Annotated in this window: 48 protein-coding genes, 3 pseudogenes and 1 riboswitch (2 of these 52 cut by a window edge); of the genes and pseudogenes, 45 read left to right on the forward strand and 6 right to left on the reverse strand. The window is 35.0% G+C overall.

Annotated features, from left to right (window positions below; genetic code table 11):
• The 16 genes from BW732_RS10760 to BW732_RS10835 all read left to right on the forward strand — a co-directional run.
• Positions 1 to 973, forward strand: the 3' portion of a protein-coding gene (locus tag BW732_RS10760) for a S8 family serine peptidase (protein WP_077276734.1). 4,403 nt of this gene lie to the left of the window's left edge; only the last 973 of its 5,376 coding nucleotides appear in the window; its start codon lies beyond the left edge, outside the window; the stop codon is at positions 971 to 973.
• Positions 974 to 1,113: 140 nt separating this feature from the next.
• Positions 1,114 to 1,584 carry a glutathione peroxidase gene (locus BW732_RS10765; protein WP_077276735.1) on the forward strand — a complete coding sequence of 157 codons (471 nt, stop codon included), beginning with the start codon at positions 1,114 to 1,116 and terminating at the stop codon, positions 1,582 to 1,584.
• Between the two features lie 117 nt (positions 1,585 to 1,701).
• Positions 1,702 to 2,166: a YehS family protein gene (locus BW732_RS10770; protein ID WP_077276736.1), complete on the forward strand. Its 465-nt coding sequence runs from the start codon at positions 1,702 to 1,704 to the stop codon at positions 2,164 to 2,166.
• A 13-nt stretch (positions 2,167 to 2,179) separates the two neighbouring features.
• On the forward strand, positions 2,180 to 2,626 hold the full coding sequence (locus BW732_RS10775; protein ID WP_077276737.1) for a YaiI/YqxD family protein: 447 nt from the start codon (positions 2,180 to 2,182) through the stop codon (positions 2,624 to 2,626).
• 150 nt (positions 2,627 to 2,776) lie between these two features.
• Entirely contained in the window at positions 2,777 to 3,103 is a 327-nt protein-coding gene (locus tag BW732_RS10780) for an ArsR/SmtB family transcription factor (RefSeq protein WP_077276738.1), read from the forward strand.
• 62 nt (positions 3,104 to 3,165) lie between these two features.
• Positions 3,166 to 3,738, forward strand: coding sequence for an NAD(P)H-dependent oxidoreductase (locus BW732_RS10785; protein WP_077276739.1), 573 nt, complete (start codon positions 3,166 to 3,168; stop codon positions 3,736 to 3,738).
• Positions 3,739 to 3,917: 179 nt separating this feature from the next.
• On the forward strand, positions 3,918 to 3,998 hold the full coding sequence (kdpF, locus tag BW732_RS11830) for a K(+)-transporting ATPase subunit F (protein ID WP_418369038.1): 81 nt from the start codon (positions 3,918 to 3,920) through the stop codon (positions 3,996 to 3,998).
• A gap of 12 nt (positions 3,999 to 4,010) precedes the next feature.
• Complete coding sequence (gene kdpA / locus BW732_RS10795) at positions 4,011 to 5,723, forward strand: potassium-transporting ATPase subunit KdpA (RefSeq protein ID WP_077276741.1); 1,713 nt, start codon at positions 4,011 to 4,013, stop codon at positions 5,721 to 5,723.
• Between the two features lie 15 nt (positions 5,724 to 5,738).
• On the forward strand, positions 5,739 to 7,790 hold the full coding sequence (kdpB, locus tag BW732_RS10800) for a potassium-transporting ATPase subunit KdpB (protein WP_077276742.1): 2,052 nt from the start codon (positions 5,739 to 5,741) through the stop codon (positions 7,788 to 7,790).
• 25 nt (positions 7,791 to 7,815) lie between these two features.
• The gene (kdpC, locus tag BW732_RS10805; protein WP_077276743.1) at positions 7,816 to 8,448 is read left to right on the forward strand and encodes a K(+)-transporting ATPase subunit C; all 633 of its coding nucleotides are present in this window, start codon (positions 7,816 to 7,818) and stop codon (positions 8,446 to 8,448) included.
• Between the two features lie 66 nt (positions 8,449 to 8,514).
• Positions 8,515 to 11,190: a sensor histidine kinase gene (locus BW732_RS10810; RefSeq protein WP_077276744.1), complete on the forward strand. Its 2,676-nt coding sequence runs from the start codon at positions 8,515 to 8,517 to the stop codon at positions 11,188 to 11,190.
• Positions 11,183 to 11,878: a response regulator transcription factor gene (locus tag BW732_RS10815; RefSeq protein ID WP_077276745.1), complete on the forward strand. Its 696-nt coding sequence runs from the start codon at positions 11,183 to 11,185 to the stop codon at positions 11,876 to 11,878. Before BW732_RS10810 ends, BW732_RS10815 begins: the two co-directional genes overlap by 8 nt.
• A 162-nt stretch (positions 11,879 to 12,040) precedes the next feature.
• Positions 12,041 to 13,237: a betaine/proline/choline family ABC transporter ATP-binding protein gene (locus BW732_RS10820; RefSeq protein WP_194295476.1), complete on the forward strand. Its 1,197-nt coding sequence runs from the start codon at positions 12,041 to 12,043 to the stop codon at positions 13,235 to 13,237.
• 3 nt (positions 13,238 to 13,240) lie between these two features.
• Positions 13,241 to 13,876 carry an ABC transporter permease gene (locus BW732_RS10825; RefSeq protein ID WP_077276747.1) on the forward strand — a complete coding sequence of 212 codons (636 nt, stop codon included), beginning with the start codon at positions 13,241 to 13,243 and terminating at the stop codon, positions 13,874 to 13,876.
• Between the two features lie 8 nt (positions 13,877 to 13,884).
• Positions 13,885 to 14,808 carry an osmoprotectant ABC transporter substrate-binding protein gene (locus BW732_RS10830; protein WP_077276919.1) on the forward strand — a complete coding sequence of 308 codons (924 nt, stop codon included), beginning with the start codon at positions 13,885 to 13,887 and terminating at the stop codon, positions 14,806 to 14,808.
• Positions 14,808 to 15,476 (forward strand): ABC transporter permease, encoded by a 669-nt coding sequence (locus BW732_RS10835; protein ID WP_077276748.1) that lies wholly within the window; start codon positions 14,808 to 14,810, stop codon positions 15,474 to 15,476. Before BW732_RS10830 ends, BW732_RS10835 begins: the two co-directional genes overlap by 1 nt.
• A 53-nt stretch (positions 15,477 to 15,529) precedes the next feature.
• On the opposite strand, the gene BW732_RS10840 is transcribed toward BW732_RS10835, so the two are convergent.
• Entirely contained in the window at positions 15,530 to 17,245 is a 1,716-nt protein-coding gene (locus tag BW732_RS10840; RefSeq protein WP_077276749.1) for an ABC transporter ATP-binding protein, read from the reverse strand.
• 202 nt (positions 17,246 to 17,447) lie between these two features.
• Between BW732_RS10840 and recQ the strand changes: the two genes are divergently transcribed.
• From recQ to BW732_RS10895, 11 genes are all read left to right on the forward strand, one after another.
• Entirely contained in the window at positions 17,448 to 19,205 is a 1,758-nt protein-coding gene (gene recQ / locus BW732_RS10845) for a DNA helicase RecQ (protein ID WP_077276750.1), read from the forward strand.
• Positions 19,206 to 19,388: 183 nt separating this feature from the next.
• On the forward strand, positions 19,389 to 20,423 hold the full coding sequence (locus BW732_RS10850) for a hypothetical protein (protein WP_077276751.1): 1,035 nt from the start codon (positions 19,389 to 19,391) through the stop codon (positions 20,421 to 20,423).
• A gap of 281 nt (positions 20,424 to 20,704) precedes the next feature.
• A complete protein-coding gene (fadE, locus tag BW732_RS10855; RefSeq protein WP_077276752.1) occupies positions 20,705 to 21,907 on the forward strand; it encodes an acyl-CoA dehydrogenase FadE in 1,203 nt (400 codons plus the stop codon).
• 111 nt (positions 21,908 to 22,018) lie between these two features.
• Positions 22,019 to 22,921 carry a LysR family transcriptional regulator gene (locus BW732_RS10860; RefSeq protein ID WP_077276753.1) on the forward strand — a complete coding sequence of 301 codons (903 nt, stop codon included), beginning with the start codon at positions 22,019 to 22,021 and terminating at the stop codon, positions 22,919 to 22,921.
• A gap of 250 nt (positions 22,922 to 23,171) precedes the next feature.
• Positions 23,172 to 24,353 carry an acetyl-CoA C-acetyltransferase gene (locus BW732_RS10865; protein ID WP_077276754.1) on the forward strand — a complete coding sequence of 394 codons (1,182 nt, stop codon included), beginning with the start codon at positions 23,172 to 23,174 and terminating at the stop codon, positions 24,351 to 24,353.
• 38 nt (positions 24,354 to 24,391) lie between these two features.
• Positions 24,392 to 25,528, forward strand: a complete 1,137-nt coding sequence (locus BW732_RS10870) for an acyl-CoA dehydrogenase family protein (RefSeq protein ID WP_077276755.1) — start codon at positions 24,392 to 24,394, stop codon at positions 25,526 to 25,528.
• 5 nt (positions 25,529 to 25,533) lie between these two features.
• Positions 25,534 to 26,397: a 3-hydroxybutyryl-CoA dehydrogenase gene (locus tag BW732_RS10875; RefSeq protein WP_077276756.1), complete on the forward strand. Its 864-nt coding sequence runs from the start codon at positions 25,534 to 25,536 to the stop codon at positions 26,395 to 26,397.
• Positions 26,398 to 26,402: 5 nt separating this feature from the next.
• On the forward strand, positions 26,403 to 27,182 hold the full coding sequence (locus BW732_RS10880) for an enoyl-CoA hydratase-related protein (protein ID WP_077276757.1): 780 nt from the start codon (positions 26,403 to 26,405) through the stop codon (positions 27,180 to 27,182).
• Between the two features lie 36 nt (positions 27,183 to 27,218).
• Complete coding sequence (locus BW732_RS10885) at positions 27,219 to 28,505, forward strand: acetyl-CoA hydrolase/transferase family protein (protein WP_228414943.1); 1,287 nt, start codon at positions 27,219 to 27,221, stop codon at positions 28,503 to 28,505.
• A gap of 30 nt (positions 28,506 to 28,535) precedes the next feature.
• Positions 28,536 to 29,402: a YtnP family quorum-quenching lactonase gene (locus tag BW732_RS10890; RefSeq protein WP_077276758.1), complete on the forward strand. Its 867-nt coding sequence runs from the start codon at positions 28,536 to 28,538 to the stop codon at positions 29,400 to 29,402.
• 21 nt (positions 29,403 to 29,423) lie between these two features.
• Positions 29,424 to 30,086, forward strand: a complete 663-nt coding sequence (locus BW732_RS10895; protein ID WP_077276759.1) for an MIP/aquaporin family protein — start codon at positions 29,424 to 29,426, stop codon at positions 30,084 to 30,086.
• 212 nt (positions 30,087 to 30,298) lie between these two features.
• Here BW732_RS10895 and BW732_RS10900 read toward each other — a convergent pair whose 3' ends face one another.
• Positions 30,299 to 31,354, reverse strand: coding sequence for a beta propeller repeat protein (locus tag BW732_RS10900; protein ID WP_126844152.1), 1,056 nt, complete (start codon positions 31,352 to 31,354; stop codon positions 30,299 to 30,301).
• Between the two features lie 628 nt (positions 31,355 to 31,982).
• Here BW732_RS10900 and BW732_RS10905 point away from each other — a divergent pair.
• The 8 genes and pseudogenes from BW732_RS10905 (at position 31,983) to BW732_RS10935 (ending at position 39,863) form a co-directional block, all read left to right on the forward strand.
• Entirely contained in the window at positions 31,983 to 32,813 is an 831-nt protein-coding gene (locus BW732_RS10905; RefSeq protein WP_077276761.1) for a phosphate acyltransferase, read from the forward strand.
• Positions 32,814 to 32,826: 13 nt separating this feature from the next.
• Complete coding sequence (gene buk, locus BW732_RS10910; RefSeq protein WP_077276762.1) at positions 32,827 to 33,897, forward strand: butyrate kinase; 1,071 nt, start codon at positions 32,827 to 32,829, stop codon at positions 33,895 to 33,897.
• Between the two features lie 30 nt (positions 33,898 to 33,927).
• Positions 33,928 to 35,340: a dihydrolipoyl dehydrogenase gene (gene lpdA, locus BW732_RS10915; RefSeq protein ID WP_077276763.1), complete on the forward strand. Its 1,413-nt coding sequence runs from the start codon at positions 33,928 to 33,930 to the stop codon at positions 35,338 to 35,340.
• A gap of 19 nt (positions 35,341 to 35,359) precedes the next feature.
• Positions 35,360 to 36,346, forward strand: coding sequence for a thiamine pyrophosphate-dependent dehydrogenase E1 component subunit alpha (locus BW732_RS10920; protein ID WP_077276764.1), 987 nt, complete (start codon positions 35,360 to 35,362; stop codon positions 36,344 to 36,346).
• 31 nt (positions 36,347 to 36,377) lie between these two features.
• Positions 36,378 to 37,364, forward strand: coding sequence for an alpha-ketoacid dehydrogenase subunit beta (locus tag BW732_RS10925; RefSeq protein ID WP_077276765.1), 987 nt, complete (start codon positions 36,378 to 36,380; stop codon positions 37,362 to 37,364).
• A 37-nt stretch (positions 37,365 to 37,401) separates the two neighbouring features.
• Positions 37,402 to 37,551, forward strand: a pseudogene (locus tag BW732_RS11835) (biotin/lipoyl-containing protein); the annotation flags it as partial.
• Positions 37,552 to 37,743: 192 nt separating this feature from the next.
• Positions 37,744 to 38,679, forward strand: a pseudogene (locus BW732_RS10930) (dihydrolipoamide acetyltransferase family protein); the annotation flags it as partial.
• Positions 38,680 to 38,819: 140 nt separating this feature from the next.
• The gene (locus BW732_RS10935) at positions 38,820 to 39,863 is read left to right on the forward strand and encodes a PTS sugar transporter subunit IIC (protein ID WP_077276767.1); all 1,044 of its coding nucleotides are present in this window, start codon (positions 38,820 to 38,822) and stop codon (positions 39,861 to 39,863) included.
• On the opposite strand, the gene BW732_RS10940 is transcribed toward BW732_RS10935, so the two are convergent.
• Positions 39,860 to 40,750 carry a LysR family transcriptional regulator gene (locus BW732_RS10940; protein WP_077276768.1) on the reverse strand — a complete coding sequence of 297 codons (891 nt, stop codon included), beginning with the start codon at positions 40,748 to 40,750 and terminating at the stop codon, positions 39,860 to 39,862. The genes BW732_RS10935 and BW732_RS10940 overlap by 4 nt on opposite strands.
• 227 nt (positions 40,751 to 40,977) lie before the next feature.
• Between BW732_RS10940 and BW732_RS10945 the strand changes: the two genes are divergently transcribed.
• Complete coding sequence (locus BW732_RS10945) at positions 40,978 to 41,916, forward strand: 2-dehydropantoate 2-reductase (RefSeq protein WP_077276769.1); 939 nt, start codon at positions 40,978 to 40,980, stop codon at positions 41,914 to 41,916.
• A 198-nt stretch (positions 41,917 to 42,114) separates the two neighbouring features.
• Positions 42,115 to 42,831, forward strand: a complete 717-nt coding sequence (locus BW732_RS10950; protein WP_077276770.1) for a YebC/PmpR family DNA-binding transcriptional regulator — start codon at positions 42,115 to 42,117, stop codon at positions 42,829 to 42,831.
• A gap of 160 nt (positions 42,832 to 42,991) precedes the next feature.
• Here BW732_RS10950 and BW732_RS11720 read toward each other — a convergent pair whose 3' ends face one another.
• The 3 genes from BW732_RS11720 to BW732_RS10960 form a co-directional block, all read right to left on the reverse strand.
• Positions 42,992 to 43,117 (reverse strand): hypothetical protein, encoded by a 126-nt coding sequence (locus tag BW732_RS11720; RefSeq protein WP_257787334.1) that lies wholly within the window; start codon positions 43,115 to 43,117, stop codon positions 42,992 to 42,994.
• Positions 43,118 to 43,254: 137 nt separating this feature from the next.
• Positions 43,255 to 43,959 carry a DsbA family oxidoreductase gene (locus tag BW732_RS10955; RefSeq protein WP_077276771.1) on the reverse strand — a complete coding sequence of 235 codons (705 nt, stop codon included), beginning with the start codon at positions 43,957 to 43,959 and terminating at the stop codon, positions 43,255 to 43,257.
• Positions 43,960 to 44,109: 150 nt separating this feature from the next.
• Positions 44,110 to 44,373, reverse strand: coding sequence for a hypothetical protein (locus BW732_RS10960; protein ID WP_077276772.1), 264 nt, complete (start codon positions 44,371 to 44,373; stop codon positions 44,110 to 44,112).
• A gap of 150 nt (positions 44,374 to 44,523) precedes the next feature.
• On the opposite strand from BW732_RS10960, the gene BW732_RS10965 reads away from it, so the two are divergent.
• The 8 genes and pseudogenes from BW732_RS10965 to BW732_RS11000 form a co-directional block, all read left to right on the forward strand.
• Positions 44,524 to 45,852 (forward strand): APC family permease, encoded by a 1,329-nt coding sequence (locus BW732_RS10965; RefSeq protein WP_077276773.1) that lies wholly within the window; start codon positions 44,524 to 44,526, stop codon positions 45,850 to 45,852.
• A gap of 198 nt (positions 45,853 to 46,050) precedes the next feature.
• The gene (locus tag BW732_RS10970) at positions 46,051 to 47,718 is read left to right on the forward strand and encodes a formate--tetrahydrofolate ligase (RefSeq protein ID WP_077276774.1); all 1,668 of its coding nucleotides are present in this window, start codon (positions 46,051 to 46,053) and stop codon (positions 47,716 to 47,718) included.
• 263 nt (positions 47,719 to 47,981) lie between these two features.
• A complete protein-coding gene (gene hisS / locus BW732_RS10975; RefSeq protein WP_077276775.1) occupies positions 47,982 to 49,268 on the forward strand; it encodes a histidine--tRNA ligase in 1,287 nt (428 codons plus the stop codon).
• 537 nt (positions 49,269 to 49,805) lie between these two features.
• The gene (gene mnmA / locus BW732_RS10980; RefSeq protein WP_077276776.1) at positions 49,806 to 50,933 is read left to right on the forward strand and encodes a tRNA 2-thiouridine(34) synthase MnmA; all 1,128 of its coding nucleotides are present in this window, start codon (positions 49,806 to 49,808) and stop codon (positions 50,931 to 50,933) included.
• Between the two features lie 59 nt (positions 50,934 to 50,992).
• A riboswitch (M-box (ykoK) riboswitch) is annotated at positions 50,993 to 51,165 on the forward strand.
• 292 nt (positions 51,166 to 51,457) lie between these two features.
• Positions 51,458 to 54,091: a magnesium-translocating P-type ATPase gene (gene mgtA, locus BW732_RS10985; protein WP_077276777.1), complete on the forward strand. Its 2,634-nt coding sequence runs from the start codon at positions 51,458 to 51,460 to the stop codon at positions 54,089 to 54,091.
• Positions 54,092 to 54,219: 128 nt separating this feature from the next.
• Positions 54,220 to 54,579 (forward strand): DUF1033 family protein, encoded by a 360-nt coding sequence (locus BW732_RS10990; protein WP_161485565.1) that lies wholly within the window; start codon positions 54,220 to 54,222, stop codon positions 54,577 to 54,579.
• Positions 54,527 to 56,607, forward strand: a pseudogene (locus BW732_RS10995) (DNA topoisomerase 3). The gene BW732_RS10990 and the pseudogene BW732_RS10995 overlap by 53 nt, the downstream one beginning before the upstream one ends.
• 67 nt (positions 56,608 to 56,674) lie before the next feature.
• A protein-coding gene (locus BW732_RS11000; protein ID WP_161485566.1) for an aldehyde dehydrogenase family protein crosses the window boundary here: on the forward strand, positions 56,675 to 57,671 show its 5' portion. 374 nt of this gene lie beyond the right edge of the window; only the first 997 of its 1,371 coding nucleotides appear in the window; the start codon lies at positions 56,675 to 56,677; its stop codon lies beyond the right edge, outside the window.

A 57,671-nucleotide genomic window follows, 5' to 3' on the forward strand; every position in this document is an offset into this window, starting at 1 on the left:
AAATAACGTATTACCAGCACCGACGATGAAGTCATCTGTTGACACATTAACCAAAGAAAATGTCGTTTTAACAGCAAGTAATGTAGCTGACGTTCAAAAGAATTCAGGTAATTTTGTTGCACCAGTCTTATATTATTCAAGTGATCAAGAAACTTGGACTGAATTACCTGAGTCATTGAATGTTGCTGAGAATGGCCAATTATTCTTTAAATACGCAGATAAGTACGGGAATCAATCGCCAGTTACAAGTGTAGAGACGAAGAATATTCGAACTAAAGTAGCTGCTAATCCAGTCGTTAAGCTAAGTTCATACGGTGAAAAAGAAGAACAAGTGACGGTGACACTAGAATTGGACAAAGAAGATAAAAGCACCAAGATTCGCTATAGTCTAGATAATGGTAAGACATGGAAAGAGTATAATAAACCATTTACTGTCAATAAAAATAGTGTTTTACAAGTTCAAAGTTTTGATACTGCTGGAAATGAAGGAACTATTTTATCGGAAAACATTATGGTTAAAGCAACAAAATCAATTGATACAACTGATAAGACTAAAGAGGATACATCGAGTCAAGGAGATTCTAAAGATAAACCAGCTGATAAGGATAAACCAACTGATAAAGACAAAACTTTAGGAGAAGTAGAGTCACCTTTTGAAGAAAATCCAACCAACGATGGTAAAGATAAACCAACGAAGGATAAATCTGATAAAAATGCGACTGATGCAAAAGACACGGAATCTAAAAAACCTGTTAATACTGATCCGATTGGAATTATTCCGGCATCAAGTAGCAAGTTAGCTAGTGAAAAAGTGCCGGCTTCTAACCAATCTCAGACCAAGGAACAAGGAAAATCAGGTAAGACCTTACCGAAAACGGGAGAAAAAGAATCCTTTACGGCAATGACGTTAGGTAGTTTACTAGTCGGAATGGCTGGTATAACTCTCTTTATTCGCAAGAAAAAAGTTAAATAATAAATGAAACTCATTTTATGCTATTTGTGCATAAGGTGAGTTTTTTTTTATTAATTAAGGTGCTACTATGCGTTTCATTAAGGAATAATAACCTAATTATGTTAGACTAAAGATAATTAAATGAAAGAAGGTGCGTGTTGATGACAATTTATGAATATAATGTCGATAAGATGAATGGAACAACGCAAGCGCTAAGGGATTACCAAGGAAAAGTTGTTTTAATTGTCAATACTGCTAGTAAATGTGGTTTTGCGAAACAATTTTCTGGATTAGAAGAGTTGTATAAAAAATATAAAGAGCAGAACTTTATTGTTTTAGGTTTTCCTTGTAATCAATTTTTAAATCAAGAACCTAACTCGAACGAAGAAATCGCTGAAATTTGTCAATTAAATTATGGGGTAACTTTTCCAATGTTTGCTAAGATTAACGTCCGGGGTCAAGAACAAAGTCCTTTATTTGGGTATTTAATTGATGAAACTGGTGGAAAAAAAATTAAGTGGAATTTCACTAAGTTTTTAATTAACCGTGATGGAACAGTAGCTAAACGGTATGGATCAACAGTAACACCGGCTGAAATAGAAGATGATATTAAATCTTTACTGAAGAAATAGTAGATATTTAAACCATGGAAGGAAGTCCTTCTATGGTTATTTTTATTAACGAAATTTTTTCTGAATATCGTGGCAAAATTTGCTATAATACACTAGAAAGTAAGGAGAGAGATAAATATGAATCACAATGATCGTCTGACACGATTACGTTATGCGTTAGATATTAAAGATTCTGATATGGTTGAGATATTCCGCCTAGGTGGTTTATCTGTTACTACTGAAGAATTTTTACTGATGTTAAAAAAAATTGACGAAGAAAATTATGCTTTGGAGCTGCTCAATAAAGATTTTGAACGCTTTTTAAATGGGCTCATCATTTCTCAAAGGGGAGCAAAAGACGGATTTGAACCTGTCTTTGAATTACACGAGGGCAACGCGAATAACTTATTATTAAAAAAAGTTAAAATCGCTCTATCTTTAACAACAGACGATATTTTAAGAATGACAGAATCAGCTAGAGTGACAATGACTAAAGGAGAACTCGGCGCTTTTTTACGTAAAGAAGGTCATCGGAATTATCAGCCTTGCGGCGACAATTACACGCGTCACTTCTTAAAAGGGCTGATTTCAGATTATCGCTAAGGAGGTTGGTATGATGCGATTTGTAATTGATGGTGATGGCTCTCCAGTTAAAAATGAAGTCATTGCTTTAGGAGAAAAGTATCAAATACCAGTCTTGATTGTGACCAGTGTCGACCATTTTACGACAAAAGAATATCCGGATAATATTACCTTTATTTACGTTGATAAAGGTGCGGATGGAGCTGATTACCGGATTGTTAAAGAAATTCAAACCAATGATGTAGTTATTACGCAAGATTATGGTTTAGCCTCTTTGTTACTTGGGAAAAAAGTTCGTGTTTTTCATCATAGTGGGACTGAATACTTAGCAACAACAATTGATGCGTTATTAACACAACGTTATATAGGAAGTCAATTACGTAAGGCAGGTAAACGGACAAAAGGACCTAAAGCATTTACGATAGCAGATCGTGAAAATTTTCAGCGTGTGCTGGTTACTAGTCTCGGACTAGAAAAATAGCTTTTTATTACATAACGATATCTTTAGTCAAAAGTATTGTTAACCTAGGCTATTTCAGTCATAACTGGGATAGTCTTTTTATTATAGTAATTTAAATAAGTTGACATATGCATACGTGTGCATGTATCATGATAATAGGTGGTGAAAGAAATGACAACGCAAGATCAGTATGATTGTCTCACTGAATTAACTGAGGCGATTGACTTTGATTTTTATAAAACATTATTTGATCCAGTTCGGATTGAGATTATTCAGTATTTAGCCGTACACGGCAAGAGTAATATCACCGAGATTGCGGAACATTTGCCTCAAGATCGATCTGTGATTTCTAGACATCTCGATTTAATGCATCGTTATCATTTAGTTGCTAGAGAAAAACAAGGACGTCAAGTGTTATATGATGTTAATAGTCAGGCGATTTTTAATCAATTTACAGAAACAACCAATCAACTTGGCAGTTTAATTAGTCCGTCATAAGGACTTCTTCATCCAAAAATGTGCATAAGTGCGCACTTAAACAAGATAAAAGGAGAATTTTAATGAAAACGATTATTTATGCTCATCCATGGGAAGGTAGCTACAACCATGCAATTTTAGAACGAGTGACAGACGTATTAACACGTAATAATCTAACTTATCAAGTTATTGATTTATATGCAGATAAGTTTGATCCGGTTTATCATGCATCTGAATTAAAAGAATTTTCTCAAGGAACAACACCTTATTCATTAATTAAAGATTACCAGAAGATGATTCAAGATAGTGATGGTCTGATTTTTATTTTTCCGATTTGGTGGTATAGTACTCCAGGTATTTTAAAAGGTTTTTTAGACAAAGTTTTTTTGAAAAATTTTGCCTACACCGAAACAAAGTCAGGAATTATGACCGGACAATTAACTAATATTAAGTCAGTTAAAGTTATCACAACAGGTCAGGCCCCAAAATGGTACATTCGTCTGTTGAAAGGTGATGGTATTAGGCAAACGTTTATCAAAGGGACCCTGAAGGCAGTTGGTATGAAACATATTAAGTGGATTCATGAAGGTATGGTTGTCACAAGTTCTAGAGACAAAAAACAGACATTTTTACAGCGATTAGATCGTCTATTTTAAATTTAAAGATAGGGACAGTGACTCGATTAAGCTATTAGCTAATTGAGTCGCTGTCTTTTTGTTGATTGACTGTTCGAACGATATTAACAGAATCTTAATACGGATTTAAAAAAACTAACACCACCTTAATTTTTTTGATGCTAAGCTACAAATAGTTAGTAAAGAAAGGAATGGAGAGCATGTTTATTTTGTTGGCACTTATCATTTTATTGATTTTTGGTTATTTATTATACGCATTAATTTTTCCAGAAAAAATTTAGGAGGGGGAGCATATGATACAAATAGTACTTTTTTTCATTGTTTTTATTGGTCTTATTTTTCCAATGGGGCGCTATTTAGCAAAAGTTAGTCTAAATGAAAAATCATTTGGAGAGACTTTTTTTAATAAAATTGAGCAGAAAATTTATCAATTGACACGAGTTAATAGAGCAGGCATGTCATGGAAAACTTATATTAAATCAATGATGTTGACTAACCTCATGATGATGGTTGTTAGCTATATCATATTACGAATACAATCTCTAATCTTAATGAATCCCAATAAAATTGAGAGTATGTCACCGGCATTAAGTTTTAATACCGTGATTAGTTTTATGACTAATACCAATTTGCAACACTATTCTGGTGAATCATCATTATCATATTTAAGTCAAATCTTAGTTATTACTATGATGATGTTTACATCTGCTGCAACGGGTTATGCTGTAGCTAGTGCATTTATTCGTGGATTTAGAGGGAAAGAGTCAACCTTAGGTAATTTTTATGTTGATTTCACACGAATTATTATCCGTATTTTATTACCCTTAGCGATTATTGTCAGTTTGCTATTAGTATCACAAGGTGTACCACAAACATTTGCACCTAATGTTGTCGCTAAGACAATCGAAGGCTTGTATCAAGATATTGCGATGGGCCCAGTTGCTTCATTAGAAAGTATTAAGCATTTAGGGACGAATGGTGGTGGCTTCTTTGGTGCCAATTCAAGTTCACCATTTGAGAATCCCACTGTCATTTCTAATATGATTGAAATGTGGTCGATGATGTTATTACCTGCTTCATTAGTTGTCGCATTTGGTTACATGATTCGTAGTAAAAAAGAGGCCAAAAATTGGTCTTTTAGCTGGTATTTAGGGTATCAGGCACGCCCACTACTTATTACAATGAGTGTTTTGTTTATCCTTGGGTTAAGTGTTATTTTGTGGTCAGAATCTGCGGGTAATCCACTATTAGCTCATTTAGGAGTTAATCAAGTATCGGGTAGTTTAGAAGGAAAAGAACTTAGATTTGGTATTGAGCAATCGGCTTTATTTACAGTTATCACCACGGCTTTTACAACCGGATCTGTCAATAACATGCATGATACTTTAACGCCTTTAGGTGGTGCCGTACCATTAGGTAATATGATGCTGAATATGATTTTTGGTGGTAAAGGTGTTGGGTTAATGAATATGCTCCTTTACGTCCTATTAACTGTCTTTATTTGTGGATTGATGATTGGTCGCACGCCAGAATATTTAGGTAAAAAAATTGAACCCAAAGAGATGCGTTTGACAGCACTAGCGATCATTGTACATCCGCTATTAATTTTGAGTGCATCTGCTTTAGCTGTGATGTTACCAGCCGGTATATCTGGTATTAGTCAACCAGGATTTCATGGCTTAACACAAGTAGTCTATGAGTTTGCTTCTTCAGCGGCTAATAATGGTTCAGGGTTTGAAGGATTAGCAGACAATACACTATTTTGGAATATATCGACAGGCCTGGTCATGTTGTTAGGACGCTATCTTCCAATTATGTTACAGTTGGCGATTGCCTATTCTTTCTTGAAAAAGAAATCAGTCACTGAATCAGTTGGAACATTACAGACAGATACGCCGACTTTTACGGTCGCTTTGCTAGTTATTATTCTTGTCATTTCTGCCTTAACGTTTTTCCCAGTTTTAATTTTAGGTCCAGTTGCAGAACATCTGACCTTATGGAATTAAAGGAGTGAAGTTAAAATGAAGCAACAAAAAAATCAGAGTCATTATCATGGCTTATTTAAGGAAGCTATGCTTGGGTCGTTTAGTAAAATGAATCCAGCTTATTTAATCTCTAACCCTGTAATGTTTGTGGTTGAAATTGGTTTAATCTTGACTACTTGTTTAAGTATTTTTCCTAATCTTTTTGGACCAGTACCTAATGATATTCGCTTATATAATATTGCTATTAGTGTCATTTTATTTTTTACTATTTTGTTTGCCAATTTTGCGGAATCGATTGCTGAAGGCCGTGGTAAAGCTCAAGCAGAATCTCTGAAGAATACTCAAAAAAATATGCGTGCAAGACGTCTTGACGATGATGAAGTAGAAACAATCATTGACGCGCAAGAATTGAAAAAAAATGACATCATTTTAGTGAAGATTGGTGAGATTATTCCGAGTGATGGTGAAGTGATTGCAGGAATTGCCTCAGTGGACGAATCAGCTATCACAGGAGAATCAGCACCTGTTTTAAAAGAAAGTGGTGGCGACTTCGCATCGGTGACTGGCGGAACAATGGTAGCTAGTGACTGGTTAAAAATTCGAATAACTGCGAATCCAGGGGAATCATTTATTGATAAAATGATTTCGCTAGTCGAAGGAGCTTCACGAAAAAAGACACCAAATGAAATAGCCTTAAATACATTGTTGGTTAGTCTAACGATTATTTTTTTAATTGTCGTTGTGACACTCTATCCACTGGCTGATTATGTTGGTATTCACTTAGATATCTCAACATTAATTGCGCTAACTGTTTGTTTGATTCCAACGACAATTGGAGGGTTACTATCTGCGATTGGTATTGCGGGAATGGATCGAGTAACTCGTTTTAATGTGATTGCTATGTCGGGTAAAGCAGTTGAATCTTGTGGTGATGTGGACACAATGATTTTAGATAAAACAGGGACAATTACATTTGGTAATCGTTTAGCAGCAGAATTTATACCTGTTGCAGGCGTACCAAAGGATAAACTCATTCAAGCAGCATTATTATCATCTATTCAGGATGATACGCCTGAAGGTAAGTCCATAGTGACTTTAGCTGCTGATGAGGGAGTTTTACTAAGTAATCAAAAAATGATGGGTGAGTTTATTCCATTTAGTGCACAAACGCGAATGAGTGGAATGAATTTGAGTAATGGCGCAAAAATTAGAAAAGGTGCCGCGGATGCCGTAAAAAAATGGGTGCAGATATCTGGTGGGACTATTCCTTCAGACCTAGATGGAATAGTCCAGAAAGTATCCTCACTTGGTGGGACACCATTAGTTGTTAGTCAAGACAATCAGATTTTCGGTGTTATTTATTTGAAAGATATAATTAAACCAGGATTGGTTGAGCGTTTTGCGAGATTACGAGAAATCGGTATTAAAACGGTAATGTGCACTGGTGATAATCCGTTAACAGCTGCGACTATTGCCGAAGAAGCTGGAGTAGATAGTTTTGTCGCTGAATGTCGTCCTGAAGACAAAATTGAGGTCATTAAAAAGGAGCAAGCAGCGGGTAAAGTTGTTGCAATGACAGGTGATGGGACAAATGACGCTCCGGCATTGGCGCAAGCGGATGTTGGTATTGCTATGAATAGTGGGACAACGGCAGCAAAAGAAGCGGCAAATATGGTTGATTTAGATTCGGATCCAACGAAGATTTTAGATGTAGTTGAAATTGGTAAACAATTACTAATTACTCGTGGGTCATTGACAACGTTTAGTATTTCTAATGACGTAGCTAAATATTTTGCGATTATTCCGGCTATGTTCATGGGGGCTATTCCTGGGATGAAAGCTCTGAATATCATGGAGCTAGCAACCTCATATAGCGCGATTATTTCTGCTTTAGTATTTAACGCGTTAATAATTCCTATTCTAATTCCCTTAGCAATGCGTGGGGTTAAATATACGCCTCAGAAATCAGAAAAAATCCTCCAACATAATATGCTTGTTTACGGATTGGGTGGTATGATTGCCCCGTTTATAGGTATTAAATTAATTGATAGTTGTATTGCACCTTTATTAGCAATAATAGGGTTGTAAAGAGTACTTAGAAAGGATGAAAAAAATGAGACAGATTATAAGTTCACTAAGAACACCATTTTTAATGACATTATTATTTATCTTAATCTGTGGTGTATGCTATCCCTTATTCGTTACTGGAATAAGTCAGATATTTTTTGCAAAACAAGCAAATGGGAGCTTGATTGTTGAGAATAATCAAGTGATTGGATCGAAACTAATTGGACAAGAATTTACGGCACCTTATTATTTACAAAGTCGTCCTTCTGCTGTTAATTACAATGTCTATAGCTTAGAAGACAAGAGTACAGGAAAGTATGGTGGTGTTTCATCTGGATCAACAAATTTTGGTCCAAGTCGCCAAGAATTGTTGACACGTGTCAAAGAGGACAAAAAGGTATTATTGAGAAAACACCCTACTATCAACGCTAATCGATTACCAAATGATTTATTGACAGCCTCGGCTTCTGGCTTAGATCCAGATATTAGTTATGAGAGTGCCTTAATTCAATTACCCGAAATAGCAGTGGCATCAGGCATCAGTGAACCTAATTTACGGCAATTTATTAACCAGGAAACAACAGATAAATGGCTTCATATATTTGGTGAGCGTCGAGTAAATGTCTTAGGTGTCAATTATTTAATTTATCAAGAGATGATAGAAAAAGATAATGGATAATTAAAAAAATAGCTAGGAAAACATCAATTAAACGAGTAAACTAATGGCAATAACTGTTGGAAGGATGTGAAGACAAGAGTGACTGATACGACGACTAAAAAAGTATCTACTTCTAAAAAGGGCATCTTACGAATTTACTTTGGGTATGCTGCAGGGGTCGGTAAAACTTATTCAATGTTAAAAGATGCTCAGGAACTAAAAAGTGATGGGATTGATGTAGTCGTTGGTTATGTTGAACCCCATAAACGTCCAGAAACCATGGCGCTACAAGTTGGATTAGAGCAACTACCACTGTTAACAGGGAGTTATCGTTCAAAAACCTTAACCGAGTTTGATTTAGATTATGCTTTATTAAGAAAACCAAAATTAATTTTAATTGATGAATTGGCACATAGCAATGCGCCTATTTCACGAAATAAAAAGCGATACCAAGATGTTGAAGAGTTACTTAATGCAGGAATTGATGTATTTACAACAGTGAATGTTCAACATCTTGAAAGTCTAAATGATATTATTGAAAAAATTTCAACGATTACCGTTAATGAGCGAATTCCTGATACAATTTTTGATCAGGCGGATCAAATTGAATTAGTGGATATTGACCCAACCGATTTATTGGACCGATTAGTACGAGGTAAGATTTATCAACCTCAAGCGATTGAACGGGCGTTAGAAAATTTTTTTACAGTTGGTAAATTAGTAGCATTGCGTGAAATTGCACTTAGAAAAACGGCAGATCAAGTCAATCGTATGGCTAACGAACAATGTGTCAATCAAACTAGTGCCTATACGCGTGAACATATTTTAGTTTGTGTGTCGCCATCACCAAGCAGTTTATATGTCATCCGTTCTGCGGCAAGGCTAGCTCAAGCATTTAATGCCGTTTTAACAGGGGTCTATGTCGAAGAAAATGAGTCAGAGCTATTAGAGGATAAGCGACTAACTTTACACGAAAATATTCGCTTGGTAGAACAACTTGGTGGTCAAATTACGACATTGCATGGCGACAATATTGGAGAACAAATTAGTGCTTACGCGAAAGCAAGTTATGTCTCAAAAATTGTAGTTGGTAAAAGTGTCCGAGCGAATTGGTGGAGTAAAAAATCAATTGTGGATGAATTAACCGAGATGAATCCGATGAGTGACATTTATGTGATTCCTGATAAATATCAAAAAGTTATAAGAAAAAAGACATTAAAGCCAATTGCTTTTCCTGCTTTTAGTATTAGTGATAGTTTAAAAACTATGGCTATTTTAATTAGTTGTACTCTAGTTGGTTTATTGTTTAACTATTGGGATTTTAATATTTCTAATATCATCACTGTCTATATTCTAGGAGTCCAATTAAATGCGATGGTAACAACTAGTCCGATGTATAGTGTATTGTCTTCTATTCTTAGTGTTTTGACATTTAATTTTATTTTTACGGAACCTCGTTTTACCTTTGAAGCATTTAGTTCAGGCTATCCAATGACTTTTTTTATCATGTTAGTTGCAGGTTTAATCACGAGTTCATTGACCCAACGGATGAAGGCTCATGCGATTAAATCAGCAGAAAAAGCTTATCGAACAGAACTTCTATTTGAAACGAATCAGTTACTGCAAGGTGCTTCAGGTATCAAGAATATTTTACGTGAAACCGGAAAACAATTGACACGTCTATTAAAAAGGCAGATTATTATTTATCCAGTGAGTGCTGATAAATTAGAAGAAGTGATGATTTTAGGATTAGATGAAGTTATTCCGGAAGTTGATACCACACAGATAGTTAATGAACGTGCCGTAGCAGACTGGGTTTTGAAAAATAATAAGCGCGCCGGAGCAACTACTAATACCTTGTCTGGGTCGCATTATTTATATTTAGCTATTCGTAATAAAGACCAAGTATTTGCGGTTATTGGAATCTCAATGCATCAACAAGACAGTTTAGAGTCATTTGAAAAAAGTATTTTGATGGCTATTTTAGGTGAAAGTGCGCTATCTTTAGAAAAAGAATGGTTACAGGAAAAACAATATGATATAGCGACTCAAATTGAGAAAGAGCAGTTAAGGTCTAATTTATTACGGGCAATTTCACATGATTTGAGGACGCCATTAACGGCGATTTCTGGAAATGCTAAATTGTTGTTAGATAAAAAAGCCCAATTCACAAATTCACAACAACAAGATGTTTTACTAACAATCTCAGATGATGCGATTTGGTTAATACATTTAGTTGAAAATTTATTATCAATCACTAAATTAGACAATCAGTTAGTCGAGTTAAATTTACAAGTTGATGTTATACCAGATATTCTAGATGAGGCAATTAGACACGCAGACCGACAATTATTGGAGCGTGAATTTATTGTGGATATTCAAGATGAGTTATTACTTGCTAAGGTGGATGCTCAATTGTTTATGCAAGTTATTGTTAATCTTTTGAATAATGCTGTGAAATATACATCATCTGAAGTGAAAATTTGGCTGAAAGTTAGAAAAAAAAATCATCGGTTAATTATCGAAGTAGGGGATAATGGCCCTGGGTTGTCAAAAAAAGAAAAGCAACATGCATTTGAACCCTTTTTTACAGGTGAACAAGCAGTCGTTGATTCAAGACGCGGTATGGGACTTGGTTTATCATTGTGCAAAAGTATTATCGATGCTCATGATGGATCCATCGTTATAACTGACCACAATCCTCATGGTACAATCATCACAATTGAATTAGAAGAAGCGGAGGTGCGACCATTAAATGACTAAATATAATATATTAGTAATTGAAGATGACCCATCAATTAGTAAACTCATTACAATGACGTTAGGCATGTATGATTATCAATATGATTCTAAAAAAACTGGCAAAGAAGCCTTATTTAAAATTGTCAGTCAGCAACCAGATATTATTTTATTAGATTTAGGTTTACCAGATATGGATGGTACAGAGATTATTAAGAAAGTGCGAGCTTTTTCTGACATACCAATTATTATTGTCAGCGCTAGAAACGAAGAACGTGCAAAAATAGAAGCTCTTGATTTAGGTGCGGACGACTATATCACAAAGCCATTTAGTATGGATGAGTTATTGGCTAGATTGCGAGTGAGTATTCGGAGAGTGAATCAAGCTAAATACGTTCAGCAAGAGGCGTCACGTTTGTTCACCAATGGCCGATTAACAATTGATTATTTAGCTAATACCGTAGCAATTAACCAACAATTTATTCATGTAACGCCAATTGAGTATCGCTTGTTATGCTTATTTGCTAAAAATGTTGACCGCGTTTTAACTTATCACTATATTTTACGTGAGGTTTGGGGAATTCAAGATAATGATGCCTCAGCATTACGAGTATTTATGAGAACTTTACGTAAAAAAATTGAGGAAGACCCTTCACATCCAACATTAATTCAAACTCATATTGGTGTGGGTTATCGAATGGTTAGTGAGTAAAAAGTGATTTTTGTTTATAAGTGTTTATTTATTTGTAAATAGTTTACGCCTTTCAAAAGATAACTAATTTGCTTAGTTATCTTTTTTTATTGTTAATTACTCTTTTTTGTAGCATACTTAATAAGTATAGGGATTTAAAAAGACAAATATGAGGTGAAAAGAATGATAGAATTTCAAAGTGTATCAAAAATCTATAAAGGGAATAAAATTGCCGTTGATAACGTCAATCTATCGTTTGAAAAAGGAGAATTTATTTGTTTTATAGGGACAAGTGGTAGTGGAAAGACAACATGTATGCGTATGATTAATCGGATGACGGATCCTTCTAAAGGAAAAATTTTAATTGATGGCGATGATATTTTATCATTTAATCCAATTGAATTAAGGCGGAAAATTGGTTATGTCATCCAAAATATTGGACTAATGCCACATATGACAATCCGAGAAAATATTGTACTCGTACCAAAGTTATTGAAAGTTGATCAAGAAGAACGAAACCGTATTGCTGATAAAATGATCGATTTAGTCGAGCTACCACGTGAGATGCTTGATCGCTATCCCAGTGAGTTATCGGGGGGACAACAACAGAGAATCGGTGTAGTCCGTGCATTGGCTGCAAACCAAGATATTATTTTAATGGATGAACCATTTGGTGCACTAGATCCAATTACTCGTGATTCGTTACAAGATTTGGTAAAGGATTTACAGGAACGTTTAGGTAAAACAATTGTCTTTGTAACACATGATATGGACGAAGCTTTAAAATTAGCTAGTCGGATTGCGATTATGAGTGAAGGGAAATTAATTCAATTTGACACGCCAGATAATATTCTACGTAATCCAGCGAATAATTTTGTTGAGGAGCTAATTGGTGAAAATCGCCTTATTCAAGGGAAGACTGATACGACAACTGTTGGCGAAGTCATGTTGAATGAAGCGGTCACAATCACACCAGAAAAATCATTATCACAAGCTATTCGATTAATGCGTGAAAAGCGTGTAGATACTTTACTTGTGGTCGATGGTGCGGGTATTTTAAAAGGATTTATTGATATTGAAACGCTAGATCGTAAGCGTCATACAGCAACTAGTGTGAGTGATTTATTAAATCCTAATGTCTTTTTTGTGAAGAAGACGTCGTTGCTACGTGATACGCTTCAACGTATTTTAAAACGTGGCTTAAAATATGTTCCCGTTGTTGATGAGCAGAAAAAAGTCGTTGGTATATTAACTCGTGCTTCACTAGTAGATATTGTCTATGATGTCATTTGGGGCGAGGAAGAAGATTTAGCTGCAGCGTCTAGCCAACAATCTGATGATGTTGTTACACCAGTCAGTAAGTCACAAACGGAGGTGTAAAGAATGCAACAGTTTTTAGCAGAACGTGGTGGAGAGTTAATGACTAAAATTTGGGAACATCTTTTTATTTCAGGTGTCGCACTATTACTTGGTATTTTATTTGCTGTCCCAATTGGTATTTTATTGACGCGTACAAAACGTCTAGCAACGATAGTAATCGGGATAACTAGTGCCTTACAAACAGTGCCTTCATTAGCATTGTTAGCATTGATGATTCCAATTTTTGGTGTTGGTAAAATTCCAGCGATTATTGCGCTATTTATTTACTCTTTATTACCTATTTTGAGAAACACGTATATTGGGATTCAAGATGTTGGCACCGATTACACAGATGCAGCAAAAGGAATGGGGATGACTAATACGGAATCGGTCTTTATGGTCGAATTACCATTAGCGATGCCCACGATTATGGCAGGTATCCGGTTGTCAGCAGTTTATGTGATTGCATGGGCAACGTTAGCGTCATATATTGGTGCTGGTGGATTAGGGGATTTTATCTTCAGTGGATTAAATAACTATCAACCCGCATTAATATTCGCTGGGACGATTCCAGTAACTTTGTTAGCCTTAGCTGCAGATTTATTATTAGGTCGGTTAGAGAAAAAACTAACACCAAAAGCACTAAGGGGGACAAAATAATGACTAAGATGTTGAAAAAAATACTTCTAGCGATTGGAGCACTTTTATTACTATCTGGCTGTTCACTCCCAGGCTTAGCGTCAAATTCAGATGATACAACAATTGCGATTACAGGTGGTATTACGTCAGAAGCACAAATTTTAGCTAGTTTAACAGCTGGTATGGTGGAGCACTATACTGGACAAAAAACAACGATTATTAATAATCTGGCCACGACAACGATTAACCATCAGGCAATGTTAAATGGCGATGCACAAATTTCCGCTGCACGTTATACAGGGACAGATTTAACTACGACACTTGGTATGAAGCCGGTGAAAGATCCAAAAGAAGCATTCAACACAGTTAAAACAACCTTCGACAAAAAGTATCATCAAAAATGGTTTCCATCATACGGTTTTGATAATACTTATGCGTTTATGGTGACGAAAGAAACAGCTGAAAAATATCAGTTGAAAACGGTCAGTGATTTGAAAAAAGTTGCTTCAGAATTAACAGCTGGGGTGGATACTTCATGGATTGATCGTAAAGGTGATGGGTACCATGGTTTTACTAAAGAGTATGGTTTTGATTTTGGTCGTGTATTCCCAATGCAAATTGGTCTAGTTTATGACGCAGTTGCAGCAAATAAAATGGACGTTGTATTGGGTTATTCGACAGATGGTCGTATTGGTAGTTATGATTTAGTTGTTCTAGAAGATGATTTGAAATTCTTTCCGCCTTATGATGCATGTATTGTCGCGACGGATGCTATTTTAGATGAGTATCCTAAATTAAATGAAGCATTAGGGCGTCTGTCTGGGAAAATTTCTACAGAAACGATGCAAAAACTAAACTATGAAGCGGATAATAATTTAATGGAACCACAAACAGTCGCAGAAAATTTTCTTCGTGAGCATAATTATTTTGAAACAGAAGGGAGTAACCGCTAATGCAAAATTTACAAGAGTTGAATTTACTCCAACAATTTTTATATTATTTTGAACAAAACGGTAGTTATGTCTTAAGTCAATTCATGCGCCACTTTTTAATTTCAATTTATGGAGTACTGTTTGCAGCAATTGTCGGTATCCCGATTGGCATTTTAATTAGTCGCCGTACAAAAATGGCAGGTTGGGTTATTAGTATTGCTAACCTAATACAAACAGTTCCCTCATTAGCGATGTTGTCAATTTTGATGTTGGGACTTGGTCTAGGTGTGAATACAGTAATCATTACAGTATTTTTATATTCTTTGTTACCGATTATTAAAAATACTTATACAGGAATGATCCAAGTAGATAAAAATATTTTAGATGTTGGTAAAGGAATGGGTATGACAATGTGGCAAAGACTGTATATGGTCGAATTACCACTATCAGTTTCTGTTATAATGGCTGGTATTCGTAATGCACTAGTTGTTGCTATTGGTATTACTGCTATCGGTTCTTTTGTTGGTGCTGGTGGGCTTGGTGACATCATTATTCGTGGGACTAACGCTACAGACGGCACAGCGATTATCTTAGTAGGTGCACTACCGACTGCATTTATGGCGATTATCACAGATTGGGTCTTAGGTACGATTGAACGACGTTTAGATCCAGCTAGTAAACATTCTTAAAATAAAAACCATCAAATGATTGTCAAAACAATCGTTTGGTGGTTTTTTATTTGTTAAGCTCTAAATTGTGCATCATACAACGCGCGATATGCACCGTTTAACGCCATTAATTCTTCATGAGTTCCTTGCTCGGCAATGCCTGTTTCGTTCACGACAACAATTCGTGTGGCATGTTTAATGGTTGCTAAACGATGGGCAATCATTAGAGTTGTCCGACCCTCTGATAAAGACATCAAAGATTCTTGAATAATGTTTTCTGTTTCAGTATCTAAAGCCGATGTTGCTTCGTCTAAAATTAAGATTGGTGGATTTTTCAAAAACATTCGAGCAATAGCGACTCGCTGTTTTTGCCCACCTGATAATTTAACCCCACGTTCGCCAATTATTGTGTCAAGACCATGTGGTAGATTATCAATCACTTGTTCTAAGTGTGCTAAGGCAACAGCATGTTGAATTTCTTGATCGGTAGCGTCTAATTTACCATAGGCAATATTTTCTTTTAGCGTGCCTGGGAAAAGAAAGACATCTTGTTGCACAATCCCAATTTGTTGACGTAAACTATTTAAGCTAATATCTTCAATCGCTAAGCCATCAATTGTAATTGTTCCTTGATCAATGTCATAAAAACGAGGTAATAGATTGCACAAGGTTGTTTTACCAGCTCCACTTGGCCCAACAAAAGCAATGATTTCACCAGCAGAAATGGTTAACGATAAATCGTCCAATACTTTTGTGCCATCACTGTAGCTGAAAGATACGTGATTATAAACAATATTTCCTGTTAAATTTGATACAGTAATAGCATCTGGCTTGTCTTTAATCGTAATGTCGCGATCTAGCTCTTCAGCAAATCTCTTAAAACCGGCAAATCCTTTGGGATAACTTTCAATCATTGTATTAATTTTTTCAATCGGACGAGCAAAAACTGAAGCTAGTAAAATAAATCCAACAAAATTTCCTTCAGTAATTTCTCCTTGAATGGTAAAGTAAGCACCAAATAATAAAGCAAATAAACTAATTAAACGAATTAATAAATAATTATAAGATGAACTAAGTGCCATTGTTTTATAAAAAGCTAGTTTTGATTGACGATACAATTGGTTTAATCCGCTAAATTTTTTACTTTCAAAGGATTCATTGGCAAAAGCTTTGGTGACACGAATACCACTGACACTTGCTTCAATACCTGAATTGAATTCACCAAGATTTTCATAAATTGTCGTATTGACCTTTGTCATTCGTTTGTTGAAAAATACCATGGCAATTGTAATAAATGGTACCATGATAGCGGTAATAATGGCTAACTGTGGATGAATAGAATACATTAAGGCAAAAGACCCAATTAAAGTCATAAATGTGATAAAAATATCTTCCGGACCATGATGAGCTAATTCGGAAATTTCAAATAAGTCGGTGGTTAACCGAGTCATCAATTTTCCTGTTTTTTGATTATCATAATAGTCAAATGGTTGTTTTTGCAAATGTTGAAACAATTCATCTCGCATATCTGTCTCAATATTAACACCTAATTTGTGGCCAAAATAAACAACAATATATTGCAAGCCAGTATTAACTAAATAAAAAACAAATAGGCCCAGTGATACTAAAATGATTAAGCTCAAGTCTTTACTTGGCATAATCTTATCAATCGTTTGATTGACAATTACTGGAAAGGTTAATTCTAAAATAGCAGCTAACGTCGCACAACCAAAATCAAGTAAAAATAAAGCTCTATAAGGTCGGTAATAACTAAAAAAACGTTTGAACATAAAAATCCTCCTAACAAATAATGACATGTCGCATTAACTATCTACTATAGCATAGAATTAAGAATTTATTAACTTTAGAGTGAGTAAGTAGTAGGGCAAATGAAGTTAACCGGTTATCGTATTTTTAATTAGTAGAAAAACAAGACTATCGAATTTTTTAGAATCCTGTATAATAGCTAATGATGGAAGTGAGGGGTAATTTATGAATGACGTATTACGTTTATTAGAGGAAAAATTTGGCTACCAAACATTGCGAACAGGACAGGCAGAAATTATCCAAGCAATATTACAAAAACAAGATGTCTTAGGTATTATGCCAACAGGTGGCGGAAAATCAATTTGTTATCAACTACCTGCCTTAATGCTTGAGGGCTTAACATTAGTCGTCTCACCATTAATTTCCTTGATGAAAGATCAAGTGGATAGCTTAAATGACATGGGAATTTCAGCCACCTATATTAATAGCTCGCTTGATTATCAAGCAATCCGTGAGCGTCTGGGTCAAGCCGCGCGTGGTGAAATTGATTTGTTGTATGTGGCGCCAGAGCGATTAGCAACAGCTGATTTTTTAGAGCTACTTCGCCACGTCACGATTGATTTAGTAGCAATTGACGAAGCACATTGTATTTCACAGTGGGGCCATGATTTTCGTCCCAGTTACTTAAATTTAGCTGAAACGCTGCGCTCCTTTTCACCACGACCGACAATTGTTGCTTTGACGGCAACTGCCACACCCGAAGTGGCAACAGATATTTGCGAGTTATTATCGATTCCTGTAACTAATCAAATCAAGACGGGTTTTGCACGCAAAAATTTAGCATTTCAGGTTGTTAAAGATCAACGTGATAATTATTTATTAGAGTTTTTAAAAATGAATGCCACTCAGTCTGGAATTATTTATGCTAGTACACGAAAAGAAGTCGAACGTATTTTTCGATTGATTCAGCACAAAGGCTTCAAAGTTGGTAAATACCATGGTGGTATGACAGAAGAGGAACGGACCATGAATCAAGAAGATTTTACTTTTGACCGCATTCAAGTTATGGTGGCCACAAATGCTTTTGGTATGGGGATTAATAAAAGTAATGTGCGTTTTGTCATTCATGCACAAATGCCTGGTAACTTAGAGTCATATTATCAAGAGGCTGGACGTGCTGGTCGTGACGGACTGCCTAGTGAAGCGATTTTATTGTACGGGGCACAAGATAGCCAAATTCATCAGTTTTTTATTGAACAATCGGATTCATCACTTGATTACAAGCAACATGAATATTTAAAGTTACGCGAGATGAGCCAGTATGCACATACTCAAATGTGTTTGCAATGCTATATTTTACGGTATTTTGGTGAGCAGGGTGAGGAGTGTGGTCAATGTAGTAACTGTCTTGATGAACGGGAATCAGTCGATATTACTTTGGTGGCCCAAAAAGTTTTATCGTGTGTTAAACGTATGGATGAAAAATTTGGAAAGACACTAGTTGGAAAAGTGTTGACTGGCTCAAGTGATCAGAAAGTGACACAGTGGAAGTTTCAACAATTGAGTACTTATGGTTTGATGGCAGATTGGACTTTGAAAGAAGTTGTTCAATTAATTGATTATCTAACTGCGGAAGGTTATCTGCTTCCCTCTCAAGGTCAATATCCGGCTTTATCGCTGTCCCATTCAGGCATTGAGGTATTATTGGGTAGACAAATTGTCTATCGTAAACAAGCGGTAATTAAAAAACTTGAATTAGATACGGAATTATTACGTAAAATGAAGGAACTGCGTACGGATTTAGCTTCGGAACAAAACTTACCGCCATATGTTGTTTTTTCAGATAAAACATTACAAGAACTAGCCGAAAAACAACCACAAACGGCACTAGAATTTCTTCAAATTAAAGGTGTTGGTCAAAATAAACTAGATAAATATGGCGATGTCTTTATGTCGCTGATCAAAGAGCATAGTGGGATATAATCAATTTAGTTGTAGCTACGATAACTTATCGTAGCTACAACTTTTTTAATAACGTATATTATTTTATTGTTACTCGATATCAACTAGATTTTTTACAATAAATACACTATAATTAAACAAATATCAGCCATTCAAGGTTGCTATTGCTTATTATTAAATAACGGGAAGGGGAAATTATAGGGGATGAAAAAATTAATTATTTATTCATGTATGGGGATGCTAGTGGCTTTAAGTGGTTGTTCGAATGAGAAAAAAGTTAATCAGACAAATCACTCTGAAGTCGAAAAAACGAGTCAATCAAGTGTTACAAAGAGTCAAGTAATCTCTGGAAAAAATCAGAGCGATGTGACGTTTGCCGAGCAGAGAGATGATTATGACGTGGTATCTGGTGCGACACAAACGACTTTTGGTTCAAATCCAAAAGCAAAATATAGCAAAGAAGAAAAGCTCGCTAAAATGTTTTGGAGCAATCAACCACCATTAGGGTATTTGGAGGGTTACTATTATCATAATGAAGGACAATTTGAAGGTGGTAATTACGGGATTGTTGAAGTCGTTACGAATCAAGAAACAAATGATATTTTAAATGTTGAATTTACAGAGTTTGCCAGTGACCCATATTATGAAGAGAAGTATTCGGGTGTCAATAAACGTTTATCGGATTATGCATTTTTTCAAGCGGCTAATCCTCGCACAGATGATACTTTGGTGACCGTTGTTAATGGGATTACATTTGTTGAGCAACAAATGCGAGAAGAAAATCGTGTAACTGGTGAGTTTGAAACAGTCAAAGGATCATCTAACTCTGCTAGAAAAGGATTTATGCCTTTAGCAGCACAAATGGACCAGTGGATTCGTGAGCCGTATAATGCGATGTATTATGGTTATGCCGAAGAATTAGACAATGGATTAATTGGACGATTACAGATAGTCACAACTGATGGAAAAATAACTGATGTCAGATACGATGAATATTTTGCCGATATACCCGAAAAAATGACCGACGAGGCTCTTAAACCATTTTATCGACAATCTAAATATTATTCTCTAGATTATAATCAGGAAACTAATCATGACTTTGTTAAATTTGCGGATGCACTTAAAAAAGATGTCATTAACAATCAAGAGCTATTTAGTTCGAATGAAAAATTGAAGGAGCATCCATCTTATCCTATTTATGAATCACTCGCAAAACAATTAAAAGGATTAGGCAAGTAAACTTAGTAATTTAATTAAGCAGTCAATAAGTGTACAATAGGTTGATTGCTTTTTATAGGAAATGTAATCGATTACAATAAATCTGATTTTAGCAACTTATTTTTAACCTTTTTTTATGGGAAGAAATTCGTAAAGTAACGTGTAACGCTTGTTTTGTAAGGGGTTTCTATTCCTATTAGTTTTACTAATAGAAAACATAACATTTGTTAAGTGGCGGTTTGGTCAAATTCGACGTAAGATTTAGGTGTTAAAACAATTACTCAAAGAGGAGAGAAAAAATAATGTCATACTTAGAAGAATTGAAAGATTTTTATCCGTTAGATTTGTATTCGTTTTCAAAAAAATTAACAGAAGGTGAATTTACAATTCTTAAAAAATTACGTCATGTATTAGAAACAGATGTAAAACCTGTTGTTAATGAGCACTGGGAAAAAGGAGAATTTCCTTTTAAAGAATTCCAAAAAGTTGCTGAAGTTGGAATTATGAACAGCCCACTATTATTTGAAGGCCGCGAATCTTCAAGAAAACCAAGTGAATTATATAATGCATTCTTATATTTAGAATTAGCTAAAATGGATGCATCAATTGCTACATTCTATACAGTTCACGGTGGTTTATGTTACAACACGATTCTTTTAGGTGGTAGTGAAGAACAAATCGCTCACTATGCTCCAAAAGTAGCATCATTTGAATGGCAAGGTTGTTTTGGTTTAACTGAGCCTGATCATGGTTCCGATATTGCTGGTGGATTAGCAACAACTGCTGAGAAAAAAGGCGATAAATGGATTTTAAATGGTGAAAAACGTTGGATTGGTGGCGCAAATACTGCCGATATCTTACCAATCTTTGCAAGAGATACTGCTGATAACAAAATCAAATGTTTTGTTGTCCCTGGAGGATCTAAAGGCTTGAAAGTTGATGTTATTCAACAAAAAGTTGCTTTACGCGAAGTTCAAAATGGTCATATCTACTTAGATAACGTTGAAGTAGATGATAGCACTCGCTTAGTTAACATCAATGGCTTTAAAGATGTTTCAAGAATTTTACGTTCAACACGTGCTGACATTGCTCATTTAGCAATGGGAATGACTTATGGTTCATTAGAATCAGCATTAAAATATGTTAAAGAACGTGATCAATTTGGTCGTAAAGTATCTTCATTCCAATTAGTTCAAGAAAAATTAGCACGTATGGAAGCAAACGTTGTTGCCACAATGGCTTACTCAGTACAATTAGCAACTTTACAAGAAGAAGGATACTTCTTAGAAGAAAACTCTGCTTTAGCTAAAATGCATAACGCATTAAGAATGCGTGAAACGGTTGCCTTAGGACGTGAAGTTTGTGGTGGAAATGGTATCACTTTAGATACTGACGTAGCACGATTCTTCGCTGATGGAGAAGCAATTTACTCATATGAAGGAACTCATGAAATCAATGCTTTATTAGTTGGTCGTCACTTAACTGGTACTAGCGCATTTGTATAAAACGAAAAAACAAACAGAACTTTATCGCTTTAGCTCTGTTTGTTTTTCTTTTTTTGTGGAATATAGTATATTGTTCTTAACTAACAATTACAAGCGAAAGAGGTAGGATGGATGGATATTCAGCAATTGTATTATTTTATGAATATTGTCGAGTGTGGGTGTAATTTATCTTTAGCTGCAAAGAAGATTCACATTACTCAGTCAGCGTTAAGCCAATTAATTATTAATTTTGAAACTAATGAAGAACTTGTATTATTTTATCGTAAAAATGGACGTTTAGACTCGTTAACGCCTAGTGGAGAAAAGCTGTATGTCTATGCTCAAGAGATAACAAAGCTGCATGAGCAGATGAATCAGATGGTTCGTAAAGAGGCTGCGAAACAAAAAGGAACGATTCGGATTGGTTTACCTTCACTAATTTTAAGGATATTTTTCTCATCATTTTTCCCAAAATTATCCGTTGATAATACGAATATTAAAATTGAAATTGTTGAAGGTGGTAGCAACTATCTACGGAAAATGTTATTTAAAAATGATTTAGATTATGCGATTTTAATTGAACCAACCAACTTAGATACCAAAAGTTTTGAAGAGCACGTCATTCAAATTGATGAAATGACTGCCTTTGTTTATCATGATCATCCATTAGCTTATCGTCCTTTATTGCACTGGGAAGACTTGAAACCGTATCCGATTGCAACGTTTAATGAAACATATACAACCAATGAATTAGTCCGTAATAAATTGCGTAAAGTCGGTTTAGAAGAGGGGATTAAACTGGAATCGTCTTCATGGGATTATCTAGTTGAGGCAACTCAAGAATCAAATATCATTACGATTTTACCTTCACCAATTGAGCGGACTATGGATAAAACGTTATTTAAAGAAATTCACTTTAAAGATCCAATCCCATTTAATGTGCTGCTATGTCGACCGATTAAACAGAGTTATAGTGATGTTGAAAGCAGTGTATATGAATCGATTTTAAGATATTTTTACCAACCAGTTATTTAAGAAATAAAATTAGCTATGATGAATTTTGAGGATATATCAATTTATCATGACTATTTTTTTTATTAATTTGTTTAATAAGTGATGAAATTAAGGGAATATAATATACATTCTTCGCCAAAAATTCCTTTTTAAAAACCTATTAGTTTTACTAATAGGTAAGATAATAATTACTTGTTAGATTTTTTGGTCAATTCAATATAAGATAGGTATGTAAAATAAAACGCTTTAAACAGACGTAGGAGGAATAGTAGTGAAAGAAGTAGTCATTGTAGCAGCAAGAAGAAGTCCAATTGGTTCTTTTGGAGGCAGCTTGAAAAATATAAATGCCGTAGAATTAGGCCAAAAAGTTGTTGTAGAAACATTAAAGGATATTAACTTAGATCCAGCTGAAGTTGATGAAGTTATCTTAGGTAATGTTTTATCTGGTGGTCTTGGACAAAATGTTTCAAGACAAATTGCTATCAACGCTGGTATCCCTCAAGATGCTTCAGCATTTACAATTAATAAAGTTTGTGGGTCTGGTTTGAAATCAGTTATCCTAGGTGCTCAATCAATTATGTTGGGTGATAATGAAGTAGTAGTTGTTGGTGGTTCTGAAAGTATGAGTCAAGCACCATACGTATTACCAACTGCACGTTACGGACAACGTATGGGTGATGGTAAAATCGTTGATACTATGTTATCTGATGGTCTGACTGATGCTTTCCACGGTATTCATATGGGAATTACAGCTGAGAACATTGCTGAAAAATATGGTTTCACACGCGAAGCTCAAGATGAGTTTGCGGCTAAGAGCCAAAACAAAGCAGAAAAAGCTATCAAAGAAGGTCGCTTCAAAGATGAAATTGTACCAATTGAGATTCCACAACGTAAAGGTGAACCAGTTATTTTCGCTCAAGATGAGTTTCCAAGATTTGGTTCAACTGCTGAATCTTTAGGTAAATTACGTCCTGCATTTAAAAAAGATGGTACAGTAACTGCTGGTAATGCATCTGGAATTAATGATGGCGCAGCTATTTTAGTTTTAATGACTCGCGAAAAAGCAGAAAAATTAGGCTTAGAAGTCTTAGCATCTGTTGTATCTTATGCTTCTGCTGGTGTTGATCCATTAATCATGGGTACTGGACCAATTAGCGCAACTAAAAAAGCGCTAGCTAAAGCTGAGATGAGTGTAGATGATTTAGAATTAGTTGAGTCAAATGAAGCTTTCGCTGCTCAAGCAATGAGTGTAGCACAAGAATTAAACTTAAATGAAGACATTACAAACGTTAATGGTGGTGCAATTTCTCTAGGTCATCCAATCGGAGCAAGTGGTGCACGTATTTTAGTATCATTAATCCATGAAATGAAAAAACGTGATGCTAAAAAAGGTCTAGCAACTCTATGTATTGGTGGCGGACAAGGAATTTCTTTAGTAATTAAAAGAGATTAATACCCAAAGTAAAAGTTAAGTAGGAGAGGGAAAATACAATGAATACAGAGAAAAGGCATGATTTAGTTGTCAAAGTTGCTGAATATTCTCATGATGAGCTAGCAAATGTTGCTAGACATTATGATATGTCTGAAGAATTTCCTGAAAAAGAAATTAAGCATTTATTTCAAATGGAAATTTTAGAAAAACTGTATGCGCAAGGAGACGATTTTACACTTCACGACTATCTCAGTACGATTCGCCTAATTTGTAAAAATTTTCCAGCGTTAGGAAGTATTTTATTAACGCAAGAAAGTCATTGTGTTTTCCCGATTGCTACTTTTGGAACAACTAAACAAAAAGAGAAGTATTTCCATCGTGGCCTAGTAGGTGATATATATGGTTGTTTCGCACTTAATGAGCCAATAACTGGTAGTGATTTAGAGGAAATGGCAACAATCGCAATAGAAACTCCAGATGGCTGGGAAATAACCGGTCAAAAAGATTATATTTCGAATGCACCAGTTGCTGACGTGCTACTAATTGCTGCTAAGGTGCGCAGCCTAGATGGAACTGAAGACTATGGTGTGTTTGTAATAGACAAAAAAACACCAGGAGTCAAAGTTGGTCGAATGGAACAAAAAATGGGTATAAAGGCATTGCCAGTTGCGGGGATTAAATTAGATCACGTACAACTTAGTAAAGAGCAATTACTTGGGGGCATTATTGATGGCCGTAAACAAATTGGTTATATTTTAAATCGTAACCGACTTGCAGTTGCTGCACAGTCATTAGGAATTGCTGGTGGAGCATTGGATCGAGGCTTAACTTATGTGTCATATGACCGTAACATAGGTAAGCGCTTAATTGATATGCAGACGACCCAATTTAAATTAGCGGACATTGAAACACAAATTTATGCCGCAAGAGCATTACTCATGCAAGGTTTAGACAACAACGATACACAAGATGATCGTTTTGTTGCGATGACAAAGTTAACAGCATCAAATTTAGCTATTGAAACCACTGAAACCATTATTAATTTAACTGGAGGCTATGGTTATATGCGTAATAACGATATTGAACGCTTTGTACGCGACGCAAAAATTACATCTATTTATGGTAGTTCCTCCGATCGATTACGTAAGATCATTGCACAACCATGGGTAGAGCGAAAATCAATAAGGAAAAGGTGAACCACGTGTCAATTAAAAAAATTATGGTTATTGGATCAGGTCAAATGGGAAGCGGAGTTGTTCAAGTATTAGCAACAGCTGGCTATACCGTTTATATGAATGATATTAAAGAAGAATCAGTTCAAAACGGATTAACTAAAATTAAAACATTTTTAGACAAATCTGTTCAACGTCAATCAAAAACTGCTGAACAAGTAGCAGAAATTTTAGAACGTATTATTCCTTCGACATCTTATGATGATGCAAAAGATGTTGACTTAGTCATTGAAGCGGCAACTGAAAATAAAAAAATCAAGTTGAGTATTTTTAAAGAATTAGACGCTATTGCGCCAGAACATGCAATTTTAGCGACTAATACATCATCACTATCAATTACAGAAATTGCTTCTGTTACAAATCGTCCAGAAAAAGTTATTGGTATGCATTTCTTTAATCCAGTACCATTAATGAAATTAGTTGAAATTAACTATGGTTTAGGTACAAGTAAAGAAACTGGCGAAATTATTGTTGAAGTGGCTGACAAAATTAAAAAAGTGTCAATCGATATCAAAGATTCACCAGGTTTTGCGGTTAACCGTATCTTAATCCCAATGATTAATGAAGCAATCTTTGTTTTAGGTGAAGGGATTGCAACAGCAAGCGAAATTGATGAAGCGATGATGTTAGGCGCAAACCACCCAATGGGACCTTTAGCTTTAGCTGATTATATTGGTTTGGATACATGTCTATCAATTATGAATGTTCTTTATGAAGGCTTTAATGATTCTAAATATCGTCCAGCGCCATTATTGAAGAAATATGTTGAAGCTGGTTGGTTAGGTAATAAAGTTGGTAAAGGTTTCTACGATCATAAAAAAGGTGGGAAATAATCAAAATGGCAAATTTTACAGCATTATCAGTTGAAAATGGTGTCGGAATGTTGACAATTGAACGTCCTAAAATGTTAAATGCTTTAAGTAGTGACGTCTTAAAAGAATTGGAACAAATGGTTGATGAAATCAGTATGCGTCAAGATATTGATGTTGTTATCGTAACTGGATCTGGTAATAAATCGTTTGTTGCTGGAGCAGATATTTCAGAAATGAAAGAGAAAAACGTCTTCGAAGGTCGTGAATTTTCAACTTACGGGAATAAAGTTTTTTATAAATTAAGTACGCTAAGACAACCAACAATTGCTTGTATTAATGGTTTTGCACTTGGTGGTGGATGTGAGCTAGCTTTAGCTTGTGATTTACGAATTGCTGCTGAAAATGCGAAGTTTGGTCAACCAGAAGTTGGCTTAGGGATCATTCCTGGATTTGGTGGAACGCAACGATTGGTTCGTTTAGTAGGAACTGGTGTTGCAAAAGAATTAATCTTTACAGGTAATGTTATTTCTTCAGATGAAGCTTATCGCATTGGTTTAGTTAACCGTGTAGTTACTCAAGAGGCTTTAATCGAAGAAGGTTTAAAAATTGCTAAATCTATTCAAAAAAATGCATTACTAGCTGTTGAATTGAGTAAAGAAGTGATTGATCGTGGACTAGAAATGAGTTTAGATAATGGATTACGATTAGAAGCTGAAGTGTTCGGTTCACTATTTTCAACTAAAGATCAAACAGAAGGCATGACAGCTTTCATTAACAAACAAAAACCAAATTTTACTAAAAAATAAAAATGCAGAATTTTCTGACAAAAAGGAGACTACCTCATGAACTTTAAAGAAATGTATCGACAAAAATTAACTACAGCCGATCAAGCAGTTAACGTTATTGAACCTAATGACGCGATTGTTTTCCCTATCATGCCAGGTGAGCCACCAGCATTATTAGATGGTATTAGAGCAATGACAACATTAAAAGGTAATAAATTGTACCGTATGTTACCAAGTTTCCCAATTGTAGGTAAAGATGAATCTGAATTAAAAGAAATTTCAATTTTCTTATCTGGTATGGATCGTAAAGCAATGAATGATGGTAAAGTAGATTTATTACCTAATCATTTTTCTGATATTCCTTCAATTTTAAAAGATCGTGATGGCGATCAGTTAGTTATTATGGCAACTGTCTCACCAATGGATGAAGAAGGGAATTTTTCTTTAGGGACAAGTCCATCATACGTGGCGTCATTAATTAGTGGAGCAAAACGTATTGTTTTAGAAGTTAATCCAAATATGCCAAGAACTTTCGGTGATAAAAATACAATTCACATTAGTCAAGTAGACGCATTAATTGAAAATGACGTTGATTTACCAGAACTAATCAGTCCTAAATTAAGTGAAAAAGATTTAGCTATCGGGAAAGAAATCGCGAAAAAAGTTAAAGATGGCGATACATTACAAATTGGTTTTGGGGCAATGCCCAATGCTGTTATGGAATATTTAACAGATAAAAAACATTTAGGTTTACATACAGAAATGTTACCGGAGCGCCTAGTTGATTTAACTGAAAAACGAGTGATTGATAACTCACACAAAGAAATTCATGAAGGCAAGTCAGTTGCAACATTTGCAATTGGTAGCAAACGTTTATATGAATTTATGGATAATAATCCTGATATCTTGATGTTACCATGTGACTACACAAATAATTTTGATGTGATTAAGCAAATGAAAAATTTAGTTGCAATCAATTCATCAGTCGAAGTAGACTTTTTAGGTCAATGTAACTCTGAACGTGTGAAGAGTATGTATTATTCATCAACAGGTGGACAATCAGACTTCATGAAGGGTGTTCGTTTAACTGAAAATGGTACAGGCATCATTTGTCTATACTCAACTGCAAAAGGTGACGAAATTTCAACAATTGTACCAATGTTATTTGAAGGCGCGCCTGTATCAACATCTAAAAATGATATTGATACTGTCGTAACTGAATACGGCAGTGCAGTCTTAAAGAGCAGTACAATTTCTGAGCGAACTGAACGTCTAATTAATATTGCTCATCCGAAATTCAGAGATGAGTTAATGGCTAAAGCTAAAGAATTAAATTATTTATAAACAATTAATATAGCAAAGGAGGTCATCATATTGGATACATTGACATTCCATAATATGACACTGACATGGTTAGAAGGTGGTATTACACATCTTGACGGTGGCGCAATGTTCGGCGTTGTTCCAAAACCAGTTTGGAGTAAAAAGTACCCTGTGAATGAAAGAAATCAAATTGAATTACCAACTGACCCAATACTGATTCAATATCAAGGGAAAAATTTATTGATTGACTCAGGAATTGGCAATGCTAAATTAAGTGAGAAACAACGGAAAATCTTCGGTGTTACTCGAGAATCTGAAGTTGAAGCATCGCTTAATACATTAAATTTAACACCTGAGGACATTAATTTTGTTTTAATGACACATATGCATTTTGATCATGCAACAGGATTAACTGTTTTTGATGAAGCTAGTCAAACCTATAAGTCATATTTTCCAAATGCTAAGATTTACATCCAAGCAACGGAATGGGCAGAGATGAAGGCACCAAATATTCGTTCGAAAAGTACTTATTGGTCGATGAATTGGGAAGCGATTGCTGACCAAGTAATGACATACGAAGAAAAAGTTGAAGTGCTTCCAGGAATTTCAATGATCCATACAGGCGGACATAGTGATGGTCATGCATTGATTAAGTTAGAGCAAGATGGCGAAGTTATTTTGCATATTGCAGATTTAATGCCAACACATGCACATAAAAATCCATTATGGGTCCTAGCCTATGATGACTATCCAATGACATCTATTCATCAAAAAGTAGCTATTTTTGATGAAGCACACAAGCATGACTACCGCTTTATTTTTTACCATGATGCATTTTATAGAATGGTACGTTGGAATGAAGACGGGACAGAAATTATAGAAACACTAGAACGATCTCGAAAACGAGATATCGAATAGTTGAAATTTGGGGGAAGTAATTTGTTTAGAATAGGTTTAGCAGAGTTTATAGGAACATTTTTATTAGTATTTATTGGTACAGGAACTGCCGCTTTAAGTGGTGCATATGTTGGTACTTTAGGAATTGGTTTAGGTTTTGGTTTAGCTATTATGGTAGCAGTCAATACGGTTGGACCAATTTCTGGTGCACATTTGAATCCTGCAGTAACGTTGAGTATGTTAGTAAATAAACGCGTATCTGGTCAAGAATTTATGGTTTATGTAGTTGGGCAATTTTTAGGTGCATTATTTGGAACGACTGTTCTTTATAGTATCTTATCTATGTCAACTTTTGGGACAGATATGTTAGCTCAAACGGTATATACTGATATTTCGACATTAGGTGCATTTCTTGTTGAATTAATTTTGACAGCCATTTTAGTATTCACTATTATGTCAGTTACAAGTAAAAAAACTGCAACAAGCTATAATGGTTTAGCAATTGGTTTAACTTTAACCATGTTACATTTTATTGGGGTTCCAATGACTGGCATGTCAGTTAACCCTGTAAGAAGTTTGGCACCGGCACTGTTTGTAGGCGGTGAGGCGTTATCACAAGTCTGGTTATATATCTTAGCACCTTTAGTCGGAGGAGTTTTAGCTGCTCTGTTAGCGAAATTCTTTTTAAAAACTGAAGAAAATTAATTAAAAAACTCTCGTAAGTCCTTAGTGACTTGCGAGAGTTTTTTTGACTTTAATTTAATCAATTAGCTCAATTTGTGACAGTTATTTGACAAAACTCCATGTTTCACCACCATCAGTTGACTGGAATAAATATGCCAATCATTTACCAACATCAACACCATCTGTTTTCAATAAATTGAATTTAGCTTCGAGAGTAGTTGTGCAAAGTTCCGTTATTTCATTGGAGATTGAAATAAGTCAATCCCATCTTTTGAATAGTTACTAGGAATAGTAACAATGGTATCTTTAAATGAGTGACTATAATTATCTGTGTAATACAAATCATTACGAGTAGCAATAAAACCTCTTACTTGAGAAAGATAACTAGTATTTTGGATTGGTTGGGTAATAGTCGTCTGTCCGCTTTCTTGCCAAGAATTACCATAATCTGCTGTTGTATAAATTGAAATTGTTTCCGATGAACGGTCATAGCGAGTAGAAAATAGCGCTACACCACTACCATCATTGAAGAAGGTTAGTTTTCGGTATCTAGCCATACCTAAGTTTTCACCAATTAGGTTTTTTTGCCATGTTTGTCCACTGTCTTTCGAGCTTAATTGATACACAGATTGCTGCTCGTCTTTAGGTGAAAAAATCAGCCATGACCAATCAGGTGATAAATCAAATGTTTTATCCATCCAATAGCCAACCGGAATAGTTCCCGTTGTTAAGGTGTAATCTCCAAATCTTAACCACTCTAGTTTGAGAGGGACGAATTCCCAAGATTTACCAAAATTTGTCGTCATAAATACGTCATTTGATTCGTGGTCTAATTGAAGTTGATTCATTTGATCAATTCTATTGATTGGTTTTTTACTCGTTTGGCTAACTATTTGTTGAACTGAGTTCTGGTCAGATTCATTAAAATTTCCACTAGTCTCATTTTCATTAGTTATTGGATAATTGGTAATTGGTGCAGTGATATAGCCATAAGCCCTAAATAGACCAGATAAAAATAAAATAGTACAACTAATAAAGATGGCGCGATAGTTAGTTCGATACTTGATACGATTAGGTTTTATATCGATAGACCAATTGGGTAATATAAATAATTCACTCGATTGCCACGGTAGTTTATCACATCGTAGTCCTATCATAACTTGTTGATTATCAATTGTCGTTGTTAAGTAGCAACAGCTTTCTTTTGAGATGACATAGTCTCTTTTCATTGTTTTCTTTGTTAGGTAATAGTACAAACTGTCTTGCTTTACCAATGTTTGATTAAGCATGGCTTTAATTTTTCTTTTTAACCACTTTGGATAATTATAAATTAGTTGACTTATTTTAAAGGCAAGAGCACTTAATATTATGAGAAAGCTAATGACTATTATAGTACCGATAATTAAGGATAAAGAATAGAGAGTTGCTAGCCGATTTAAGAAGATTGGTTTAACCATTTGCTTTATCAAAAAACGATAACACAAAGTACTAATACCAAAAAATAATATGGAGCTTAATAACCACCGTTTAACATGTTGACGATAATTAATTTTATAAAAAGTGAGAATTTTTTCTTGTTCAGTAATTAAATCAATCATTAATAGTTCAGTCGTAATAAAAAACCTCCGTTCTTAAAAATAATTATAAAGTAGATTCATGATTGTGACAACAGTAGATAATTTTTTTGCTCAAAACAGTCTGTTATAAAAACTATAAAGTTTTTTTATTCATTTAATAACTGTTAATTGTAATTTAAATAAAGCGCTTCCGATTTATTTGTGAAAAAAATCATTGGTATAACAACACTTATAGAGGTTATAAAAATAATCAATACTAGAATAAGTTATAACAATTTGTATACGCTTACAGATTGATGTAGATTGTGTGTATAGACAATATAGATTATGAGGTGTTCGAATGATAACAGTATCAATAGCGGGTGGTTCACAACCTGAAATACTTGAATTAGTAAAAAAATCACAAGAAAAGTTTGGCAACCAAATTGCTTTTGTTGTTTTTGATAAAAGCGATAATCTCGGTTCAGAGACAGATTGGACATATGTTCATTGTCAAGATGATTATGAGGTAGCCAAAGCAGCAGTCTCTTATGTTGCTTCAGGAAAGGCTCAGATTTTATTAAAGGGCATTATTCCAACTCATGTTGTATTAAAAGAAGTCTTACAAAAAGAACATCAACTAAAAACTAGTCCAGTCTTGTCACATGTAGCAATGGTAACGTTAGCTAATCAGCAAGGGCAATTCTTATTAACTGATTGCGCTATGAATATCACACCTGATAAAGAAGCATTAATTAAAATTATTGATAATGCTACAACTGTGGCTCACAAGATTGGTATTGAAAAACCAAAAATTGCTTTACTGAGTGCGGCAGAAAATATTAATCTAAAAATGCCTTCTTCGGTAATGGCAGCAGAGTTAACTGATTATTTTAGCGAATCGACAGATAAAGTGGTCTATGGCCCGTTATCTTTAGACTTAGCGGTATCAAAAGAATCAGCAGAACACAAGCGATTTACAGGCCCAATTATTGGGGACGCAGATGTGTTAGTTGTTCCAACCATTGATGTCGGCAATACGCTTTATAAGTCGTTGACATTATTTGCCGGAGCTTTAATTGGTGGCACAATCGTGGGAACAAAGGTACCAGTTGTATTGACTTCACGTAGTGATTCAACGGCAACAAAATTACATTCATTAGAATTTGCTTTAAAACAAGTTGTTAGTTAAAGGGGATACTTATATGTCAGCAATTTTAGTAATTAATCCAGGCTCAACATCGACAAAGTTAGCAATTTTTTCAGAAGGAACACTACTTGCTGAAGAAACACTGCGTCACAGTGTTTCTGAAATTAGTTCGTTTCATCGAGTAGTCGATCAAACAGAATTTCGTTTTAACTTAGTTGAAGAGTTTGTTAATCAACACAATATGATGACTCAGCTGATTGCTGTTGTCGGACGTGGCGGATTGTTAAAGCCGATTCCTGGTGGTACTTATATGGTTAATCAGGAAATGCTTGATGATCTAACTTCTGAAAAATACAATACTCATGCATCAAACTTAGGTGCAATTTTAGCTGATCGTTTTGCCAAAAAATTAGATATTCCTGCATTTATTGTCGATCCGGTCGTTGTTGATGAGATGCAAGACCTTGCTAGAATCTCTGGTCTAGAAGGAATTGAGCGACGTAGTGTTAGTCATGTATTAAATCAACGAGCAGTTGCAAGACATGCTAGTAATGATTTAGGTCTAGATTATCATGATAGCGCTATTATAGTGGCTCATTTAGGTGGCGGAATTAGTATTGGGGCGCATAAAGATGGCCGAATTATTGATGTCATTAATGGTATTGATGGAGAAGGCCCGTACTCACCTGAACGTAGTGGGACGCTACCGTTACTTGAATTTTCACATTATATTTTGGAACGTCAACTAGATGTTTCAGCAGTGAAAAAGTTAATTGCAGGTAATAGTGGATTGAAATCATATTTAGGTGAAACTGATTTAAGAGAAGTACAAAAACGGATTGATGCCGGTGATAAGCAAGCAAAATTTTATTTAGATGGCATGTGTTACCAGATTGCTAAGGGAATTGGTGAAATGGCTGTTGTGTTACATGGTAACGTTGATTGTATTGTTTTAACAGGTGGTGCAGTTTACTCTGATTATATTAGTGAGAAAATTAGTGATTATGTCCATTGGATTAGTAAAATTATTAGACATCCAGGAGAAAAGGAAATGGAAGCGCTATATGAAGGGGCAATTCGCGTTTTAAATGGTGAAGAGCAAGCTTTAGATTATCGCTTAGTTTAGAGAAATAACAAATTAGGAGCTGAAAAAAGCATGGCGAAACAAACAGATTTATTAATTTTAGGTGGCGGGACAGGTGGTTATGTCGCAGCCATTCGAGCAGCACAAAAAGGTTTAGACGTAACAATTGTTGAAAAGTATAAATTAGGTGGGACTTGTCTGCATAAAGGCTGTATTCCTACTAAAGCGTTACTTCGTAGTGCTGAAGTTGCTGACACAGTTAAACAAGCTGAGTTATTTGGTATCAACAATCAATCAGATTATAGTGTCGATTTCAAAAAAGTTCAAAACCGGAAACAAGAGATTATTAATCAATTGCATAAAGGAGTTGAGGGTTTATGTAAGAAGAATAAAATAACGGTTTTAGAAGGTACAGGTGCTATTCTAGGGCCATCTATCTTTTCACCAGTATCTGGAGCTGTGGCAGTCACATTTAATGATGAGAGTCTAGAAGAAGAAATTATTGTTCCTAAATATGTGATTATAGCAACTGGCTCAAGTCCAAAATCATTGCCAAATCTTAAAATTGATGAACAAACTATTTTGTCATCTGATGGTATGTTAGAACTGACAGAGCTACCAGAGTCCATTGCGATTGTTGGTGGTGGTGTGATTGGCGTTGAATGGGCATCTTTATTAAATAGTTTAGGTGTACAGGTAACAATTGTTGAATTCCTTGACCGTTTATTAATCAATGAAAGTAAAGCGGTATCAAGAGAGTTGAAAAAACGCTTTGAAGAAGCAGGTATTAAAGTACTATTAAGTAGTAAAGTTCAAGATGCAACGAAGGTGGGCGACAAACTTAGTCTTGCTATTGATGGTCAGGATAGTATCACTGTCGATAAAGTAATGGTTGCAATTGGTCGTCAGCCAAATGTTAATGGAATTGGTTTACAAAATACATCTGTTGAATTTGATGAGAAGGGTGTTAAAGTTAACGAATTTTATCAAACAACAGAAGATCATATCTATGCGATTGGCGACTGCATTGACACAATGCAATTAGCACACGTAGCAATGAAGGAAGGCGAGTTAGCTGTTAGTCATTTATTAGGTGAAGAAACAGCGATCTTAAATTATACTAACGTTCCTCGTTGTGTTTATACGACACCTGAAATTGCTAGTGTCGGTTACGTGAAAGAAACAGTCCCAGCAGATAAAAAAGTTAAGATTGGCTCATTTAGTTTTGCAGGTAATGGTAAAGCTTTAGTTTACGGAGATGCTCAAGGTTTTGTTGAAGTGATTCGTGATGAAGTGACAGATGATTTATTGGGTGTGACGATTATTGGGCCACATGCAACGGACCTAATCTCTGAAGCGAGCACCGCTATTTATTTAGACGCTTCTCCAATTGAACTTGGCGAGGCAATTCATCCTCATCCAACATTATCTGAGGCAATTCAAGAAGCAGCATTAGATAGTTATAAGTTAGCAATCCATAAATAATAGAAAGGTTGATTATAAAATGAAAACATTAAAAAAATCAGGACTTAGTAAAGAAGAGATTATTCAAGCTTATCGTGAAGTAGTAAGAGGTCGTCGCCTTGATGAGCGTTTATGGCAATTAACCCGAATTGGAAAAACATCATTTAATATTTCTGGTCAAGGTGCTGAAGTAGCACAAGTTGCAATGGCAATGGCATTTGACCACAAAAAAGATTATTTCTTGCCATATTACCGAGATATGACAGCATGTCTAGTTTGGGGTATGACGTCAAAAGATATTTTAATGGGCTCGTTTGGTAAAGAAGATGATCCATCATCACATGGTCGTCAAATGCCAAACCATTATGGTTCTAAAAAACATAATATTGTGTCATTCTCTTCAACAGTTAGTACGCAAATGCCACTTGCAACAGGTGTTGCGTATGCCGCACAATTGGAAAAAGCAGATTATGTGACGTTAACAACAACAGGTGAGGGTTCAGCTAACCAAGGTGAAGTTCAAGAAGCAATGAACTTTGCAGGCGTTAAAAAATTACCACTGATTTTTGTAGTTGAAAACAATGCGTATGCTATCTCAACACCAATTTCTGAACAATATGCTAATGAGAAAATGTCTGATCGTGCGCATGGTTATGGGTTTGAAGGAATTAGAGTAGATGGTAATGACTTTACAACAGTTTATTTAGAATTCAAGAAAGCTGTAAAAGATGCACGTGAGAATAAAGGACCTAAATTGATTGAATTAATGGTTTCTCGTTTAACATCACATTCAGCTGATGATGATCAAACAATTTATCGTTCGAAAGAAGAAATTGAATCAATGAAAGACAAAGATCCAATTACTGCTTTTGAAAAGCAATTAGAAGATGAAGGTTATCTAACTCGTGAAGAGATGGAACAAATTAATGCCGAAATTAAAGAAGCAATCAATCAAGCAACAGATGAAGCAGAAGCAATGCCTGATCCAAAACCAGAATCAATCTTAGACGAAGTTTACGCTAAATAAATTAAGTGAATGAAAGAGAGGAATCATTATAATGGCTGAAATGACATATTTAGAAGCAATTAACTTAGGAATTTCTGAAGAAATGGCACGTGATGAAAAAGTAGTAATTTTTGGAGAAGACGTAGGTGGCGATAAAGGTGGCGTGTTTGGTGTAACTAAAGGATTGGCTGCAAAATATGGTGACGATCGTTGTTTTAATACACCGTTAACAGAAGGGTTAATTGGAGGACTTGCTGTTGGTTTAGGTTTAAGAGGTTTCCGTGCGATTGGTGAATTCCAATTTGCTGATTATATCTTACCTGCAACGAATCAAATTCTATCAGAAGCTAGAACGATGCGTTACCGAACAAAAGGTGACTGGACAGCACCAATCGTTTACCGTACGCCTTATGGTGGTGGTGTGCGTGGTGGTTTATATCACTCACAATCAACTGAAAAAGTTTTTGCCGGTCAACCAGGGTTAAGAATCGTGACACCTTCAAATCCTTATGATGCTAAAGGTATGATTAAAGCAGCAATCCGTTCAGATGATCCAGTTATTTTCTATGAGCACAAACGCTTATACCGTTTATTAAAAGCAGATGTTCCAACAGATGATTATATTGTACCGATTGATAAAGCTAATGTTGTTCGTGAAGGCTCTGATATCACTGTTATCAGTTACGGTATGATGTTACAATATGCAATCTCTTCAGCTGAAAAATTAGCGGCAGAAGGTATTGACGCGGAAGTAGTTGATGTTCGCTCATTGTATCCTTTAGACCGTGAAACACTAGTGGCAGCTGCTAAGAAGACTGGTAAAGTTCTTTTAGTAACTGAAGATAATAAAGAAGGTAGCATTATGAGTGAAATAGCAGCAATGATTTCAGAAGATGCCCTATTTGATTTAGATGCCCCAATTAAACGTCTAGCAGGACCAGATTCACCAACAATGCCTTATGCATTACCATTAGAGCGTGAGTTTTTAGTCAGTGAAAAACAAGTTCTTGAAGCGATGAGAGAATTAGCAGAGTACTAATTAGGAGGAAGTTAATATGTCAATTCAACAAATTAAAATGCCTCATTTAGGCGAAAGTGTTACAGAAGCATCGGTTGTACAATGGTTAGTTCAACCGGGAGATACCGTGAAACGCTATGATCCATTAGTGGAAGTAGTATCTGATAAAGTGACGACAGAAGTACCATCTGATTTTGATGGTGTAGTAAAAGAATTATTAATTGAATTAGATGTCGATGTGCCAATCGGGACACCATTTATGACTTTAGAGGTTGAAGGAGCTGGAGAATCAGCGCCGGAAGAAGCGCCATTAGTTGAAGAAAAAGTTGAGAACGTTACCACAAAAGAACCTACAGCTGCACCTGTTAATATACCAGTAGCAAGTAAAGCGACAGGGGAAAATGCTGGTAGATATTCACCAGCTGTGATGCGTTTAGCGCAAGAAAAAAATATTGATTTAGCACAAGTTGTCGGAACTGGTAAAGGTGGACGTATTACGCGTAAAGATATCATTAATTTTGACCCTGCTCAGCAAGCATCTTCTGTAGTAACGCCAGCAGAGCCAGTTGAAACACCAAAAGCGCCAACGCCAGCTGTACATCCAGAACAAAAAGTAGCACCAATTACAGCTACAATGAATGATACAGTTGTTCCTGCTGATGGAGTGCGTAAAGCCATTGCGAAGAAAATGGTTCAAAGTGTAACAGAAATTCCACATGCATGGTTAATGGTAGAAGCTGATGTAACGAATATTGTGACACTTCGTAATAAATTGAAAGATAATTTCAAACAAACAGAAGGTATGTCATTAAGTTTCTTCCCATTCTTTGCAAAAGCTGTTGTTCAAGCAATTAAGAAAAATCCGAAAATCAATACATCTTGGGATAATGGAAATATTGTTTATCATAAAGATATTAACTTATCGATTGCTGTGACGACAGATGAGCATTTATATGTGCCTGTAATTCCTCAAGCAGATAACTATTCGTTAGCAGGACTAGCAAAAGAAATTAATCGTTTAGCTAGTGATGTTCGTCAAGGAACGCTAAAAGGTGCTGACATGCAAGGTGGAACCTTCACATTGAACAATACTGGTACTTTAGGTTCTGTTCAATCAATGGGAATTATTAACCACCCACAAGCAGCTATCTTACAAGTAGAATCAATCAATAAACGCTTAGTACCAACAAAAGATGGTGGTTTTAAAGTAGCTGACATGGTTAACTTATGTCTATCAATTGATCACCGTATCTTAGACGGTCAACAAGCCGGACAATTTTTACGTGATGTTAAAGAAAATTTAGCTCGTTTTTCAAATGATTCAGATATTTATTAATTCTTAAATTAGAAAAAGATTTCTCACGAATATTTGTGAGAAATCTTTCCTCTAATTTTATGAGAACTCTGTGCCATTATTTACGTTAAACATCTATAACTATTATCTAAAAATAAATTTAACTTATAGGAGTTTTTATTATGACAAGTGAAACGAAATTGACACCAAAAATATTTTTGAATAAAGTTCTGGCAGGTACAGCTCAAGGAACAATTATTGCATTAATTCCTAATGCAGTATTAGGTGCTATTTTAAAATATTTTGCTGAATACAAAGTAATTGCAATGATTATTGATGCTGCTTTGATTTTCCAGCTAGCAACACCACTTATTATCGCCAGTTTGATTGCTTATCAATTCAATTTAACACCAGCTAAAATGATGATTACTGGTGGGGCAGCATTTGCTGGTTCAGGAGTAATTAAATTTAATGCAGATGCCGGGGCTTATATCGGCTCAGGAACTGGTGACATTATCAACATTATGATTACTGCCACAATTGCTGTGATGTTTTTATTATGGATTGATTCTAAATTTGGTTCTGTAGAAATTATTGCTTTACCAATTGTTGTTGGGGTTGGTGCAGGACTAATTGGTATGTTTACATATCCTTATGTGACTCAAATCACAGTTGCTATTGGTAAGGTTATTAATAACTTTACTGATTTCCAACCAATCGTGATGAGTATTTTGATTGCTTGTTCATTTGCTGCCTTGATTATTTCACCAATCACAACTGTAGCTATTGGTTTAGCTATCCAGTTAAATGGAATGTCTGCAGGGGCTTCAGCGATGGGAATTGCTGCTACAACGATTGTTTTAGTAATTAATTCTTGGAGAGTTAACCAATCAGGTGTAACATTAGCTATTGCTTTAGGTGGGATGAAAATGATGATGCCTAACCTATTTAAATATCCAATCGTACTTTTACCGTGTTTATTTACAGCTGTAATTTCTGCTATTCCCGTGGCGCTCTTTGATATTTCTGGAACACCACGATCAGCAGGATTTGGTCTAGTTGGCTTGGTAGGTCCTTTAGCTTCACTTGACGCAGGATTAAATATTGGGCTACTAGTTATTTGTTGGTTTGTTGTACCGATTGTTGCAGGTTTATTCTCTAAATTCCTTTTTGAAAAAGTTTTAAAATTATATGATAGTAGTGTCGTTTTCAAATACCAAGGCTAATTTTTTTTGATAGCATCAATAAAATCGCTAATTTCTTTTGAGAGACTGAAACCTTTTCTAAAAGCTATTCCAATTGGGAAGTAAGCGAATTTATCTTTTAACGGTACCCAAGTAACGTGCTCACTTTTGCCAACTGCCTGGTACTCAATAGGTAACAGACAAATTGAATGATTATCATGCACGCTATGAATGAGAACCTGTAAATCATCATTTTCTAAGACAATATCTGGCTCGTATCCGAATTCTCGGGTACGAGATCGTAATAAGCGACCAATCATAAATTTTTCGGATAGAGATGAAAAACGTTCGCCTTTTAAATCTTTAAAAGTCAGTTCTTTAGCAGTGGCTAAAGGATGATGATTTGGTAGAACAACGTAAACATGATAGCCTTGTGTTGTTGTCTCTAAGGCCTCCATCGCTAAGCTTTCCGGATGATTATTTGGGAATGAAATCAAACCAATATCAAGTTCCTTATTAACTAACATTTCTTGAAGACGAGGCGAGCCATCTTGGCGAATTGCTAACTCAACATGTGGATTAGCTGAGAGAAATGCAGAAATTTCTGGCATAAATTGCACGGAAAACAAGGTTGTTAGCCCTAAACGTATTTTGGCCTTTTTTTTACACTCAGACATTGTCTGAATATCTACAATGACTTGTTCAAACTGTTGAACAATTTCTAAGCCATTTTCGTATAAATGTCGACCAGCATCTGTTAATTGGAATGGTTGGTCAGTGTGCTTGAATAAGGCTGTTCCTAGTTCCGTTTCTAACTTTTTTAAGGATAATGATAGTGTTGGTTGTGTGACAAACAAATTTTTAGCGGCTAGTGAAACATTACGTGTGTTACTAATTTCGATAAAGTATTTTAATTGTTGAATATTCATAGATAAATTCACCCTTAATTTATAGTATGAAGCGTTTCCATTTTTTAAAAATGAAATATTTCTTTAATGCTATGTTATAATTAGATTATCATAGTTTATGCGGAAATTCTTTAAAATATGATTAGTTATACAAAATAGTGCCATTTGATATGGTGACTATAAACAGGTTTAAATAAACTATCCCTTCTCTTATTGATAAGGGGTAAGAAAAAATTGGAGGAATGACAATGAATATTATTATAGCTGGTGCTGGAGCCATGGGAAGCCGTTTTGGTTTAATGCTTCATAAAGCAGGAAATGACGTTATTTTAATTGATGGTTGGGCAGATCATGTCAATCAAATTAATCAAGCAGGTTTAGAAGCTAATTTTAATGGTGAGGTTATTATTGAAAAATTACCGGCTTATCATCAAACTGATTGCCAATCAATTGATTTTTCGGCTGATTTGGTCATTCTATTTACAAAAGCAATGCAGCTTGATGGCATGATGCAAGCTATTCAACCAATGTTGAGTGAAAAAACACAAGTTCTTTGTTTATTAAACGGAATTGGTCATGAAGACGTGATTAAAAATTATGTTCCTTATGACAATATCCTACTGGGAAATACTATGTGGACTGCAGGTATTGAAGGTCCTGGTAAAGTAAAATTATTTGGTAACGGCTCAATTGACTTACAAAATTTAGGTGAAAATCGTGCTAGTGCTGAGCAAGTTGTTGAAGTATTGAGTGCAGCTGATCTGAATGCACGTTATTCTGATAGCATCTTATCATCGATTTATAAAAAAGCATGTGTTAACGGAACAATGAATGGCTTATGTACGATTTTAGATACTAACATGGCTGGTTTTGGTGAAACAACAGTTGCTGATAGTATCGTTGAATCAATCGTCGCTGAATTTGCCGCTATTGCTGAAAAAGAGCATGCTCATTTAAATGTTGATGAAGTTCTAGCACAGATTAAAACATGTTATGACCGTTCAACAATTGGTTTACATCACCCGTCAATGTATCAAGATTTAATCACGAACCATCGTTTAACTGAAATTGACTACATTAATGGTGCTATTGTTCGTAAAGGAAAAGAATATGGTATTGCAACACCATATTGTAGTTTCTTAACGGATTTAGTTCACGCGAAAGAACAAATTATGGGTGTCAAATAATTATTATCGATAGAAATGATTAACCACAAAGTATTATCTGACTTTGTGGTTTTTTGTAGTTGTCGCATTAATTTGCGGAAATTATCAAAAAATTTATGTGAAGCATAAAAAAATTCTTTCCTTAATGGCTTGTGACAAGTATAATAATAAATGGAGTTTTTAACAGATTAATTAAATACAAGAAAGCGAAGTGAAATTATGGGACGTAAATGGGCAAATATTGTCGCAAAGAAAAGTGCTAAAGATGCTAACAATAGCCGGATTTATGCGAAGTTTGGGATTGAAATTTATGCAGCAGCAAAATCAGGTGAACCTGACCCGCATGCCAATCAAAAGTTACGTTTCGTTATTGAGCGCGCTAAGACTTATAACGTGCCGAAACATATTATTGATCGCGCCATCGAAAAAGCAAAAGGTTCTGGTCATGAAACGTATTCAGAGTTACGTTATGAAGGCTTTGGTCCAAACGGCTCAATGGTCATTGTCGATACTTTGACCGACAACGTGAATCGTACAGCGGCAAATGTTCGTGCTGCTTTTGGGAAAAATGGCGGTAATATGGGTGTTTCCGGTGCTGTGGCATATATGTTTGATAATACAGCAATTATCGGATTTTCTGGTGAAGACGCAGACGATATTTTAGAATACTTAATGGAAAAAGATATTGATGTTCGTGATGTTTTAGCTGAAGATGGTCAAATTATTGTTTATGGTGAAATTACTGATTTCCAAACAATTCAAGATGCTTTAAAAGAAAAAGGAATTGAAGAGTTTTCTGTGGCTGAAATTCAAATGGTTGCTCAAAATGAAGTCACATTGTCTGATGATGATTTAGAGCAATTTGAGAAAATGATTGATGCTTTGGAAGAATTGGACGATGTCCAAAATGTTTTCCATAATGTTGATTTAGACTAAAAAATAAATTTTACTTATATAATGACTCCTAAATAGTGGTTTAGGAGTCTATTTTTTTATGTTTAGTTTACTATTTATAAATATAAATAGTATGGATAGAAGATTAATTCATAAATAGTAAGCAAAATAGCAAGGATAATGGCAATTCCAAAAAATTTCATCATAACATATAGATTAGTTGCATATTTAAGATGAAGATAGAATAAAAGAAAATAATCGCCAGTTTATCTTTAGCATTTAATTTATTTTTCATAAAATAGTCTAACTTATCAACTGTCATATTCATAATGTTCTCTTTTAATTTAATTCTAATATATCATTTAAAAAAAATTATCAATTAATAGCTAAAAAGCTAGCCCAAAAGTTAGTAGTTTACAAGACTTTTGGGCTAGCTTTTTAGTTTATCACGTCTAATCAATTTTATTATTGAGGAATGTGGCAACCATTATCATCACAAATCAACTCGTTATCGTCAGCAGATTGATTTGTTTGAGCATTAGACCAAGCATCCGTAAGAGCTTTAATAAATAGTTCAACAGGCTGTGCACCTTTAATGGCATAAGTCTCATCAATTAAAAAGTAAGGAGCACCAGTAATTTGGTATGCACGTGCTTGATTTTCATCATCACGTACGTCTTTTAGCCAAGTAGATTGATTTGCTAGAGTATCTTTGACCTCATTTTCAGGTAAACCAATGGATGCTGCTAAAGTCAGCAAGACGTCATGGTCACTAATTAATTGTCCTTTTTCAAAATAAGCTGCATACAAAGCGTTGACCATTTGGCTTTCTAAATGATGATGTTTTGCTAATTTTGTGATGCGATGAGCGTCTAAAGTATTCGTAGGTTTCATCGCTTCAAAATCAAAATGTAACCCTTCATGTGAAGCATGTTCACCGATTTGTTGATTCATTTTAGTTGCTTCTGCAAGTGACACACCGTATTTTCTTGAAATAGCTTCATTAATTGATACACCAGAATAAAGTGGCGCATTTTGGTCTAATTCGTAGCTTTTGAATTCAATTTGAACATTTTGGATAAAGGGCAACTGTGCTAAAGCGTGGTCTAATTTACGTTTGCCAATATAGCAAAACGGACAAACAAAGTCTGACCAGATTTCGATTTTCATAAGTTAAAAACTTCCTTTCTTACGTCGTCATGACGTCTTGAATACTATTATAAAGTAAGTAACTAAGAAAATTAAATTTAATGCTTAGCTGAGATAACAGCATAAAAAAACCAATCATACTAAAAATAGTAAAATTGGTTTTACTTGATATTAAACTGGGCGTATCAACACACCGTTAATATTATGAACCGTTGTTAAATCAATACTTTCATTATAGTTATGGTCAGTACCAATAGTTGAAAAATTTAATTTTAGGGTTTCACCATCATAAATCAGTTCAAAAAAATCAATATCTGTATAGATTTTTCGTTCAGTATTATTTTGAACAACAATTAATGTGCCTTTTTCCATATAAAGTGTTGATTGTAACAGTTTTCCAGTTATTTCTTTGACAGTAAACACACTTTTTACCATAATATCATCTCCTTTATGTTATTAGTTTATCATAGGTTTTGATAATTGTGTCATTTTAAAATATTAGTGTCAAAAAAATCGATTTAGAAAAGTCATTTTTTCTTTATTAAGAAAAAAAATCGGTTATAATAATTTAAAAGGTGGGATTCAATGGAAGAACAACAATTAAAAAAAGATATTACCATGTTTGGCGCATTTTCAACTGTTATGGGAACTGTTATTGGAGCGGGTGTATTTTTTAAAGTCGCGAGTGTCTCACAGGCAGCTCAGACGCCTTTGTTAACTTTATTGGCTTGGTTTGTTGGTGGTATTTTAACACTCTGTGCGGGATTAACTAGTGCGGAATTAGCGACAGCAATTCCTAAAACAGGTGGAGCAATTAAATATATTGAATATACTTATGGCAAGTTACCTGGGTTTTTATTAGGTTGGGCTCAGACAATTATATATTTTCCAGCTAATATTGCAGCCTTATCAATCATTTTTAGTACACAACTGATTCATTTATTTAGTCTTAATCAAAGTCTATTGATTCCATTTGCTGTACTTGTGGGGTTATCTGTAACAGTCATTAATTTATTGGGTGCCAAAGTTGCTTCGAGATTTCAATCGTTATCATTAGTGCTAAAATTAATTCCAATTAGTTTAATTGTTATTTTTGGTATGTTTCGTGGGGCGAACACTAGTATCCTAGATAGTAGTCAAACTATTTTACCTAGTGATAGTCCGATTATCGCTATGTTTGCTTCGGCATTATTTGCGACAATGTTTGCTTATGATGGTTGGTTGGGTGTTGGTGCGATGGCTGGTGAGATGAAACGTCCTGATAAAATGTTACCTAAAGCTATTTTTTTAGGATTAAGTTTTATCACAGTTGTCTATGTCCTAGTTAACTTAACTTTCTTACGAGTGTTACCTTTTAATGAATTGGTTGGTAACCAAAATGCAGCTTCTGACGCTGCGATGTCATTGTTTGGTCAATTTGGTGGGAAGTTAATTACTTGTGGTATTTTGATTTCTGTTTACGGCGCACTGAACGGTTACGTAATGACAGGAATTCGTGTCCCGTTTGCATTGGCAGAGGAAAACTTATTACCAGGAAGTCGTTATTTGAAAAAATTATCTAACAAAACCAAAATCCCTTACGTTGCTGCGCTAGTTCAATTAGGGATTGCAATTATTATGATGTGTCTGGGTTCATTTGATTTATTAACAGATATGCTGGTCTTTGTTATGTGGCTATTTAGTTTGTTGATTTTTTTAGCTGTATTTATATTGCGGAAAAGAGAACCGGAACTTAACAGACCATATAAAGTCCCCTTGTACCCTTTTATTCCATTAGTAGCAATCATAGGTGGACTATTTATTTTAATCATAACGCTTTGGACACAATTTTTCTTAGCGCTCACTGGTATTGGATTAACTTTGATTGGTATCCCAATTTTCTACCTAACACAATCGTACAATCGGCGTTCATAATTGTTTATAATTGCTCAGGAATAAAGTTATTCTTGAGCTTTTTATGTATTATTTTACACAAAAAACATTTTTAGTTCGTGTTTTTATGGTTTTTTAAAGATTATTTTTATTATTTTATAAAAAATGTTCTTGTTTTATTATGTTTATCGATTATAATAAAAGTAAGATTTTAATAAAGTTAAAGGAGTCGTTATATAAATGTTTAAATCAGATATTGATATTGCAAATTCTATTGAAATGGAACCAATAACAGAAATAGCTAAAAAAGTTGGCTTGCCTGATGAGGCGTTAATTCCTTATGGGAACTATAAAGCTAAAATTGATGTATCCATTTGTCCACCCGAGACACAGCGAGGTAAATTAATTTTAGTAACTGCTATCACACCGACACCTGCAGGTGAAGGAAAGACAACGACTTCAGTTGGTTTAGCTGATTCTTTAAGTGCATTAAATAAAAAAACGATTTTAGCCTTACGTGAGCCTTCTCTAGGCCCAGTTTTTGGTATCAAAGGTGGAGCAGCTGGTGGTGGCTATGCGCAGGTTGTACCAATGGAAGATATTAATTTACATTTTACAGGTGATTTTCATGCTATAGGTGCCGCAAATAATCTATTAGCAGCGTTAATTGACAATCATATCCATCATGGTAATGAGTTAATGATTGATAGTCGTACTATTACTTGGAAGCGTGCAATAGATATGAACGATCGTCAATTGCGTCATATTGTTGATGGGCTACAAGGAAAAATGAACGGTGTGCCTCGTGAAGATGGCTTTGATATTACTGTAGCTTCGGAAATTATGGCAATTCTCTGTTTAGCGACTGACTTAACTGATTTAAAAGCGCGTATTAAACGTATTATTATTGGTTATACGTTTGATGGAGAGCCTGTAACAGCAGGCGATTTAAAAGCTGAAGGCGCTATGACAGCTTTATTAAAAGAAGCTATTTTACCGAATCTAGTACAAACCCTTGAACACACACCAGCGATTATTCATGGCGGTCCTTTTGCAAATATTGCGCATGGTTGTAATAGTTTAATTGCGACCGAAACTGCTTTGAATTTTGCTGATTATGTTGTAACTGAAGCCGGATTTGGCGCCGATTTAGGTGCAGAAAAATTTCTAGATATTAAATGCCGAGTGGGTGATTTAGAACCAGATGCGGTTGTTTTAGTTGCAACAATTCGTGCATTAAAAATGCATGGTGGTATTAGTAAAAAAGATTTAGCAGAAGAAAATGTAGAAGCACTACGAGTAGGTATTGCTAATTTACAACGTCACTATGATAATTTAAATAAGCAGTTTGGCTTACCAGTTGTTGTTGCCATCAATAAATTTCCGACTGATACACCTGCTGAAGTCCAAATGTTGACAGATTTATGCCAGACGCTTGAAATACCAGTCGTTTTATCTGATGTTTGGTCTAAAGGAAGTCAAGGTGGAATTGAATTAGCTGAGTCTGTTATTAAATTAACTGAAGAGCCATCAGAATTTACTTATTGCTATGATGTATCAGATTCAATTGAGACTAAAATTGAAAAAATTGTTACAAAAATTTATGGCGGTTCAGGTGTCGACTATACTGCTTCAGCAATGAAGCAAATTCGTCAATTAGAAAAATATAATTTAGCCAACTTACCAGTTTGTATGGCTAAAACACAATACTCGTTTTCAGATGATCAAACCAAATTAGGTGCACCAACTGATTTTACTGTTACAATTCGAGACATTAAAGTATCTGCTGGAGCGGGTTTCATTGTCGCGCTTACGGGAACGATTATGACTATGCCAGGTCTGCCAAAAGTACCGGCTGCTGAAAAAATTGATATTGATGTAACTGGAAAAATTAGCGGATTATTTTAAAAGTAGTTATTCGACGGTTAAGGGGCTATTAAAATAATAGTTCTTTGACCGTCGTAATTGTTTTTGTGACTCTTTATGGAGATATTTTTTTTAAATTTAGCAGACAAGCAAGTAGCAATATGGTTATTTTCTAATAGTTAGCATTTTAAATCTGTTTTCTTTATGTATACTTAGAGACTATTTTTGAGTAAAAACTTGTTTCATACCTGTTTTTTTTGTACTATTAGGGTATCAAATAATAGATTGTAAAAGGAGTGTATAAAGTGAAGTTTCAAAAACCAAAAGGCACTAATGATATTTTGCCAGGAACAGTTGAAAAATGGCAATATATTGAAACCGTTGCAAGAGAAGTATTTAAGGTTTATGACTTTCACGAAGTCAGAACGCCAATGTTTGAACACATTGAGGTTATTACGCGAGCTGTGGGTGACACAACTGATATTGTGACAAAAGAAATGTATGATTTTTATGATAAAGGTGATCGTCATATCACACTACGGCCAGAAGGAACTGCACCGTTAGTGCGCTCATATGTTGAGCACAAGTTATTTGGTCCGGAATTCCAAAATCCTTATAAAGCATTTTATATTGGACCAATGTTTCGTTATGAACGTCCTCAGTCAGGAAGAATGCGCCAGTTTCATCAAATTGGTGTCGAAGTAATTGGAAGTAAAAACCCTGCAACTGATGTGGAAGGGATTTTATCTGCTTTGGAATTTTATCGTCGATTAGGTGTGAAACATACTAAGTTAGTTATTAATTCACTGGGTAATCATGAGTCACGTATGACTTATCGTCAAGCGTTAATTGATTATTTAACACCTTATGAGGCAGAGTTAAGCGAGGATTCAAAACGTCGTCTACAGAGTAATCCACTGCGCGTGCTAGACAGCAAAGATGCTAAGGATAAAGTCATTGTTGAAAATGCACCATCTATTTTAGATTATCTTGATGAAGAGTCTGCATCTTTCTTTGAACAAGTTAAAACACTACTGGACACGCTTGAGGTTGAATACGTGATTGATCACCGTATGGTTCGAGGACTTGATTACTATAATCACACAGTATTTGAATTAATGAGTGATTCACCCGGATTTAATGGAGCGATTACAACGATCTGTGCTGGTGGACGTTACGATGGATTGGTTAGAGAATTTGGTGGACCAGATTCGCATGATGCGGGGTTTGGCTATGCTTTAGGTGTAGAACGCGCGATTATTACAATGGAAGCCGAAGGAATTGAGATTCCAACGAAACAAACGGTTGATGTATATGTTGTTGGTCTGGGTGAGTCTACATCTGCGGAAACATTGAAGTTGGTACAAATGGCTAGAACTGCTGGTTTAGTAGCAGAACGAGATTTTATGAATCGTAAAGCAAAAACTCAATTTAAGTCAGCCGATAGACTTGATGCGAAATGGGTCATTGTTGTTGGAGAAACTGAATTGGAAACACAGATTGTAAAATTAAAAAATATGGCCACAGGCATTGAGAAAGAAGTTCCATTAACTGATATTTACACTGATTTTTTAGCACAATTAGATAATTAAAAAAAGACGTTTCTAAGAAATTAGAAACGTCTTTTTTATGACAGCTGTTTTTTAAACAACGGTCACATTAAATAAAACAAAAAAACGAACTAAAATAAAGGGCCTTTTGGGGAAGGGGATGCCCTTGTACATTAGTAGTTCGTCTATACATATATTATAACACAGCTTATAATATATACAACTTTTTTTTTAGGGCATTTTTTAAAAAATCCAAAGAAAATTTTTAAAAAATGACGTTATCTGAATCTCCTTTATAAGAAGTCTTAAATGATAAGTAATAAAAAGAAATATCTGAATAATTTAAACAAAAAAGTAATTTTCTATACATGTGAATAACTGAATTTGACGTTATTTAACCTTTTTTTATTATGTGATGTAAGGAGGATATGTCAAAAATGTTATATTTTTTTGAAGCAATTAATTTAGTTTAAAAGTGATGCATTTTTGTGACAAAACCACTATAATGTACAAGACGGAAAAATTGCGACCTTCAAATCGTAAAAGATGTCAAAATCTATAGAAATGATGGTGAAGTAAATGACAGACAATAGTAAGATACGAGTTGTGGTAGGTATGAGTGGTGGCGTAGACTCTTCAGTCACTGCACTACTACTAAAGGAACAAGGCTACGACGTGGTAGGTGTCTTTATGAAAAACTGGGATGATACTGATGACAATGGCGTATGTACAGCAACTGAAGACTATAAAGATGTGGCCAAGGTTGCTAATCAAATTGGTATCCCTTATTATTCAGTTAATTTTGAAAAAGAGTATTGGGATCGGGTATTTCAGTATTTTTTAGATGAGTATACACGCGGTCGGACACCAAACCCTGATGTCATGTGTAATAAGGAAATTAAATTTAAAGCATTCTTAGATTATGCACTACAATTAGGAGCTGACTATGTGGCAACTGGTCACTATGCTCGAGTAGTTCGTGATGAGAATGGTATATCACATATGTTACGCGGTGTTGACAATAATAAAGATCAAACTTATTTCTTAAGTCAGCTGTCACAAGAACAATTAGCGAAAACCTTATTTCCGCTTGGACACTTAGAGAAAAAAGAAGTACGTGCACTAGCAGAAAAAGTAGGCTTAGCAACTGCTAAAAAGAAAGATTCAACTGGTGTATGTTTTATTGGTGAAAAAAACTTTAAAGAATTTTTAGGGAAATATCTACCAGCACAACCTGGCAAAATGATTACGCTTGATGGAACGGTTAAAGGTGATCATGCTGGTTTGATGTACTACACAATTGGTCAACGTCAAGGATTAGGAATTGGTGGTGGTAAAGGTGAGCAAGCATTACCATGGTTTGTAGTTGGTAAGGAACTGGCTACAAATACCTTATACGTGGGACAAGGATTTCACCATGAACATTTATACGCTGACTATCTTGAAGCTAGTGAAATTCACTTTACAACGCCTATCGGTAAACCAAAAGAATTTAAGTGTACCGCTAAATTTAGATATCGCCAAAAGGATACTGGCGTGACAGTGGTTTTACATGATGATTCAAATAAAGCAACCGTTATTTTTGATGAGCCAGTTCGAGCGATAACACCTGGTCAAGCCGTTGTTTTTTATGATGGTGAAGAATGCTTAGGTGGCGGTATGATTGATGCAGCTTATAAAAATCAAGAAGAATTACAATATATCTAGTTTTTTTGAAAAAAGTAATTGACTCCTTTAAGAAACTGAGTTATAGTTTTAGTTGTCATTTTAAAGATTGTTAGGTGAGGCTCCTATACAAACATAGGCTACTGCCCAAAAATGTCGAGAGACGCCAATGGGTATAACAGGAATTGCCGATTTAAGGCTCTTCTTAACGTAGCTAAAGCAATTATTGCTTTTACGTTGTATAGTGCTAAAACTCAACGAATGAATCAAACATGCTTATTTAGTGTTGTTTTAACCCCTTCGTTGTGTTTATAGCGAGGGGGTTTTTTGGATTTTATCATTTTTTATTAACAAAAAATGAACAAAACAATGTATGATAGTATTAAAAGTAAGAGGGGATTTTGATATATGGAAGATAGTGAGCAGAAGAAGTTAGATAAGTTGATGATTCAATTGGAAAAATCTTAAAAAGAAACTTTTTGTTGTTTTTTTAAGGTTCTTTCTTAATAGTTATCAACTTAAAAACTAAGTTAGATAAATTGGTTAATAGAAAGGAAGTCAAAAAAATGACAAAAAAAACGTATGAATTTTTTGCTAAAAAGCAAATGAATGAAGTATTTGACCTATATTCAAGCTCAATTGATGGCTTAACAGCAGAAAAAATTGAGGATTTACGTGATAAACATGGAGAAAATCGGATTTCACATGGTAAGAAAACGCCTTTATTTATTGAAATTTTAAAAGCATATTTTACTCCATTTACTATTGTGCTAATTGCTTTAGCGGTTATTTCATTTATTACTGATTATTTGATTGTTCCTGCTAGTGAACGTGATTTGACTGGTGTTATTATCATCGTATTAATGGTTATCCTAAGTGGAACGATGACGCTTGTTCAATCGGTACGCTCAAGTAAAGCGGCTGAAAAATTAGGTAATTTAGTTAAAGTTACAGCCACAGTAGTTAGAGATGGTCAGGAAAAAGAGTTACCGATTGAAGAATTAGTTTGTGGTGATGTGGTAAAATTAGCGGCCGGCGATATGATACCTGCTGATATTCGATTATATCGGACAAAAGATTTGTTTATTTCACAAGCGGCGATGACTGGTGAGAGTTATCCTGTTGAGAAAAAGGCTGATTACGAGGTGACTGAACATAGTACAGACACTGATTTAGAGAATATTGTCTACATGGGAAGTAACGTGGTAAGTGGTAGTGCACTTGGTATAGTTATCGCAGTGGGAAATGATACCTTATTTGGCCAAATTGCTAAGGGTGTATCAGAGACACGAACGATTACTAGTTTTGATATTGGGATTAGTAAAACGTCATGGCTATTAATTCGTTTTATGTTAGTTATGGCACCTGCTGTTTTTCTAATAAACGGTTTGACTAAAGGGGATTGGCTTGAAGCATTTCTCTTTGGTTTATCAATTGCAGTGGGGCTAACGCCTGAGATGTTACCAATGATTGTCACCACTAACTTAGTTAAAGGTGCATCTAGCATGGCTAAAAAAGGCACTATTATCAAAAATTTAAATTCGATTCAAAATTTTGGGGCAATCGATATTCTTTGCACGGATAAAACGGGAACGTTGACACAAGATAAAATTATTTTAGAATACCACCTTGATGTCGATGGTAAAGAAGACTTGCGGGTCTTACGTCATGCATTTTTCAACAGCTACTATCAAACAGGATTAAAGAATTTGATGGATAAAGCAATTATTGAGTCGGCGGATGAAGAATTAGCGATTGATGTATCGCATTATACTAAAGTAGACGAAATTCCGTTTGATTTTCAACGTCGCCGGATGAGTGTTGTGATTGAAGATAATCATGGTAAGACACAGATGATTACTAAAGGTGCAATTGAAGAAATGCTAGATATTTCTTCTTACGTTGATTATCGTGGTGAAGTCATTCCTTTAACCGAAGAATTACGGGAGACAATTTTAAAAACGGTAGATGAATTAAACGAAGATGGGCTACGTGTTATCGGGGTATCTCAAAAGACTAATCCAAGTGTCGTTGGTGAATTCTCAATCCAAGATGAGAGTGACATGGTTTTAATTGGTTATCTTGCCTTTTTAGATCCACCAAAAGAAACGACAAAAGATGCTCTTGATGCGTTACGCAAACATGGTGTCGGTGTCAAGGTGCTAACAGGAGACAATGCGTTAGTCACTAAATCAGTTTGTAAGCAAGTTGGTTTGAAAAACGAAGCAATTATTATTGGAAATACGCTCGACCATTTAACTGACGATGAATTACAAAAAGTAGCGATTGAAAATAATATTTTTGTTAAATTAACGCCTTCACAAAAAACACGTTTGGTTCGTGTCTTACGTGAAGCGGGTCATACGGTTGGTTTCATGGGTGACGGGATTAATGATGCTCCAGCAATGAAAGAGGCTGATGTGGGTATTTCGGTTGATACTGCAGTAGATATCGCAAAAGAGTCTGCTGATGTTATCCTTTTAGAAAAAGATCTGATGATTTTAGAGCGTGGCATTTTATCTGGTCGTAAAACATTTGGTAATATTATGAAGTATGTAAAAATGACGGCAAGTTCAAACTTTGGTAATATGTTTTCTGTTGTAATTGCCAGTATCTTTCTACCATTTTTACCAATGTTACCTTTGCAAGTCCTATTCTTGAATTTGATTTATGATATTTCTTGTATGTCTATTCCATGGGATCATATGGATGAAGAGTATCTAGAAGAGCCTAAAAAATGGGACGCAACAAGTATTGGGTCATTTATGCGTTGGTTAGGACCAACAAGTTCAATTTTTGATATCACAACCTATCTTTTAATGTACTTTATCATTTGTCCAGCTGTTGTTGGTGGTTCGTTCCATACGTTAAATGCGGAACAACAAGTAATGTTTATTGCTGTATTCCATGCTGGCTGGTTCGTTGAATCATTATGGTCACAAACGTTAGTTATTTACGCATTACGAACACCTAAAATACCATTTATCCAAAGTAACCCATCATTTATTTTAGCCACTGTCACAACTTTAGGTATTGCTATTGGTACAGTCTTACCATTTACCGATTTTGGAGAAAATCTTGGATTAGTTGATTTACCTGGAGAATACTGGGCATGGTTGGCAGTGACAATTATCGCTTATTTGGTGTTAGTTATGATTGTAAAAAAAATCTATGTAAAAAAATATGGCGAATTACTATAAATAATTTTAAAAGGATAGGATAACACCTATTCTTTTTTTTGTTCAATAATTAATAAGACAAAATATTTGTCAGATACGTATTTTTTTAATACGCTATAACCATTAGCAAATAAGAAATGGGTGTTTTTATGTATCAAGTGATAATGACATATAGTGAAAATGAGCCGTGGTGGTTTTTTGATGAGTGGCAAGAAGACATAACGAAGGAATTATCTTTTGATACATTCGAGGCTGCTTGTAATTATTTTAAAGACATTTGTCATGAATATAGTGATAAATTTGAAAGTCATCGTGTAAAAGATGATTATTTGGTTGCTTTTTGGAATGAAAATGACTTAATATATTGTGAGGACTGTGATGAGGAGCTTCAAGCTTATTATGGTGTGATGTTAGTGAAAAATTACAAGAAATTAGATGATGGAGATAGTGAATCAGATGAAGCAATTAATTATAGCGGAAAAGCCAAGTGTTGCCAAAGACATAGCTAAAGTCTTAGGTGCGACAAAAAAACAAAAAGTTATATCGAAGGTAATGATGTGATTGTTACTTGGGCACTAGGTCATCTTTTGACACTAAAAATGCCTGAGGATTATAGTAACGATTGGGCAGAATGGACAGATAAAACCTTACCGATGATTCCTAAAAAAGTTGGTATTAAACCACTGCCTAAAACACGGCACCAATTAAAAGCTATCAGTCAATTAGCTAATCGCAAAGATGTTGGCGAGGCGGTGATAGCAACTGATGCTGGACGAGAAGGCGAACTTGTTGCTAGATGGATTTTAGAATATGTTAAATTTAATAAACCTGTCAAGCGTTTATGGATTTCTTCGCAAACAAATCAAGCAATTAAACAAGGTTTTAATTCATTAAGACCAAGCCGTGAGTACGATAATTTATATTATTCAGCACTAGCACGAGCTGAAGCAGACTGGCTCATTGGATTAAACGTGACACGAGCATTAACAGTCAAATATCAAGATAACTTATCAGCTGGACGGGTACAAACGCCAACCTTAGCTATGGTACGTGAGCAAGAAAGAAAAATTGAAACGTTTAAGCCGGAAACTTTTTACACATTAGACTTTATTCATCAACAATTAAAAGGTCGCTTGCAACTGAAAAATCCACGTCAGTTTAAAGAACGTCAAAATTTAGAGGGTCTAGTCGATAAGTTAACTGGAACAGCATTAAAGGTCGTGTCAGTGACTGTCAAAGAAAAAAAAGAGCACGCCCCATTGCCTTATGATTTAACTGAGATTCAACGAGAAGCCAATCAGCGTTATCAATTTTCAGCTAAAAAGACCCTTTCTGTTATTCAACGTCTTTATGAGTACCACAAGATAGTAACTTATCCTCGGACAGACTCAAAATATTTGACAACGGATATGAAACAAACAATGAAGGAACGGTTACATGCTGTAGTCAACCTTGACTCAGAGCGTGTTAAGCAAATACTAAAACAAGGTGGAAATGTCGTTCAAACTAACGTGTTTCAAAATGCAAAAGTGACTGACCATCATGGTTTAATTCCTACTGAGCAAACAGCGCGTTTAGAAAAATTAGATAATGATGAATTAAAAATTTATCGCTTAATTACTGAGCGATTTTTAGGTCTATTTGAACAACCACATATTACTAGTAATCAAACTATTTCTGCTAAAGCACTAGATTCGCTCTTTGTTTTTAAACAAATGAAGGTGATTCAGGTTGGCTGGAAGAAAACTGATGGGCGTGAAACGCATGGGGTCACATTTAAAGAAGGTCAAACTCTGACAGGGCATTATCAGATTAATCAAGAGATGACGTCACCACCAAGCGCGTTGACTGAATCAAGTCTATTAGGACAAATGGAAAAACATGGTTTAGGTACACCTGCAACACGAGCAGAAATGATTGAAAAATTGATTAATTCTGGACTGATGGAGCGGACTAATACATCATTGATTGTTACACCAAAAGGTAAGCAATTGTTGCAATTAGTCAATCCATCTTTAGTAACACCTAAGTTAACGGCTGAATGGGAAAAATCTTTGGAGCAAATCGCTGACGGTCAATTAAAAGAACATGAGTTTATTAAGAAAATTGAAAAAGAAGCAGATCGTTTAGTGAAAGAAATCAAACGTAGTGAGACTAAATATGTTGATCATGCTTTAACCACTAAAAAATGTCCTGAATGTGATAGCTTATTAAAAGAGAAAAACACACGTGATGGTAAAATTTACGTTTGTAGTAGCGATACTTGTTCTTATCGTCGCCGTAAGGACCCTAAAGTATCTAATCATCGTTGCCCACAATGTAAAAAGAAAATGGAGATTCTTGAGGGTAAAAATGGGGCATATTTCAAATGTAAGTCATGTAACTTAACTGAAAAGGTTGAGAAAAAATCTGGAAGTGAAAAGAAAATGACAAAGCATGAAGAACGAAATTTAATCAAGAAATACCAAAAAGAAGCAGATGATGCATTAGAATCTCCATTAGCATTAGCATTAAAACAAGCGCTAAAAGATAATTAATGGTAAAATAGAGCTATGAAATCAAAAGGCATAGCTCTATTTGTGTTTTATGAAAGGAGATTATTCCATGTTTAATGATATAGTTAGACAGCAACGGGATTTTTTTAACACCGGTCAAACAAGATCGCTTAATTTTCGCTTAAACCAATTGAAAAAACTCAAGAATCAAATTCAAAGCTATGAAACTGAGTTATTGGAAGCTTTACACAAAGATTTACATAAATCTGAAACTGAAGGTTATTTGACTGAATTAGGTGTACTTTATTTGCATCTTGACGATACAATAAAACATTTAAAAAAATGGGCAAAACCACAAAGAACACGGACACCGCTCTTTTTGCAACCGGCAAAAAGTGAGGTTCGACGAGAACCATATGGTGTTAGTCTAATTATTGGTCCATTCAATTATCCTGTATTGTTAATTTTTGATCCATTAATTGGTGCGATTGCTGGAGGGAATACTGCTTTAATTGGTTTGTCAGAAGAAGTTCCCAATACTAATAAAGTCATCCAACAATTAATTGGTGAAATTTTTGAGAAAAAATATATTACAACATACATTACCTCAATTGATGCGAATCAAGCTGTGTTAGGTGAAAAGTTTGATAAAATATTTTTTACTGGCAGTGAATTTGTTGGGAAAATCGTTGCTAAAAGTGCGGCAACTAATTTAACACCAATTACGCTAGAATTAGGTGGTAAAAGTCCAGCAATTGTGACTAAATTTGCAGATATAGAGCTCGCTGCCCAACGAATTATTTGGGGTAAATTTTTAAATGCTGGACAAACATGTGTGGCTCCAGATTATTGTCTTGTCGATAACCAAGTTAAAGGCGAATTATTAGAAGAGATGCGTTCTGTATTAATTAAGCAGTTTGGTTCTAATCCTCAATTAAGTCCAGATTTTGGTCGGATTGTCAATGCTAAAAGTATTCAACGATTAGAGAAAATAATCAAAGCTGACCAAGATTATCTTTGGTTAGGTGGTACGGTTGATGCAAGCGATCGTTATATCGAACCAACAATTTTGGTAGCTGATTTACTAGATCCTTTAGAGGCTATGA

The sequence above is a fragment of the Vagococcus penaei genome (assembly GCF_001998885.1).
In the GTDB taxonomy this organism is placed as follows: Bacteria; Bacillota; Bacilli; order Lactobacillales; family Vagococcaceae; genus Vagococcus; species Vagococcus penaei.

Coding starts and splice junctions, on each gene's coding strand:
- BW732_RS10765 (WP_077276735.1), top strand. CDS start 1,114: ATGACAATTTATGAATATAATGTCGATAAGATGAATGGAACAACGCAA.
- BW732_RS10770 (WP_077276736.1), top strand. CDS start 1,702: ATGAATCACAATGATCGTCTGACACGATTACGTTATGCGTTAGATATT.
- BW732_RS10775 (WP_077276737.1), top strand. CDS start 2,180: ATGCGATTTGTAATTGATGGTGATGGCTCTCCAGTTAAAAATGAAGTC.
- BW732_RS10780 (WP_077276738.1), top strand. CDS start 2,777: ATGACAACGCAAGATCAGTATGATTGTCTCACTGAATTAACTGAGGCG.
- BW732_RS10785 (WP_077276739.1), top strand. CDS start 3,166: ATGAAAACGATTATTTATGCTCATCCATGGGAAGGTAGCTACAACCAT.
- kdpF (WP_418369038.1), top strand. CDS start 3,918: ATGTTTATTTTGTTGGCACTTATCATTTTATTGATTTTTGGTTATTTA.
- kdpA (WP_077276741.1), top strand. CDS start 4,011: ATGATACAAATAGTACTTTTTTTCATTGTTTTTATTGGTCTTATTTTT.
- kdpB (WP_077276742.1), top strand. CDS start 5,739: ATGAAGCAACAAAAAAATCAGAGTCATTATCATGGCTTATTTAAGGAA.
- kdpC (WP_077276743.1), top strand. CDS start 7,816: ATGAGACAGATTATAAGTTCACTAAGAACACCATTTTTAATGACATTA.
- BW732_RS10815 (WP_077276745.1), top strand. CDS start 11,183: ATGACTAAATATAATATATTAGTAATTGAAGATGACCCATCAATTAGT.
- BW732_RS10820 (WP_194295476.1), top strand. CDS start 12,041: ATGATAGAATTTCAAAGTGTATCAAAAATCTATAAAGGGAATAAAATT.
- BW732_RS10825 (WP_077276747.1), top strand. CDS start 13,241: ATGCAACAGTTTTTAGCAGAACGTGGTGGAGAGTTAATGACTAAAATT.
- BW732_RS10830 (WP_077276919.1), top strand. CDS start 13,885: ATGTTGAAAAAAATACTTCTAGCGATTGGAGCACTTTTATTACTATCT.
- BW732_RS10835 (WP_077276748.1), top strand. CDS start 14,808: ATGCAAAATTTACAAGAGTTGAATTTACTCCAACAATTTTTATATTAT.
- BW732_RS10840 (WP_077276749.1), bottom strand. CDS start 17,245: ATGTTCAAACGTTTTTTTAGTTATTACCGACCTTATAGAGCTTTATTT.
- recQ (WP_077276750.1), top strand. CDS start 17,448: ATGAATGACGTATTACGTTTATTAGAGGAAAAATTTGGCTACCAAACA.
- BW732_RS10850 (WP_077276751.1), top strand. CDS start 19,389: ATGAAAAAATTAATTATTTATTCATGTATGGGGATGCTAGTGGCTTTA.
- fadE (WP_077276752.1), top strand. CDS start 20,705: ATGTCATACTTAGAAGAATTGAAAGATTTTTATCCGTTAGATTTGTAT.
- BW732_RS10860 (WP_077276753.1), top strand. CDS start 22,019: ATGGATATTCAGCAATTGTATTATTTTATGAATATTGTCGAGTGTGGG.
- BW732_RS10870 (WP_077276755.1), top strand. CDS start 24,392: ATGAATACAGAGAAAAGGCATGATTTAGTTGTCAAAGTTGCTGAATAT.
- BW732_RS10880 (WP_077276757.1), top strand. CDS start 26,403: ATGGCAAATTTTACAGCATTATCAGTTGAAAATGGTGTCGGAATGTTG.
- BW732_RS10885 (WP_228414943.1), top strand. CDS start 27,219: ATGAACTTTAAAGAAATGTATCGACAAAAATTAACTACAGCCGATCAA.
- BW732_RS10900 (WP_126844152.1), bottom strand. CDS start 31,354: ATGCTTAATCAAACATTGGTAAAGCAAGACAGTTTGTACTATTACCTA.
- BW732_RS10905 (WP_077276761.1), top strand. CDS start 31,983: ATGATAACAGTATCAATAGCGGGTGGTTCACAACCTGAAATACTTGAA.
- buk (WP_077276762.1), top strand. CDS start 32,827: ATGTCAGCAATTTTAGTAATTAATCCAGGCTCAACATCGACAAAGTTA.
- lpdA (WP_077276763.1), top strand. CDS start 33,928: ATGGCGAAACAAACAGATTTATTAATTTTAGGTGGCGGGACAGGTGGT.
- BW732_RS10920 (WP_077276764.1), top strand. CDS start 35,360: ATGAAAACATTAAAAAAATCAGGACTTAGTAAAGAAGAGATTATTCAA.
- BW732_RS10925 (WP_077276765.1), top strand. CDS start 36,378: ATGGCTGAAATGACATATTTAGAAGCAATTAACTTAGGAATTTCTGAA.
- BW732_RS10935 (WP_077276767.1), top strand. CDS start 38,820: ATGACAAGTGAAACGAAATTGACACCAAAAATATTTTTGAATAAAGTT.
- BW732_RS10940 (WP_077276768.1), bottom strand. CDS start 40,750: ATGAATATTCAACAATTAAAATACTTTATCGAAATTAGTAACACACGT.
- BW732_RS10945 (WP_077276769.1), top strand. CDS start 40,978: ATGAATATTATTATAGCTGGTGCTGGAGCCATGGGAAGCCGTTTTGGT.
- BW732_RS10950 (WP_077276770.1), top strand. CDS start 42,115: ATGGGACGTAAATGGGCAAATATTGTCGCAAAGAAAAGTGCTAAAGAT.
- BW732_RS11720 (WP_257787334.1), bottom strand. CDS start 43,117: ATGAATATGACAGTTGATAAGTTAGACTATTTTATGAAAAATAAATTA.
- BW732_RS10955 (WP_077276771.1), bottom strand. CDS start 43,959: ATGAAAATCGAAATCTGGTCAGACTTTGTTTGTCCGTTTTGCTATATT.
- BW732_RS10960 (WP_077276772.1), bottom strand. CDS start 44,373: ATGGTAAAAAGTGTGTTTACTGTCAAAGAAATAACTGGAAAACTGTTA.
- BW732_RS10965 (WP_077276773.1), top strand. CDS start 44,524: ATGGAAGAACAACAATTAAAAAAAGATATTACCATGTTTGGCGCATTT.
- BW732_RS10970 (WP_077276774.1), top strand. CDS start 46,051: ATGTTTAAATCAGATATTGATATTGCAAATTCTATTGAAATGGAACCA.
- mnmA (WP_077276776.1), top strand. CDS start 49,806: ATGACAGACAATAGTAAGATACGAGTTGTGGTAGGTATGAGTGGTGGC.
- mgtA (WP_077276777.1), top strand. CDS start 51,458: ATGACAAAAAAAACGTATGAATTTTTTGCTAAAAAGCAAATGAATGAA.
- BW732_RS10990 (WP_161485565.1), top strand. CDS start 54,220: ATGTATCAAGTGATAATGACATATAGTGAAAATGAGCCGTGGTGGTTT.